Raw genomic sequence first — 57,671 nt, forward strand, 5'->3', positions numbered from 1 at the left:
TATCAGCCATTTTTTGATGCACCGGTACAACTGGATTCGACCGCACCAATTTAATGGTGGGCTGCCACCGGCTCAGGCCGAGAAAAAACTTAACGTCGTGTCCGGGATTAGTTGACCACTACAAGCTGACCGAAGATTCGCTTCTGTGGGACTATTAGCGGACGAGATCTAATTATTTTAAGTCCAAACTTAGCGAGCTGAAACCCTACGCGCTCGCCATCTACGCTCCCAAATACCGTCCACCTTACTTTCTCCTCCTCACCATGCCATTTCCATCCCATGACATTACGTAAGGTGAGGAGGATAAGCTCCGGCACTGGAAAACTTTCGCTGTTGACAGTGCTATAGGTGAGCTCCCCCTGTTCCTCAGGCCACTCGGAAGAAAAACCTCGTAGCTTGCTGCCGACTAAGGCTTTGAGATCTTCAAGTTGGAAGTCATCTTTCTCCGGCTGTACGTCCATCCCTGCTCTCCCGTCTCTGCTCAATGCAGATATCCCAACATCGTAGTAAAGCTGCCACCTACGGAGCAGCTCGAATTCCCTGCCGCTATTCTACCGAACGCAGGCCATTACCAGAAAACTCGTTGCCTCCCAAATCGGCTGGCAGTTGACCTTAGGTGGTCACCCACTGCAGCATAGGTAGTTCACCACCCTGGAGACACTTAGATGGACATAAGAAAAGATTTTCACCCCGTTGAAACCTGGATGCAAAGACTTGCAGCCTTTGCTGGGGCTTTCCACGAGAACAACATAAGCAGTTGGTCTCATTTAAAAAATCAAGAAGATTTCTCAAATTTGTATGAACTGCCTTATGCTCAACGCGCGCCGCTTGAAAAGATTTACATAAGTGGGCGAGATTTGGCGGTAGGTATGTCACGCAAGCTGAGCTCATTCAATTCGGTACATGATTACCCAACGCTAAAATCTTTCGTGGACTCTTTTGATGGCGGCTGGGTTAACCAAATTGATCTTTTGGAAATCGAAGTATCCACTGCTGAATCCATAGCGGCGTCTGTGCCGAATTGCCCATGGGCAGTAAAAGAGATGATCACTCTGTATAGGTCTCAGATGAGTCTGTTGCAGAATGTGGCACAATGCTTGGACACTCTTCGCAACTCAGAACTCTACTTAGCAGAGAGTGGACACCAAGCTTCTCCACCCAAAGTCATAGCCTACGGTACGATCCTTAGCTCTATTGACGGCATTTGCAAAGTCTTCGAGAGAAATCCTGCAAACTATAAGGGGCGAGGCGAAGAGGCATTACGCGACCACATGCTCGCCACTTTAGAGGTTGCTGTCAACGGAAGTGTCACTGGAGAATCATTCAACAAACGAGGCAAGACAGATATCCTCATTCGAGATGGTCGCGAGACCTGTTTCATTGGTGAGTGTAAGTTCTGGGCAGGCTCGTCCGGATTCTCGAGCACAATTGACCAACTTCTCTCTTACCTTTCTTGGAGAGATACCAATACGGCTGCGATCATTTTTGTCCGCAACAAAGAGTTTACTTCGGTAATCCAGAAAGCAGACGAAACGGCTCGCTTGCATCCTCAATTCGTCCGTTTGATATCTCAGCCGGGCGAAACTTGGACAAATTTCGAGTTTTCCCACCCTGAAGATTCAAAACGCATCATTAGTGTGGCAGTGATGTTGTACCACCTACCTGAGAACTGACACTGTCGTGGTAGCTTATTGACCTTCTGCCCAAAACACAGATTTCAATCTCATGCGCATACTTTCTGCCGTGGAAACCGAAGCCGACTTTTTCAACAGAATCGGCCGTTAGCTGCCGACGGTTAACGCCTGCTTCTGGTATTTCGGTACTCTACGTAGCAACGTGTGGCCCGACTACTCTCCAAGAGTCGGCGCTCAGGCCACTGGGCTAGCAATCCCACCTTCGGATTGAAGGCTAAGCACGCCGATCAGGATTGTTCCAGCAACCGGGACTGATGGAATCGAAGAAGTCCACCTGCGCTATTCCTGATCGGTTTAACCTTTCTTCGACACGTTGCGCGAAGGCTTGATCTCCACCTCGTACAGAGACAGCCACTCTCTGTGGAGGATTTCGCATTACCTGCGTAAGGATATGCTGGTCTTGCTCTGCGAGGCTCCATCCATAAATGGTGATGGATTCGCCACAGTCAGGCATGACCTCTCTGTAAACGCGTTCCAAATAGGAAGAGCTTTCGATTGATGCCTGCTTGTGTGCAGCTGTGCCTTCGCACACAAAGAGAGGAATTGCGGATCCACCTTCCCATTTGCGCAAAATCGCGTCGAGTAGACGGCCGTTATCGTGAGCGCCTATTTTGCCTTCACCTCGGTCAGTGGTTCGAGTAAGCACCAGATTACCGTGCGGATAAAAAAAGAGTGTGCTCCCGGTCGCACGACCATACGGTTGCCGAAGGGCATCCCAGTCTTCGGCGAAACTTCCGCCAACGAAAGCATCTTTGAAATGTATGCCAAGCTCCCGGTTACCCAGCATGGCCGCCCAGTAAACGATCAAATCGTAGTTCAGTGAAACGACGGTACCAAAGCGCGCCATGAAGCGATAAATGAAATGAAGATGGGGAAGCGCCTCATCATAGTCGACATGAACATCTCTAACCGTTGCGATCAGTGCCCTCCGAACCTCTGCGTATGCTTCCTCCACTCTCCCGTGCGGGATCTCTAGGGCTTGCGTTACAAGGCTAGCTTGCCAAAGGCGACGAAGCACCAGCTCGAAATCGGTAACTCCAAATTTATCGAAAATTGCCCCGACTGCTGGGGTGATATGACCGTTTTCTAGCGCGCTTTCAAACAGCGAACCGTAACCAAAGCCCGGATGCAGAGCCATGCTCGCACCATTTCCTAACAACAGGGTGTCGGTGTACTGGTCTGCGATGTGCGCCCAATCAACAATTTCCGGCATTTTCAATCCTTAGGAAAAAATACAACGGGGTGGCCGTCCCTGTCGTAGTAACTATTTGTGAGTCGATATCTGCGAGGTGCAGTAGTGATAGCGCCGAGTTTGGGGTAGCGTTACGGGACGGCTACATTCTCGTGCAGTTGTAACGCCAATCTACACATTTCCGAAACGCTCATAGCGCCCTTTTTACTGTTGCCATTTGTTATTGCAGATGCGTGGTCTTCGACGCAGCCGCGAGCTGCGCCAAACCCGGCGGCGGCACGCAGTAGCCGGGCTTTATCTACAGGTCTGCCGAGACTGCATTCTCAGATGAAGCAACGTGGTCGAGTAGCCCGAGGAGAAATCGGAATCGTCGCTTGTGCCATCCGTAAGCGCCTGTCTCAGTCCCATGTAGACCTTCTCGCCATCCCCCGGGGTCGTCACTTGCAGCTTGGCGCACTCGCTGCCAAGAAGACGAATCGCCTCGTGCTCTTTCGATTCGTCCATGTAATTGCCATGGTGAAACTCGACGAGCGCTTTGTAGACAGCCCAGAATTTCACGGCGGTATTCCTCGTGAGCTTTGCAGGCTGCGCCGACCGTGTGATTGCCTTCGTCAGGACTCCAAGGGCTTGCGCTGGCGCGTCATTCTTCATTCCTGCTTTCACGAACCACTGGCCCAGTAATGCAGCGAGTGCAACATTAGGAAGAGGAGTCTCATCCGCAAGGCGACGTAGAACCGCCGCCGCATGCTCCAGAGTTTTGTCGAACCGCGCCGGGAAGTCCCAAATAGCCGAGATAACAGACATGAATTCGGGACTGGCATCGAGAATCTGAATGCCTTGCCTCACGTTCCGTGCTTGCGCCAGATTGCTTGGGATAAGGGGCACGAACTCCTGGAATCGGACCACAAGTCCGACCCGCCATTCACAAAGCTTCGAGACCTTCCGCGCGACTTCGTTACGCGTGAGCAGGCCTGCCTCTTCCAGAGCCGTCAACACATCCAGCGTGCAGATACCGTCGGGGGTGTCGCTTTTTGCGCAGAAAACGCGGAACGCGAGATCGTCCGAGTAGAGGCGAAAGGTGTTGTGCTCATCTCGGCAGAGTTGGGTGATTTCCTTGTGCTCGCGTCCAAGGGGCCCGTCATCCTCCTCTTCGTCATCTGGCAAGTTCGAGATCGACGGCTGGACGATCGCGCTCAAGTGCGGCTTTAGAGCGTCTTGCAAGGCTGTGCATTTGCTTTTCGTTGGGCTGCCGGAAAACGGGTTAACCAGGGTTGCGAGCGTCTCCAAGGTGGCTTTCGCGATTGCCACTTTCCCAAAAAATTGCATCACATGATTGATTAGGTCCAGGTCGAACAGGACGAGTAAGGCCGTCAAATCAAGAAGTGGAATGCGGTCGCGCAGCGAGGCGGCGCTCGGAGGTTGCCACTGCGGATCAACGAGCATCGTGAGGTGAAATTTCCTGTCGTCCCTGCCGGATACCTTCGCAATCTCCCACAGGTGAACAACATCGCGCACTGACGAGAGAACCAGCTTTGGTCGCCAGGAGAACGGAACGACTGTCAGTCCCTGTTGCAGCTGGTTCTCAAGCCGGGCTTGCAAGGCTTCACGGTCCGCCGTAATGCCAGTGATCTCTTTAAGCTGCGCAAACAACTCCTCGGGTGAAGCGTCTTCTCGGATCTCTCCTTTCTTGAGGATTCTGGAGTTCGGAAAATTGATGAAGAACGCATCGGCTCTCTCCCTGAACTCGGTCACCTGCCGCTGCGAAGGCGTGTTCGTTTCGGCGGGCGTGGCCATGAGGAACATCGTCAAGTAGATGCCCTCCTGGACCTCTGAGTTGGGGTCCGCCAGTCCACCCATTTGGACTGCCAATGCCAGGAGGCGTTTGCTCGTGGGGTCAGCGTTTTGAATCAGGTTGAATAGCAGTCTGATGCAATCCATCCGCTGCGTGTTCGATTGCGCTGATTCGAGGATCTTTTCTGCGGCCTCGAGCGCCTCTTGGACGTAGCCGCATCTCACCATGATGGTCACGTAGGTGTTCATCGCCAAGCTATCGAGGACACCGCCGGCAAGCATCTGTTCGAGGAGTCGTCGGGCTTCCTCGGTGTCGCCTAGGCGGTCCAGAGCGAGCGCTTCGAACGCCAGCATACGGGGGCCCGCGTCCGCTCGGACCTTGAACCCCCGGCAAAGGTCCAGAAGTGACGCCCAATCTTGTATGGTGCCCAAAGCAAGCCCCAGATGCGCGGCCATCGCGGGCGAGAGCTGGACTTTCTCCATGACGCGTCCGGCAACTTCGACGCAAATTGGCGCATGCTCTGCGTCTGCAGGGTTCAACTCCTGCAGCAGCGCAACCGCCAACGTGAATGGGCGGCCGAGTTCTTCGTATCGAGTGTGGAGCATCCGAAGAGCTTCCGAGTTTCCGAGCTTGTTTTGCTCCAGCATTAAAAAATACTGTAGAAGCGCAGCGTCTTCACTCAGAACGGGGTCAGAGTCCAGTATTGCCGACCATTTGGTGACCAGCTCGGGCTGCGCCATTTTGTGCGCGGAGAGTGCGGCGACCATTGTGGCCGGGCCGAGGAGTTCGTGGGCTCTGTCAAAGGAGTCGATATTCAACTCAAACCATTGGAAACAGGCGCGGTGCTTTTGCGCTTCGTGCAAGAGCAGAGTGCGTCGTAAATTTCTTGTCTGAGTAGCTGGAATTCGTTCATTCGCTTCCAGAGCGATTGCAAATTCGCCGCACTGCGCGGCGACCGACTCCAACGCTCCTTGTAGGGTCTTGAGGTGCGGATTTGCACGTGCTGCTTCGGCAAGCGCCGGTAACACCTCTTTCTGCTTGCCGAGTATGGAGGCAGTGGCCGCCCAGATATCGGCAACAAGTTCGATGTTGGAACTCCAGCCAGCCTCCCGCAGAACGTCGACCGCCTTGTCGATCGCCTCCCAAGCCTCCTTGACCAATCCCGAATCGATACCCGTTACTCCGCTAGGTGGCAGCACCTGGATCCCGGACACCGGTGCGCTGGCCTGGGCCAAGGAAAACTTCGCGCGTGCTCTGAGCACCAGCAACATCTGCCGCATGTTATCCGGCAAGTCAGACAGCCCGAGACCTGAGTCGCAGTCGGCCAGAGCTTCCGCTGGCTTGCTGAACATCGTATGCGCGAGTGCTCTCGCTGCATGTTGTTCAGGGCCGCTGATTTTGTCGGCAACTGCGATGGCTTCTTCGAATTTCCCCTCCGCCGCGAGTACTCTCGACCTCGCGAAAGGCACCCCTGGTTCTTCCCCTACGAGCGCTTCAAGCAAGTCCGGGTAGGGCTTGGGCCCATCTTCTTCTTGGTAGCGGAGGCGAATTTCCGCTTCTGTCCAGGCGGCGAGATACTTCGCGAGAGGATTTGCTTGATGTGCGCGATTAAACGCATCGCTCGCCGCCTGGTCCGAGCCAGATGCGGTCTGCCATTTCCCACGCAAGAACCAGTAGTCTGCTACCTCAAGCAGCGTAGCCGCTGTCAGCATCGCTTCTGCCGCGTCAAGTTTCTGTGAGCAACGCTCAAGGGAGTTGGTGCGCAGAAGGTCCTTGGCTTGATTCAGGTGCCAGGCAAGAGTGCCAGGTGAGGGCGCTACCCAATGCTCTTCTACCGGAGCTGCGAGGGCATCGATGAAAGCAGTGCTGCGAGCTGCGATCCCCAATGTCACTCCCTGTACTACGTTCAACCGCTCCTGGGCCTGCATCATGGGGTGCGTTTGTTCGACGCGGACATCCATCGCATGCCCCGCGCGCGAAAGCTCATTCTGCCCATCAATGTCAGCAGAAAGATCTGTTTGAATCGTCAAGCGGTTCTGGGTGGGAACTCGCAGAGTGACATACAGCTGTTCTGCCGGCAGGTTGGACACGTCGATGCGGCGAAGCTCGTCCCGCACCCATACGTAATACAGAGGACAATCAACTGGCTCCGGATCCGCTTTAAGATTGCACACGACAAGCAGAATCGGCTCCACAAGCCTGTCGTAATACCGGATGGTCGAAGCCTTGAGCTGAATGGAGACGAACCTGCCATCGGCCGAGATCTCAGGAGAGCGGGTGCCCTTAAGCTGGACGCGGAAGATATCTGTCGCTCGCTGGCCTGGCGTCGTTTGAACCTGGTAATCCAAGCCGTAGTCATCCGTCCCTTCTAATCCATGAGCCCTCCAGTTCCGTGGGGACCGCGCCCTGAAGCAACGATCCGCGTCCGCGTTGATGTCGTGCTGATCCCCGGTCTGGGGCAAAGGACCTTCAACTGGCATGGCGTCTCCTGGATTCTTGTTCTTCAGGTTAACGAGGGCTTTGCTCTCTGTATTTAGAGCGCAGTTCACCCACTGTCCCTACTTGGTATACGTGTTATACGAGATAACCCAATCGAGATAGACGCTGCAACAAATCGTCGAGGTCCAGTGGATTCGCGCGCAATCGCAAGGGTGGACCGAGTGGCTGCTTCGAGGCACATTGTCGTGAGGCGCCTGATAGTCCGCTCGGGGTAGTTTTCTGCTGGGTGTGACGTGCCGCTTTTGGCCGATTTCACCCTGTCGCCACCACAGGCAGCATTCATCATACCTACGAAGCGCGTAGGTCAAATCCGACGTAAGGGAATCAGTTGCAATTCGCAGTGACTTTTCAATCGTGATGCAATTTCACGGGTAGAGAGAACGACCAGGCATCAGTTTCGGAAATCGGCCAAAAGCATCCAATTCCAAGTTGATAACTCAATACCGAAAGCTCGGAGAAGTGGGGACCAAAGTGGGGACCTGAGAGAAAATCCTATCGAGGCGCTATCGAGAAATCTAGCTAACTACCTGATTATAATGGTGTCCCAGGGCAGGTTCGAACTGCCAACCTTCCCCTTAGGAGGGGGATGCTCTATCCAATTGAGCTACTGAGACACTGAGTTGTCACGGCCGGATGCGGCGCGACGGACGGCGAGCATGTTAACGGCCAGCCCTCTATTTGTCATGTCGTCCGTGGGCTTTTTAAGTGTAGGCAGGCGCCCTGCAACCTTGCGGGATGATTTACCGTGCAATTTGCACTACCGCAAAAAGCCATCATTGCAGAATGCAACCTGAGCCTGTTGAAAAACCCTTCCAAATGCTTGTTTTTAAAGGACTTAACAGCGGTTAGACTGTTGGCACGACGGCTGCTTTGTCTGTTCACATAACAGAACAAACGGAGTCCGCCCCATGAACAGCACTCTCCTGCTTGCAAACGCAATCGCTCTCGCGGTTTTGGTTGGCTTTCATTTTGTTCCCGAGAGTGCTGAACCGTTGGCTCAGCGTATGCCGCATTACTTGCAGGTGCAGAAAGCGCCACGGTGGGCGGTGTTGAGCGATCAGAGCGACTTCGCGGCGCAGGCAGTCAATGAGCCTGAGCAAGCACTGCCGACGCGCGACACCGAACGTCTGGTTTTTTGAAATATCTTCAGGAGTACAGCATGTCCAAATCAGCCGCAGGATTTCTGATCCTCGCCTTATTGAGTGGCGTCGTGCATTTTTCGCTGTTCGAGGAAACCGAAATCACCCTGCCCCTGGTCGGCTGCGGCGTGTTTGCGGTGTTGTTCGCACTGGCACTGGTTGCCGGACGCAGGATCAAGTTCGATCCGGTGTTGCGTTGAGCCGGATCAAGTCCAGTAATTGATTGACGGCATCCACCAGAGCACCTGAATTGTCGATCAGATGAACAGGCAGATCGCTGGTTCGCCGGTCCTTGAATAACGCGTTACGCGCAAGCCGCGCATCGATCTGCTCAAAGGTCTCTCGACCGCGCCGCACCAGGCGCTCGCGCAATACTTCATCCTTCACCGTCAGCAGCACCGGAATCAGCGTCGGATAGTGTGTCAGCGCGTCACGCAGATTGGCGCGCGAGCCGTTCACCAGCACATGACGACCGGCGCGCAACCATTCGTCCATTTCTATCGGGATGCCATACGCGAGGCCGTTGGCGTGCCAGGCGAGGGCAAAATCGCCGTCACGCTCGCGCTGATCGAACTCTTGCGGCGTGACGCCGACGGCGTCTTCACCCACCGACTCCGCTGATCGGGTAATCACCCGGCGAATGATTTCGCAATTCATCGCCCGTAGCGGCTCACGCGCCGCTTCAATCAGGCTGTCCTTGCCCGATCCGGAAGGCCCCATCAGATAAATAAGCCTGCCATCCATCCTGAAAACACCCTCCGGAACGTGTCTGCCCCTAGTAAATCGGCAAATTGCCACTATCCTGTACAGGTAAGGAAACAAGGATAGAAAGCCGCATAGCATGCACGTTCTGAAGCCTTCGGGCATCAATTGATGTGCATCAGGAAGCGGCCATTGATGCGGGCCAAGGCAAAGTTTTCCAACCAGTCCGCATTTCTGATAATTGGTGCTGGCATTACGCCTTTACCCAGCTCAATATTTGTCACAGAATTGACGCCAATGATCTGGCAATTTTGAGGCATGATGCGGGCCTCTTAACAATTCAGGTTGAACCATTTGGCGCGGATGCTTGTCCTACCACACATCCTGCGGCCAATTCCGAGAACCGCTCCCCTGAACTAACCGGTTAAATATATGCGCCCATTGAAACAGGCAATTTATTCCAGCCGTACGGCTGACAAGTTCGTCGTACGTCTGCCAGACGGGATGCGTGAACGCATTGCCGAGGTGGCTCGCAATCATCATCGCAGCATGAACTCCGAAATCATTGCACGCCTTGAGCAGAGTCTTATTCAGGAAGGTGCACTGGGCGAAGAGCTGAGCATGCGCCTGGACAGCCCAGAGCTTTCGCTGCACGAGCGTGAACTGCTGCAACGCTTCCGTCAGCTGTCTCACCGTCAACAGAACGCTCTGGTGTCGCTGATCGCTCACGACGCTGAGATGGCCGCAGACGCGTCCTGAGCCATACCGAACATCTCAAGCCAGCATAAGTGCTGGCTTTTTTTTGCCTGCGATTTGACGCGTTAGTCGCCTGACATACATTCGTGGTGAGGGGATTTATCCTCGATGGACTGCGAAGCGGCCCCAAAAAGAGGGACTGCTGCGCAGTCCATCGGGGATAAATCCCCTCGCCACAGGTTACTAATCACCCATCAACAGGCACAAAAAAGCCCGCCATTTTGGCGGGCCTTTTCTTTGCAGCCGGTTAGAGCAGGAAGATTGTCGCCAGCCCCAGGAAGATGAAGAAGCCACCGCTGTCGGTCATGGCGGTGATCATCACACTCGCGCCCATCGCCGGATCGCGCCCCATCTTCGCGAGGGTCATCGGAATCAGCACCCCCATCAGCGCCGCGAGCAACAGGTTGAGCGTCATCGCAGCGGTCATTACCACCCCCAACGACCAACTGCCGTAGAGCAGATAGGCAACCACACCGATCACCCCGCCCCAGACCAGACCGTTGATCAACCCAACCGCCAGCTCCTTGCGCATCAGGCGCGACGTGTTGCCCGTACTGACCTGGTCAAGCGCCATGGCGCGCACGATCATGGTGATCGTCTGGTTACCGGAGTTGCCGCCGATACCCGCCACGATCGGCATCAGCGCCGCGAGCGCTACCAGCTTCTCGATCGAGCCTTCGAAAAGACCGATCACCCGCGATGCGACAAACGCCGTGATCAGGTTGATGGCCAGCCACGCCCAACGGTTGCGCAGGGATTTCCAGACCGAGGCGAAGATATCTTCCTCTTCGCGCAGACCGGCCATGTTGAGGACTTCGCTTTCGCTCTCCTCACGAATCAGGTCAACCATTTCGTCGATGGTCAGACGGCCGATCAGCTTGCCGTTCTTGTCGACCACCGGGGCCGAGATCAAGTCATAACGTTCGAACGCTTGAGCGGCGTCGTAGGCGTCTTCGTCCGGGTGGAAACTCACCGGATCGCTGGCCATGACTTCAGAAACCTGTTTCTCCGGATCATTGACCAGCAAACGCTTGATCGGCAGCACACCCTTGAGCACACCGTCGTAATCGACCACGAACAGCTTGTCGGTATGACCGGGAAGCTCTTTGAGACGGCGCAGATACCGCAACACCACTTCGAGGCTGACATCCTCACGGATGGTCACCATTTCGAAGTCCATCAGCGCGCCGACCTGCTCGTCGTCATAGGACAGGGCCGAACGCACCCGTTCGCGCTGCTGGTTATCCAGACTCTCCATCAGCTCATGGACGACGTCTCGCGGCAGCTCGGAAGCCAGGTCAGCAAGTTCGTCGGCATCCATGTCCTTGGCCGCAGCCAGGAGCTCGTGATCGTCCATGTCGGCGATCAGCGTTTCTCGAACGGAATCGGATACTTCGAGCAGAATGTCGCCGTCGCGATCGGCCTTGACCAGTTGCCAGAGCGTCAGACGATCGTCCAGCGGCAAGGCTTCGAGAATGTAAGCGACGTCGGCGGAGTGCAAATCATCGAGCTTGCGTTGCAACTCGACGAGATTTTGCCGGTGAACCAGGTTTTCGACCCGGTCGTGATGCGGACCTTCCTGACGATGAGTCAGGTCTTCAACGACACGCTGGCGCTGCAGCAGCTCGACGACCTGAGCCAGGCGATCCTGCAGGCTTTCCTGTGTTTTCTTTACTTCGATTTCGGACATAGGCGAACTCCACTCCCAGCAGCGGGGCACGCCGGAAGGATCAATCAGTCAATTCATGATTGGTAAAACGCGGTACTGAGTAACTACTGGGTAAGTCCATGGAGGTTTTCCATAAGCCCCGGCGGGGCTGACGGGCGCAATGATACACCGCCTGACGGTTTTAAACGTTAAAAAATCACGGTCGAAACAAGCGCTTGCGAAACAAACCTGAGCGCAGTCCTGATCCTTGCAAATGCGACGACTCATCCTGAAAAGAAAACACACCGGCGACAAAAAATGTAGCGACTACCCTTGAGCGTAGATCGTCATGGAGGACGCCGAATGCCATCGAAAACTTCTATTTTTGTCCTGACCAGCCTGCTCTGCCTGCCGCCCGCCGGGGCCGCCACCACGCTTCATCGCTGCGAAGCCGTCGACGGCAGTATCACCTTCACCAGCATGAGCTGCGCCAGCGGCGAGCAGCGATCCGTGCAGGAAGTTCACCCCTACTTGCCAGGCTCGGTCATCGCGGTGATGCCCGAGCACGACCACGAAGAAACATCCGGTATGAAAACCAGAAGACGCGAACCCGGCGTTGTCGGCACGGCAGTAGATCAATGCGGCAATCTGATCAGCGCCAGGCAACGTCGTGAAGCAATCATCAATCAACGCGTGATTGCCGGCATGAGCCAAGAGGATGTTGAAAGTGCGCTGGGCAAACCGGACAAGGTGAATGTCCGAACTTCGACAACCAGCTATCGCTATGACCTCAAGCGAGGCCGCAGTGCTCAAGTCGATTTCGATGAGAGGGGATGCGTGAAAGGAAAAGCCAAATCCCGGACAGCAAAAAGCCCGCGTTAAACGCGGGCTTTTCGGTATATGGTGCACTCGACAGGATTCGAACCTGTGACCGCTCGGTTCGTAGCCGAGTACTCTATCCAGCTGAGCTACGAGTGCATTTTGTGTTTTTAGACCAGACCACAACTGGTTGAAGCCAAGTTATTTACATCGCTGCAACTAACTCTTAAATGGTGCACTCGACAGGATTCGAACCTGTGACCGCTCGGTTCGTAGCCGAGTACTCTATCCAGCTGAGCTACGAGTGCATTTGTGTTTGTTAGACCAGATCACACCTGGTTGAAGCCGAGTCATTTACATTGCTGCAACTGACTCTTAAATGGTGCACTCGACAGGATTCGAACCTGTGACCGCTCGGTTCGTAGCCGAGTACTCTATCCAGCTGAGCTACGAGTGCATTTGTTGCGCCGCATTATAGCCCGTTTAATCTCTATTCCAACCACTTTTTCTAGTAATTTCAACAACTTACCGAAAAAGCCAGATTACAACGTACTAAGCAAATAATGGCGGAGAACGGGGGATTCGAACCCCCGACACCCTTTTGAGGTGTACTCCCTTAGCAGGGGAGCGCCTTCGGCCACTCGGCCAGCTCTCCGCAACACGGGGCGTATATTAACCACCTTCTTCCCCGTTTGCAAACATAAAAAACGATAAAAATTAATGGCTTGGTTCTTCGTCCTTCTCTTTCTTTATACGCAGGTAAATTTCCTCACGGTGCACGGCTACCTCTTTCGGGGCGTTGACGCCGATGCGCACTTGATTTCCTTTGACGCCGAGCACGGTCACGGTGATTTCGCCATCACCGATAATCAGGCTTTCTGCGCACCGACGAGTCAGAATCAGCATACCTTTCTCCTCACGCAATTCTTCAGGGACAACAGTCTGCAAAAAAAAGGCACCCGACCTACAACCGGAGCGATCGTAGCCCTACATGCCTGAGTATTGACCAGCGCGAGCAAAAGAACAGATCAGGGGCTCGCGCCATTCAAAAATAAAGGGCGCGGTCAGACCGCGCCCTTCATGTAAACGGAATTACTCGCCCTGACGGGCTGGAGCATCCAGTTCGAAAGCCGTGTGCAGAGCGCGCACGGCCAATTCCAGGTACTTCTCTTCGATCACCACGGAAACCTTGATTTCCGACGTCGAGATCATCTGGATGTTGATGCTTTCTTTCGCCAGGGATTCGAACATGCGGCTTGCCACACCTGCGTGGGAGCGCATGCCGACGCCGACGATCGAGACCTTGGCAATCTTGGTGTCGCCTACGACTTCACGGGCACCGATCTCGCGAGCGGTGTTTTCCAGCACGGTCTGTGCGCCCTGGTAGTCGTTGCGGTGCACGGTGAAGGTGAAGTCGGTGGTGTTATCGTGCGCGACGTTCTGCACGATCATGTCGACTTCGATGTTCGCGGCACTGATCGGGCCGAGAATCTTGAACGCCACGCCCGGGGTGTCTGGCACGCCACGGATGGTCAGCTTGGCTTCATCGCGGTTGAAAGCGATGCCGGAAATGATCGGCTGTTCCATGGTTTCCTCTTCATCAATAGTAATGAGGGTGCCCGGACCCTCCTTGAAGCTGTGCAGTACGCGCAGCGGAACGTTGTACTTGCCGGCGAATTCCACCGCACGGATCTGCAGCACCTTGGAACCAAGGCTGGCCATTTCCAGCATCTCTTCGAAGGTGATCTTGTCCAGACGCTGAGCGACCGGCACCACACGCGGGTCGGTGGTGTAGACACCATCGACGTCGGTGTAGATCTGGCACTCATCGGCCTTCAATGCAGCCGCCAGTGCCACGCCGGTGGTGTCGGAACCGCCACGACCGAGGGTAGTGATGTTGCCGTGCTCGTCGACGCCCTGGAAACCGGCGACAACAACAACGCGACCCGCCTTCAGATCACCACGAATTTTCTGGTCATCAATCTGCAAGATACGCGCTTTATTGTGCGCACTGTCCGTCAGAATCCGCACCTGATTACCGGTGTACGACACCGCCGGCACACCGCGCTTGATCAGCGCCATCGCCAGCAGGGCAATCGTCACCTGCTCACCGGTGGAAACGATCACGTCCAGTTCACGCGGAACCGGTTGAGTGTCGCCACTGATTTGCTTGGCCAGATCGATCAGACGGTTGGTTTCGCCGCTCATTGCAGACAGCACAACCACCAGGTCATCGCCGGCATCGCGGAATTTCTTAACCTTGTCGGCGACCTGCTCGATTCTCTCGACAGTGCCGACCGAGGTGCCTCCAAATTTCTGTACGATCAAAGCCATTTCAAAGCCGCCTCTGCCCATGAAGGGCGCCCAATAATCACTCGAACAGCCGCCGGGCCCGCCACTAGACTGCGGGCCGGACGGACTGCCTTATAAACCCTGCTCGACGAATGGAACGGTCAGCGCCAATGCGCCATCCAGTGCGCCGGCGTCGACACCGCCGCCCTGCGCCATGTCCGGACGACCACCGCCCTTCCCGCCCACTGCCGCAGCAGCCTGTTTCATCAAATCACCGGCTTTGAGTTGGCCAGTCAGGTCCTTGGTTACGCCTGCAACCAGTACGACCTTTTCCTCATGGACACTGCCGAGCAGGATCACTGCGCGGCCGAGTTTGTTTTTCAGCTGATCGACCAGCGCCAGCAGCGCCTTGCCGTCCTGACCATCCAGACGTGCGGCCAGAACCTTCACATCCTTGACGTCCACTGCCGAGTTCGACAGATCGTCGCCCGCGGCACTGGCAGCCTTGGCTTGCAACTGCTCGAGCTGCTTTTCCAGCGCGCGGTTGCGCTCCAGCACGGCCGACAGCTTGTCGATCAGGTTGTCGCGGCTGCCCTTGACCAGGTTGGCCGCTTCCTTGAGTTGTTCTTCTGCCGCGTTCAAGTAGGCCAGTGCCGCAGCACCGGTGACTGCCTCGATACGACGCACACCCGATGCCACACCGCCTTCGCTGATGATTTTCAGCAGGCCGATGTCGCCGGTACGGTTGGCGTGGATACCGCCGCACAGTTCGACGGAGAAATCGCCGCCCATGCTCAGCACGCGCACGTTGTCGCCGTATTTCTCGCCGAACAGCGCCATCGCGCCTTTCTGCTTGGCGGTTTCGATGTCGGTTTCTTCTGTTTCAACCGCGGAATTCTTGCGAATCTCGGCGTTGACGATGTCTTCCAGCGCCTTGATTTGCTCTGGCTTGATCGCTTCAAAGTGGCTGAAGTCGAAGCGCAGACGCTGGCTATCAACCAACGAACCTTTCTGTTGCACGTGCTCGCCCAAGACCTGACGCAGCGCGGCGTGCAGCAAGTGAGTGGCAGAGTGGTTGAGCGAAGTCGCGTGACGCACTTCAGCATCGACGTGGGTTTCCACCGGTGCGCCGATGGTCAGGCTGCCCGAATCCAGCACACCGTGGTGCAGGAATGCGCCGCCGGTCTTGGTGGTGTCGCGAACGTCGAAACGTGCGCTACCGGCCTGCAGGAAACCACAGTCGCCGATCTGACCGCCGGACTCAGCGTAGAACGGCGTCTGATTCAGAACAATCACCGCCTCTTCGCCTTCATTCAAGACGTCGACCGACTGGCCATCTTTATAGATGGCGACAATTTTTGCCGAACCGCTGGTGTCTTTGTAACCGGTGAACTCGGTGGCCACATCAACCTTGACCAGGGTGTTGTAGTCCAGGCCGAACGAGCTGGCCGAACGCGCACGAACACGCTGGGCTTCCATTTCACGCTCGAAGCCGACTTCATCGACCGTCAGGCCGCGCTCACGAGCGATGTCAGCCGTCAGGTCCATCGGGAAACCGTAGGTGTCGTAGAGTTTGAACACCACGTCGCCCGGCACCACGGTGCCTTTGAGTTCCAGCAGGTCCTGCTCGAGAATCTTCAGGCCGTGCTCCAGAGTCTTGGAGAACTGCTCTTCTTCGGCCTTGAGTACGCGCTCGATGTTGCTCTGCTGCTTCTTCAGTTCCGGGAAGGCTTCGCCCATCTCGGCGACCAGCGCAGCGACGATCTTGTAGAAGAAGCTGCCAGTGGCGCCCAGCTTGTTGCCGTGACGGCAGGCACGACGAATGATCCGGCGCAGCACGTAGCCGCGGCCTTCGTTGGACGGCAACACGCCGTCGGCAATCAGGAAGCCGCACGAACGGATGTGGTCGGACACCACTTTCAGCGACGACTGATCGCCATTTTCGCAACCGATGGCTTCAGCCGAGGCTTTCAGCAGGTTCTTGAACAGGTCGATGTCATAGTTGGAATTGACGTGCTGCATCACCGCACTGATCCGCTCCAGGCCCATGCCGGTGTCGACCGACGGCGCTGGCAACGGATGCAACACGCCGTCGGCGGTGCGGTTGAACTGCATGAACACGTTGTTCCAGATCTCGATGTAACGGTCGCCGTCTTCTTCCGGCGAACCCGGTGGGCCGCCCCAGATGTGGTCGCCGTGATCGTAGAAAATCTCGGTGCATGGACCGCACGGACCGGTATCGCCCATGGTCCAGAAGTTGTCGGACGCGTAAGGCGCGCCTTTGTTGTCGCCGATGCGGATCATGCGCTCGACCGGCACGCCGATCTCTTTGGTCCAGATGTCATACGCTTCGTCGTCGGAGGCGTAGACGGTGACCCAGAGTTTTTCCTTCGGCAGTTTCAGAACGCCGGTCAGGAAGGTCCAGGCGAAGGTAATCGCGTCGTGCTTGAAATAGTCACCGAAGCTGAAGTTACCGAGCATTTCAAAGAATGTGTGGTGACGAGCGGTATAACCGACGTTTTCCAGGTCGCTGTTCTTGCCACCGGCACGCACGCACTTCTGGCTGCTGGTTGCGCGGGTGTACGCGCGCTTTTCCTGGCCCAGGAAGCAGTCCTTGAACTGGTTCATCCCCGCGTTGGTGAACAGCAGGGTTGGGTCGTTGCCCGGAATCAAAGAGCTGGAGGCTACACGGGTGTGGCCTTGCTCTTCGAAGAAGCGAAGGAAGGCTTCACGGATTTCTGCGCTTTTCATTAGGTTCTTCCACGGAGGCTGCGGCCAAAGGCCTGTTCGAAACGTCAACAGACGAAGCGACGGCAAAGGGCCGCATTATATCGGCCCTGCGCGCGGGGTACAGCGTGTTTATACGATAGAAACGGTCAATTGGACGGCTAACGCTGTCACTTGCGCGAAAACTCGACGAATGTCGCGATCACTTGCTCAATTTGCGAGCGATTGGCGTCCATGTGCGTGACCATGCGCAGACGTGCGGCGGCGCTTAATTTGATCCCGCGTTCGGCGGCAAACGCCTTGATCGCTTCGGCTTTATCGCCCATCTGCACGTAGACCATGTTGGTCTGCACGGGCTCGACGCTAAACCCGGCGTCGCGCAGACCTTCGGCCAAAAATAGCGCGTTGGCGTGGTCGTCCGCCAGACGCTCGACGTTGTGATCCAGCGCATACAGCCCCGCTGCTGCGAGCAATCCGGCCTGACGCATGCCGCCGCCGACCATTTTGCGCAGGCGGCGTGCTTTGCCGATCAATGCCTCGGCGCCGCACAGCACCGAACCGACCGGCGCACCGAGGCCCTTGGACAGGCACACCGAGACCGAATCGAAGTATTGGGTAATCTCGCGGGCATCCACGCCCAGCTTGACCGCCGCGTTGTACAACCGCGCGCCATCCAGGTGCAGTTGCAGGCCATGATCCTGAGTAAACTGGCGTGCCCGGGCCAGATACTCCAGCGACAGCACCTTGCCTTGCATGGTGTTTTCCAGCGCCAACAGGCGGGTGCGGGCGAAATGAAAGTCATCCGGTTTGATCGCCGCCGCGACCTGATCCAGATCCAGCGAACCATCGGCCTGCACTTCCAGCGGCTGTGGCTGGATCGAGCCAAGCACTGCCGCGCCGCCGCCCTCGTACTTATAGGTGTGCGCCTGCTGGCCGACGATGTATTCGTCGCCACGTTCGCAGTGCGCCATCAACCCCAGCAGATTGCTCATGGTGCCGGTCGGCACGAACAGCGCCGCAGCAAAACCCAGGCGCCTGGCCAGTTCGGCTTCAAGACGATTGACCGTCGGATCTTCGCCATACACGTCGTCGCCGGTGTCCGCCGCCGTCATGGCGTCGAGCATGGCGGGAGTCGGTTGGGTGACGGTGTCGCTGCGAAGATCGATAACGCTCATGAACCTGGCCTCAAGTCAGCAGGGGAAATCCCTTTACGAAGGTGAATTACTGCGGTCATGGCGCGGATTAATCAACCCTTGCGCAAGGAAAAGTCGTTTCGGGCAGTCAAAAAATTCGATGGCAATCATCGGAAAGGCGCAATGCACAGACGCACAATCTGTGTTAAAAACGCTGCGCCGCCCGACAAAGGGCGGCAAAAACGTTCTCAGGGCGGGGTGCAATTCCCCACCGGCGGTAATTGCGCGCAATGCGCATAGCCCGCGAGCGCTTGGCGACGCACACCGTTTTTGCGGTGGGTGGCGGCAAGGTCAGCAGACCCGGTGTGATTCCGGGGCCGACGGTCATAGTCCGGATGAAGAGAGAACGGGATTGACGCCAAAGGGCCGTCCGCGAGCAGTCGTGCGAGCGTGCGCACCCTTGAATCCCTTTCGATTCATAACGCCCTGTTTTTCACACAAACAGGAGTCAGAACATGCAACCCACCGCTATCGACAGCAAAAGCAAACACCCACATGGCGAGCGCGTCGCGTTCATCCAGGCCTGCTGGCACAAGGAAATCGTCGACCAGAGCCGTAAAGGCTTCATCACCGAAATGCTGGCCCAGGGTTATCAGGAATCGGACATCGACTTCTTCGAAGTCGGCGGCGCCTTTGAAATGCCCCTGCACGCCAAGTTGCTGGCCAAGACCGGTCGTTATGCCGGCATCGTCGCTGCAGCCCTGGTGGTGGACGGCGGCATCTACCGTCACGAGTTCGTCGCCCAGTCGGTGGTCAGCGGCCTGATGCAGGTGCAGCTGGAGACCGAAGTGCCGGTGTTCTCGGTGTCCCTGACCCCGCACCACTTCCATGCCGGCGAAGAACATCAGAAGTTCTTCTTCGAGCATTTTGTGCACAAGGGTCAGGAAGCGGCGCGGACGTGCGCGGATACGCTGCGCAAGGTTCGCGCACTGCGCCGCAGTGAGCCGCATGCTGTAGCGGTCTAAACACGATGAGTGAGATCTCTGGTCTCACTCATTCCCCTGTGGGAGCGAGCTTGCTCGCGAAAGCGGACTGACAGCCAACTCAAATGTTGAATGTCAGATTGCATTCGCGAGCAAGCCCGCTCCCACAGGGTTATATGGCGAAACCGAAACTGGCGTCAGGCGAGGTTTTCGTCGCCGGTCGGCACGATCAGGATGCCCGCGCGCAGGCCGTTCTTGACCTTCGGATTAGGGAAGATGATCCGTGCGCCCTCTTCCTCGATGACCCAGCGGGTATTGGCCAGGTCTTCGGCCAGCAGATACCCCACATCCAGCTCGGAAAAGTTCTCGATGTCCGCCGGCAGATTCAGGCGGAAGGCATCGCTGTGCTTGATGATTTCCCGGGCCACGCTGAACAGCTGCAAACCGTCCAGGCCGTCTTCGGCCAGACCCGGCTCATTGCCTTCGATGATCTGCTTCAGGCGGGTTTCCAGGCGCGAAACGTCGACCCCTTCGTTTTGCCCGAACGGCCGCGCCTTGCCCAGTTCCAGAGTAAAGGCCTCGGCACCGAGCTTGTCGTAGGTGTAGGAGCTGAACACGATCGACGGCTTGTTCTGCAGCAGCACCGCCTCCATCCCGGCGGCACGCAGGCGCGCCAGTTCGCGGCGCGAATGCTGGCGACCGTCCTTCCATGGATACAGGGCGAACTGCTCGATCTTCGAGCCACGAATCGCCGTGTGCAGGTCGTAATGCAGGCGATCACGATCCGGCAGGCTGAAGAAACTTGCCGCCAGTCGCTCCAACTCACAGGCGCGCAGCGCTTCGGAACCACTGGTTTGTTCATGACGGCCGTTGAACAGCCGATTGACGTCCTGCTCGACGAAGCGCTCGCCTTTACGAATCGCTTCCGGATTGCCGAACAGAAACAGAATGCGTGCACGCGGCTTCAGGTCGCCGCGAGCGATGTCATGCAGCAGCCGATCGAGTAACTCGATCGGCGCGGTTTCATTGCCGTGGATGCCTGCCGACAGCAGCAGGTCCAGGCCATTGTCACGCGCTTCGGGCGGCCGCACTTCCAGCGCACCCTCGCTCAACCAGCGCATGCGCACGCCTTCGACAGTCAGTTGAGTCTTCTCCGCCGGTTCGCGGCCGGCGAGGGTCAGTTCAAGCAGTTTGCCGAGGGCGAGCATAGAGCGGTTTCCTTAGTGATCGTGGTTGCAATCCGGGCCGTGCACGTGATCCTCGTCAGCGCCGAGGTCAGCCGGTTCCATTTCCAGTTGCAGACTTACCAGATTAGTCGCCAATGGGCGCAGCAGCAGGTTGGCGTACTCTTCGTCACCTTCCTCGACGTCCACGCCAATCAGCAGTTGGCCACGGCCGTCCTGCTGGATCCACAGCTCTTTGCCTTGCCACATGACCGCGACGCGGGTGCACGAGGTTTGCAGTTGTGTGCCGTCGGTGTCTTCAAGGATCAGCTGCAGGGAATCGCTCATGTTTTTACTCTCTTGGGGAGACAAGCCGCGCGCCGCATTCAGGCGACGCGCCGGCCATCAATTGATCTGGAATGGATAAACCGCGCCCAGTTTAAGGATTTGCGTCAGTTCATCCAGTGCCGTCCGGCATTCAAGCAGCAATTGCGGGTCCGCCAGATCGCTCTCGCTCAGGCGGTCGCGATAGTGCTTTTCAACCCATGCGGTCAATGAACCGTACAACGGCGCGGTCATGATAACCCCTGGGTTGACCGCCGCCAGTTCGGTTTCGTTGAGCGCGACACGCAGACGCAGGCACGCCGGGCCACCACCGTTCTGCATGCTTTGTTTGAGGTCGAAGACTTTCACTTCGCGGATCAGGCCGCCGGAGCTGGTCAGACTTTGCAGGTAAGCCCACACGCGCTCGTTGGCCTGGCATTCCTGCGGCACGATCAACAACATCGAACCGTCAGGGCGCGACAGCAACTGGCTGTTGAACAGGTACGAGCGCACGGCATCATCGACGCTGACCGCCGAACGCGGCACGCAGATGGACTGGAACTTGCCGCCGACGTTGGCGAGCTTGCCTTGCAGCTCGGCCAGCATGTGCTCGGTCTCAAGGAACGCGTCCTCGTGATAGAACAGCACCTCGCCGTTGCCCACCGCGATCACGTCGTTGTGGAACACGCCCTGATCAATCACGTTCGGGTTCTGCTGAGCGTAAACCACGCCCTCGTCCCGCAGACCGTGCAGACGCGCTACGGCTTGCGACGCTTCCAGAGTCTGGCGCGCCGGGTATTTCTGCGGCGCCGGGTAACGGGTGTCAAATGCACTGCGACCGAACACGAAGAACTCGACACCGGCCTCGCCGTATTCACGGCAGAAACGCGTGTGGTTGGCGGCGCCTTCGTCACCGAACTGCGCCACCGCCGGCAAGGCGGCGTGGTGGGCGAAGTGCTGCTGATCGGCGAACATCGCCCCCAACACGCGACTGGTGGTCGGGTGCTCGATGCTGCGGTGGTATTTGCAGTTGAGGTTGGCGGCGGTGAAATGCACGCGACCGTCAGCAGTGTCGGCGCTCGGGCTGACGGTGGCGGCGTTGGCCACCCACATGCTCGACGCCGAGCAACTGGCGACCAGCAGCGGCATGGCCTCTTTGGCAGCGCGCTCGATCACTTGCGCGTCGGTGCCACTGAAACCCAGACGGCGCAACGCAGCCACGTCCGGACGCTCCTGCGGCGCCAGCACGCCCTGCTGAAAGCCCATGTCCATCAGCGCTTTCATTTTCGCCAGACCTTGCAGCGCCGCTTCCTTCGGATTCGAGGATTGCTGGCTGTTGCTCTGGGACGCAACGTTGCCGTAGGACAGACCGCCGTAGTTATGGGTCGGCCCCACTAGACCGTCAAAATTGACTTCATAGGATTTCATCAGCGAGGCTCCACGAGAATCTGTTGTTATAGGCTTCAGTAACTAACTGTTCAGTGCGACCGCGTCGCGGCCATCGCTGGCAAGCCAGCTCCCACAGGATTAGCAGTGTTCACAGACTCTGTGTACGACTCAATCCCTGTGGGAGCTGGCTTGCCAGCGATAGGCATCAGACCATTTTCACGCCAGGCGTCAGGGCCGCCGGCAACACCAGGCTCGGTGTCTCCAGCGAGGCCACCGGGTACGCGCAGTAATCTGCCGCGTAGTAGGCGCTGGCGCGATGGTTGCCCGAAGCGCCGACACCGCCGAACGGCGCGCTGCTCGCGGCGCCGGTCAGCTGTTTGTTCCAGTTGACGATACCGGCACGGCTTTCCAGCCAGAACTGCTGATAACGCGCTTCGGAATCGGACAGCAAACCTGCCGCCAGGCCATACGCGGTGTCGTTGGCTTCAGCGATCGCTGCAGCAAAATCGGTGTAGCGGATCACTTGCAGCAACGGGCCGAACAGTTCTTCGTCCGGACGCTCGGCGACGGCGGTCACATCAAGAATGCCCGGGGTCAGCAAGGCCGATTGCGCCTGTGGCTGAGTCATTGCCAGCAGCGACACGGCGCCATTGGCCAGCAGATGTTGCTGGGCATCCATCAGCGCTTTCGCCGCGCCAAGGGAAATCACCGACCCCATGAACGGCGCCGGTTGCTGATCGAACGCACCCACCTCAATCGTCGAGCTGACTTCAACCAGACGCTTGAGCAGGCTGTCGCCCCACGCACCTTGCGGCACCAACAGACGACGGGCGCAGGTGCAGCGCTGGCCTGCAGAAATGAACGCCGACTGAATGATCGTGTACACCGCGGCGTCCAGATCAGCCACCTGATCGACCACCAGCGGGTTATTGCCGCCCATTTCCAGCGCGAGGATCTTGTCCGGACGTCCGGCGAACTGCTGATGCAGGTGATTGCCGGTGCGGCTCGAACCGGTGAAGAACAGACCGTCGATGCCCGGGTTCGCCGCCAGCGCGATGCCGGTTTCACGAGCGCCTTGCAGCAGGTTCAACACGCCGGCCGGCAGACCGGCTTCGATCCAGCACTTGACCGTCAGCTCGGCGACTTTCGGCGTCAGTTCGCTGGGCTTGAACAGCACGCTGTTGCCGGCCAACAGCGCCGGTACGATGTGCCCGTTCGGCAAGTGGCCCGGGAAATTGTAAGGGCCGAACACCGCGACCACGCCATGTGGCTTGTGGCGCAGCACGGCGGTGGCGTCGCCCAACGGGCCGCTCTTCTCGCCGGTGCGTTCGCGGTAGCTTTGCACCGAAATCGCGATTTTGTTGACCATGCTGGTGACTTCGGTCGCGGCTTCCCACAGCGGCTTGCCGGTTTCCTCACCGATGGTGCGGGCCAGTTCGTCGCTGTGGTTTTTCAGGGCGGCGGCAAAGGCCTCGAGCACGCTGATGCGCTCGTCGAGCGAACGGCGCGCCCAGCCCGGGAATGCCTGACGTGCCGCCTGCACGGCGGACTCGACCTGAGCGGCGGTGGCGCCCTCCCCCGACCACAGCACTTGCTGGGTCACCGGGTTCAGCGACTGAAAGGCTTCGCCCTGACCGGCCAGCCATTCACCTGCGATGTATAGCGAATTCATTATTTCGACTCCCGGGCAGCAGACAACGCCACGGCGCGCACTTGATCGCCGGCGTTGAGTTGAAGACGTTTGGCGGTCAGCGGATCGACCACCAGCGTGCCGGCGGCCAGACGGGCCGGGGCAGCGGTGATGCGGCAATCTTCGCGTTTGCGGTTATGGATGATGAACGGCGTAGCGTCATCGCCCGGCGTACCGATCGCCAGCACCAGCGCTTCGCTGTCACGCACGGCGCGGATCTTGCTGGTTTCGCACTCGATGGCAGGGCCGGCGTCGAAGATATCGACGTACCCCTGATAACTGAAGCCTTCGCCCTTGAGCATCGCCAGCGCGGGCTCGGTGTCCGGGTGCACCTGGCCGATGACGTTGCGCGCATCCGGCGAGAGGAAGCAGGTGTACAGCGGGAATTTCGGCATCAGTTCGGCGATGAACGCCTTGTTGCCGACACCGGTCAGGTAATCGGCCTGACTGAATTCCATTTTGAAGAAGTGCCGACCCAGGCTTTCCCAGAACGGCGAACGCCCGGCTTCGTCGGAGACACCGCGCATCTCGGCGATGATCTTGTTGCCGAACAGCTCCGGGAACTCGGCGATGAACAGCATGCGTGCCTTGGACAACATGCGGCCATTGAGGCCGGTGCGGTAATCGGCGTGCAGGAACAGCGAGCACAGCTCGGAATTGCCGGTCAGGTCGTTGGCGAGGAACAGCGTCGGGATCTCGCGATAGATGTTCAGCTCCTGCGAGGCGCTGACGGTCAGGCCGACACGGAAGTTGTACCACGGCTCACGCATCCCGACCGCGCCGGCGATGGCGGAAATCCCCACCACGCGACCGTTGTCGTCTTCGAGCACGAACAGGTAGTCCGCATCACCACGGCCGGCTTCGCCGCGAAAAGTCTTCTCGGCCCAGCCGACCCGGTGGGTCAGGCGTTCTTCGTTGGCTGGCAAAGTAGTCAGGCCGGTGCCGGTGCTGCGGGCCAGGTCGATCAGCGCGGATAAATCGCTGCTGCGTACGGGACGAACAATCATGCTATCTCCTCAAACGGGCCGCCTTCGCCACCCGTGAAACTCGCTAAGGCGTTAAACCGCCACCAGGCGCACGCTGGCACCTTCACCGACGCCCAGGGCTTCGGCCGCTTCCAGATCCAGGGTCACCGGTTTGCCCGGCGCGTAGTCCAGCTCCAGCAACACCGCGCGGTAATCCTGCAACTGCGCGTTGGCCACCAGATACTGGCGCCCGGCACCTTTGACCGGCTCACCGATCTTCACCGGCACCACGCGGCTCTGGGCGATCGAACGGATCCCCGAAACACGCGCATGCAGGGTCGGGCCACCGTCGAAGATGTCGATGTAGTGATCGGTCTCGAAGCCTTCGCGCATCAGGATGTCGAAGGTGATCTGCGCACGCGGGTGCACCTGGCCCATCGCTTCTTGAGCGGAATCCGGCAGCAGCGGCACGTAGATCGGGTAATGCGGCATCAGCTCGGCGAGGAACGTGCGGCTCTTCAGGCCACACAGGCGCTCGGCCTCGGCATAGTTGAGGTCGAAGAAGTTGCGACCGATCGCGTCCCAGAACGGCGAATCACCGTTCTCGTCGCTGTAGCCGACGATCTCGGTCACCACCGAATCAGCGAAACGCTCCGGGTGGCTGGCGACGAACAGCAGACGGCCACGGGAGTTGAGCTCGGACCACGGCGACCCCACCAGCTCGCGCTGCACGTAGAAACTGGTCAGCAGGCTGTTGCCGGTCAGGTCGTGGCATTGCGAGAGCACGTGGATCTTGTTGTGGATCTTCAGCTCGCGCGAGGCGTGGACGAAGGTCTCGTTGCGGAAGCTGTAGAACGGCTCCGAATAACCGGCCGAAGCAACGATGGCCGAACAGCCGACCAGTTTGCCGGTGGCGGTGTCTTCGAGGACGAAGAAGTAACTCTCTTCACCGTTGAAGCTGACTTCGGCGGCAAACGAGGCTTCGCTTGCGGCGATCTTGTCGCTCAGACGTTCCACGTCATCCGGCAAGGAAGTGACACCAATCGGACTGTCCGCAGCCAGACGCTGTACCTCGCCCAGATCAGCCATTTGCGCAGGGCGCATCACCAGCATGGTGTCACTCCTTTTCTCTTATCAATTCACAGAAAAAACACCGGACACTGTGGGAGCGAGCTTGCTCGCGAAAGCGGTATATCAGTCAGCTTAGATGGCGACTGACACTCCTTCTTCGCGAGCAAGCTCGCTCCCACATTGATAGTGCTCGGTATCAAAAAATTTGATCGACGCCTGGGAAAACTCCAGGCGTCGAAGGGCCTATCAGACTTGCGTCAGTTTTGCTGCGGCGCGTTCGAAGCGGTCCAGACCAGCGTCAATATCGGCATCTTCGACCACCAGGCTCGGAGCGAAACGAATCACGTCCGGGCCGGCCTGCAGAATCATCAGGCCTTCTTTTTCAGCGGCGTTGAAGATGTCCTTGGCCTTGCCTTTCCAGGCATCGCTCAGTACGCAACCGATCAACAGACCGAGGCCACGCACCTGAGTGAACAGGCCGTACTTCTCGCCGATCTGCTGCAGACGGGTCTTGAATTTGTCGTGCTTGGCGTTGACGCCGTTCAGCACCTCAGGGGTGTTGATCACGTCAATCACCGCTTCGGCTACCGCGCACGCCAGCGGGTTGCCGCCGTAAGTGGTGCCGTGGGTGCCGACGACCAGATGTTTGGCCAGCGCTTCGGTGGTCAGCATCGCCGCGATCGGGAAACCACCGCCCAGGCTCTTGGCGCTGGTCAGGATGTCCGGAGTCACGCCGTAATGCTGGTAGGCGAACAGGTGGCCGGTACGGCCCATGCCGGTTTGCACTTCGTCGAACACCAGCAGCGCGTTGTGTGCGTCGCACAGTTCACGGGCACCTTGCAGGTAAGCCAGTTCGGCCGGCAGTACGCCGCCCTCGCCCTGGATCGGTTCCAGCACGACCGCACAGGTCTTGTCGGACACCGCCGCTTTCAGCGCGGCCAGGTCGTTGTAAGGGACGTGGGTGATGCCGGTGATTTTCGGACCGAAACCGTCGGAGTACTTCGACTGGCCACCGACGTTGACGGTGAACAGAGTACGGCCGTGGAAGCTGTTGAGCGCGGCGATGATTTCGTACTTCTCGCTGCCGAAACGGTCGAACGCCACACGACGGGCCAGCTTGAACGCGGCCTCGTTGGCTTCAGCGCCGGAGTTGCAGAAGAACACGCGCTCGGCGAACGTGGCGTCGATCAGCTTGTGCGCCAGGCGCAGGGCAGGCTCGTTGGTGAACACGTTGGACACGTGCCACAGCTTGTTCGCTTGCTCGGTCAGCGCACCGACCAGCGCCGGGTGCGCGTGGCCCAATACGTTTACGGCAATCCCGCCGGCGAAGTCGATCAGCTCGCGGCCGCTCTGGTCCCAGACGCGGGAACCGGCGCCACGCACCGGAATGAAAGCGGCAGGCGCGTAGTTGGGAACCATTACCTGGTCGAAATCGGCGCGTTCTACCGCAGCGTGATCAACGGACATCGGAGTCTCCTGAAGAGGAACACCCGCCTGAAACTGGCGAGCTTGGTGAGGATTGTAAGGACAGTTTTCAGCCCGGCCTTGTCGCCAAGCGACAACTTCTTATAGCGCAAACCCTGAATTTTCGCGGGTTTACGGCAATGCGACATATAGCGTCGCAAAGGCGCAGTTTAAACTGTCGCTGCCGATTTGCGGCAGGCCCGGGAGGATATCAACTGAACGGCGCGGCACAGCTATAAATATGTACCGCACCCTCCATGCATCGTTCTGATTTGCTTGGTGCTTTCCAGATGCCAAGGATTGGCCCGATGCAAACGACCGAACACCCCAACGACACCACTTTCGGGGCACAACCCGACACTCACTATCTGCACCTGCAAGCCAGCCTGCCCACATGGCTCGGCAATGCTTCAGCGTCCAGACGCGAGGCATTGAAAAACACCCTGCCAGCGATGCCCCTTCAACTTCTAGCGCGTTCGGCGACCGAGCATCAGGCGCTCAAGGCGCTCAATTCCGCCCACTGGTCCGCCCAAAACGATGTCGACCGCCAACTGGAGCAATTCAGGGACATCAATGCCTTTGCCGAACCACTGCTCAAGGCCGCGATCAAGGCCCACTTCGATCTGGAGCTGGATGTCAGCAACATCCAGCTGCGCCTGTATATCCCTGCCACCACGCCGCTGTTCGGCATCAAGACCGGCGCACGCACGTGGACGGTGTCGCTGCTGGCGGCGGCGCTGCATAACTTCGAAGAAAAGGAGACGCAGGACGATGCCTATGACGCCGCTTCGACGTACATCATGCAGTCCTTGCCTTCCGCGCAGTACGACACGCCGCTCTCGGCCACCGCACAGTTCGACACCCTGCCCTGGCTCAAGGAAAAAATGAGCATCCCGGCGTTCACCAAAATGTGCCGGGAGCTGGACATTGGTGCGCAGTACAAGACGTACCTCGAAGACCACCTCGGCATGACCGACGCGAAAAAAGGCGCAACGTTACGCAAACATGTCGACAAGAGCGAAAAAGCCGCGCTCAAGGCCGCCCTGCAATTCGCCCGTCTGACGGGCGATATCAGCGACCGTCACTGTCGCACGATCGTTGCACTGATCGACGGCGTGCGGCACCTGCGCATCGACGGGCAGCACCTGCAAGCTCAGGCGCTGACCATGATGGGCGCGCCGCTCACCGGTATCCTGGTGTTCGCCCCCCAGGCCGATGAAGTCCACACAATAGCGCGGGTGGTCGCCTACGTCCCGGATGACCCGGAGCATCCGGTCAAGGAGTACGCCTCTTCGGCGGAGCTGGAAAAGGAACTGACCCGGCAGCTGCGCGCGCAGGACTATCAGAAATTCTTCAGCCGCTTCGTCAACCACGAACAGCGCGGCGTTTTCTTCTCCAGCCTGAACACTCGCCTGAGCCAGGTGAAGTGGCATGAAGCGGTGCACGGCAGTCAGGACCCGATCTGGCGCAGCGAGCCGCTCGAGAAGCCTGATCTGCAACTGGCCGCTACAGTGATCCTCGGTGATCTGTGGCAGCACCAGTACCAGAAAAAACTCAACAAGATTCTCAATGACGGCCAGGTCATCGCGGTCGCCACCGCCACGGTCGACTCGAATGCCCGCTGGGCGCTGTGGGATTCCTTCGTCGGTATCGCCTCGGCCATTTTGCAGACCGCCGTGTTCATCATCGCGCCGTTCGTGCCGGGGCTGGGCGAACTGATGATGGCCTACATGGCCTATCAGTTTCTCGACGAAGTGTTCGAGGGCATCGTCGAATGGGCGCAAGGCCAGCTCACCGAAGCGTTCACGCATCTGGTGGGGATGGTGGACGCAGCGATTCAACTGGGCCTGTTTGCCGTCGGCGGCTCGATTGCAGTGGGTGAGTTTCGTAAAGTCCTGCCCAAGGAAGTCATCGCGTTCATCGAGCGTTTCAAACCGGTGAAGCTGGCGAACGGCAATACCCGCTACTGGGATCAGGACCTGACCCGCTATCAGCAGAAATCCCTGCCGGCAGCCGATTCCAAACCCTCCCCACTGGGTCTGCACGAGCATCAGGGCAAACAGATTCTGCCGCTGGAAGACGCGCACTTTGCCGTCAGCGAATCCGCGATCCCCGGCCAGTACCGTATCGAACACCCGACCCGCCCCGACGCCTACCAACCCGTCGTGCGCCACAACGGCGATGGCGCCTGGCACACCGAGCTCGAACAACCGCTGGAATGGGACAAAGCGACCGCGTTGCGCCGCATCGGTCATGAGATGCAAGGGTTCACACCGGAACGGCGTGAACGCATTCTGCAAGTCAGCGGCTATGACGAAGACGCATTGCGCAATATGCACGCCGAGCAGGCGTCAGTGCCGCCACTGCTGGCCGACAGCATCAGCCGCTTCCGGATCGACCAGGACCTGCAAGTGTTCATCGACCAACTGGCCAGCGACCTGCCCGAACAATACCGCCGCGCCGATCCGCAGACGCAACTGCAATTGCTCACCGAACACGGACGCTGGCCTGCGGGTAAACGCCTGCGCTTGCTGAACCGACAAGGAGAGGTCATCTGGCAGTCGTCGAGCGACGAAACCTTGCCACTGACCGATCTGCGCCAGACCAGTCTGATCGACAATGATGTGCTCACGTCACTGCTGCAGGACCTCAGCGAACAAGAGGCCAAGGCCTTGCTCGACGAGCCGTTTGGTGGCCCGGACCTGCCGCTGGACATCCGCGCCCGCGAGTTGCGCAAACAACTGCTGCAATTGGCCAAGGCGCAACGCAGCAGCCTGTTCGAGTCGCGTTACCGAGCCCTCGAGAACGTCGACGACCCGCTGCACACCACCCTTGCGCAATTCGAACCGCCCCTGCCACCGCGTGTCACCCAGGAACTGCTCAACACCACCCGCAGTGATGAGCTGCTGCAAATCAGCGAAGGCCAACTGCCCCAGCGACAGCAGGAGCTCATGCAGGTGGCCAGCGAAGAAGTACGCGTCACCCGCGCATTCGAAGGGCTGGAACTGGACTCGGTGACCAATCCGGACACCGACACCCTGGTTCTGCACAGCCTGCGGTACGTGCCCGGCTGGAGCGGCGAGGTACGCCTGGAAATCCGCGACGGCACCTATGCCGGTCCGATGCTCGACAGCACCGGCCGCGCTGATGCGCCGGAACAAAAAGTTCTGGTGCGCAAACCCGATGGCACTTATCAGCCCTTCGATGACCGCGGGCATGAATTGCACGGGGCCACCGACGTGTACTCAAGCATCCTCTATGCGCTGCCGGACGCCGAGCGTCAGGCCATGGATATCCATATCGGTCAGGCAGAAAAACTCAAGACCGCCATCCGTGCACGGCCCCTCGATCGCAGCGATTTTCGTGTAGCCGTTTCGCTGGCGCCGGTCCGTCACCCGGAAGTCGACCCCCTGCGTCTGGTCGGCTTCCGGAGCCGTGAAAGACTGTCTCCCGTGTCAGAACTCCTTGCAACACGGCGCCAGGAGGTAAATCAGGCGCCTCTGGACAGGATTCGCGTGATCTATCGCGGTTACACCGCCAGGGACGCACGAGCCTTTGCCGCGAGGTTTGCGAACAACCCAAGAAGCATCGCCAATGAGCTCACCCGCCTGAGTGACGAGCTCACCCTGTTGCGCGACAACCTGCGTGTGTGGGAAACCCGGGTTCCGACGAGAGACCCGCGTAGCGCAATCGCGCTGACTGACACTCAACGTCGCGCGGCACAACAAAGCCGCCGGGCGTTCAGCAATGCTATCGAACGCTGCTGGCGCCGGGAAACACAGGAATCGGCCGGGTACCTGTTGCAGATCACGGATCCGATAATGGGCGATCTACCGACCTTGAGCGGCGACTTCAGTCATGTCAGATCGCTGATCCTGAACGGCAATGCCAGTACCCGTGGCCTGGAACCGTTTTTGCGACAATTCCCGGGACTGCATTCCCTGGACGTGCAGAACCTCGACCTGCCGACCCTGCCCCAGGCCCTGACCTCAATGCCGGGCCTGCAGCGACTGACCATGCGCAACTGCGGCATCACCATGACCCAGGCGAACCGGGCGACACTGACGTCCCTGCCGCAGGTCTCAGTCCTGGATCTTTCAAACAATCCGCTGGGTGAACCGGTTGATGTGCGCACGATGCCCGCATTGAGTTATCTCAACCTCGATAACACCGGCATTTCGACGGTGCCGGCGGGCATGCTTGTTCATCCAAACCTGGTCTCCGGACGGTTCGCCGGTAATCCGATCGCTGAAATTCCCGATGAGTTCTTCAATCTCGCCAGCGCACTCAGTGACAGATTCCTCTTCGGCGCCAACCCGCGGCTGTCCGCAGCCAGCCGGGAAAGAGTGAAGCTTTACTACCAACAGACACGCAAGCACTTCGGCGTAGTGCCTGACCTCGCCGATATCGAACTGGCCACCCGGCTCTTTCCCGCCGTCACCGCTGATCGAGCCGTGGACCTGATTTATCAATTACCCGGAACGCTGGTGGACGGCCACGCCAGACTCACAGCCTGGGAGGCAGAGTTTGGACGGCTGCAAGTCGAGCTCGCGAGATGGAGCAACGATACCCCCCGGCGCTCTCCCGCCACCCAAGAACCGTTGACGCTCAGCGAACGAACCCGCGATCGTCTCGCCAGGCTGGACTTCAGCCAGAGGCTGGAGAATTTCTGGCGTAACCAATCACCCTTCGTTCCCGAGCACCGCGGCAGTCAGTTGGAGCTGACCCTCGGATTCCTGGGCGATATGCCGGTGATCGATAGCGATTTCAACCATGTTGCCCACCTGACGCTCAATGGCAACAAAGGGGTGACCGGCGTAGAACCGTTCTTGCGACGCTTCCAGAAGCTGACGTCACTGGAGCTGAGTGTTTTCGACTTCGACCCGAACTCGCTGGCAGCTGTTGACCTGCCCGACCTGCAGACACTGCAACTCCAGGATTGCGGTGTAGTGATGACCCCGGAAAACCAGGCAAAGCTTGTCTCGATGCCGCAGTTGCAAATGCTGGACTTGAGCGACAACCCGCTGGGCACGTTTCCCGACCTGACTTTTCTGCCAGAACTGAACCGTCTCGATCTGGCCAACACCCACCTGTCGCAGGTGCCTCCCGGACTGGCCGATCACGCCAACCTCGTCATCGCTGTTTTCAGCGGCAACAGGATCAGAGAACTCCCCGTCGAGTTGCTTGACCTGCCCGCCATTCGCACCGACGGTATGATCTTTGCCGACAACCCATTGTCGCCGGTGACTCGCGAGCGGATAAAAACCTATTACCGCAAAACCGGGCAAGACTTCAATGTTCTGGCTGCTCCCGAGGACATCGAACTGATGCAATCACTGTTCCCGTCCCTTGACCAGGAAGACGCCAGCGGGATCATCTATGACCTGCCCGGAACACTGGCCGACAGCCGGACCCGGCTCAACATCTGGCAGGCCGAACTGACTACCCTGCTGGCCGATCTCACGGCCTGGGCAACCCAGGTACCGAAGCAGGATCCCGTGACTGGCGAAGCGATCAGCGCCGCCGAACAATTCATCAACACCACCTCCCGAAGGGAATTCGCCGACCAATTCGAGCAACTCTGGCGAACACGCTCAGAGACCTCCGGCATACGCATGGACGCCTTCACGGCTAACCCGACCTTCCAGGGCGACATGCCGGTTCTGACCGCCGATTTCAGCCACGTCTTGAAACTTAATCTTCGGGGCAACCCTGCGATCAGTGGCACAGGCCCGTTCATTGAGCAGTTCGGCAACCTGCAGATTCTTGAGCTCCACGATTTCTCCCTGGGCGAAATACCCGCGTCCCTGACACGTACGACGGAACTCATAGACGTCACGCTGGCCAACTGCAACCTGACCCTCACCGACAACGGCCAGACAGTACTGGAGTCACTGCCCGATCTTGAGAGCCTGGATCTGCGCCACAATCCGCTGACGCGGGCGCCGGACATCACGAACATGCCGGCACTCAGTGACCTTCGCCTGTCCAGCACCGAAATTACCGCAGTCCCGGACGGTATTGGCACACACCCGAACCTGCGTGAAGTGCACCTCGACAACAACGCGATTACCGACCTGCCCGAAGCCTTTTTTGAGCTCGACATCAAACTCGCCCGTGCGACAAAACTGTCCGCCAACCCTCTGTCCCGGGCAGCCCGCGAGCGCATCAAGGTTTATTACACGCAACACGGGGCCAACTTTGGCGTGCTGCCGGACCAGGCCGACATCAGCCGTACACGGAACCTGTTTCCAACCCTGAATATTAAAGAGGCCGCAGACGTGTTTTATCGTTTGCCCGGGACATTGGCCGATGGCACTGCGCAATTGGCGAGCTGGGAAACGGAAATCGGCAAAATGCTCAGCGATCTCGAGGCATGGTCGAATCGCGTCCCCGCCCAGGTCATGGGCGCTGCGGACAGGGCAACGCAGCGCCTGAACAGGCGCGCGTTCGGCGAGAAAGTCGAGCAGTTCTGGCGTAACCGGCACGTCTCCCGGTCAAAACCCGGATCCAATGGTTTTATCGCCGATCTGACTTTTTTCGGTGACTTGCCAGCGCTGACGGCTGACTTCAGCCACATCGTTCAGCTCTCCCTGATAGGCAACAAGGATTTGACCTCCGCTGAAGGTTTCCTGCGGTGCTTTACCGGATTGAAAACCCTGGCAATGCGCGACTTCACACTGGGCAAATTCCCTGAAGCTGTCGCCACCATGTCCGATCTCGAAACGCTGGTACTGAGTCGCTGTGACATCGTTTTCGACGAACCCGCGCAGACGCTCCTGTCGTCCCTGAGCAAACTGCAATCGCTGGACCTGTACGACAATCCTCTGGGCCGCACCCCGGTTCTTTCTGCTCTGCCGGAACTCAATGTCATCGACCTGGCCAGCACCGGAATCGACCAGATCCCCATCGGGCTGCTGGAACGCTCCAGACTCACATACGCAATACTCAGCGAAAATCGTATCAGCGAACTTCCGGAGGCCCTTTTCCGGGTCCCGGCCAACGTCAGCGACGGATTTGACCTGAGCAACAATCCGTTGTCATTGACGACACGGGAACGGATAAAGATCTACCACCAACGCACGGGAAGCGACTTCAATGTGTTGGTCGAACCCGAGGATATCGAACTGGGACGTACGCTCTACCCTGACGTCACCGGAGAGCGCCTGAGCAAGATCGTCTACAGCCTGCCGGGGACACTCGCCGAAGGGCGCCTGGAGCTTGTGCGGCGCCAGACTGAAATCGCCACCCTGTCCAGCGATCTGCAATCATGGGCCAATAGCGTTCCGCTCGACCCTGTCACTCGGGTCCCCCTGACAGACGACGCCCTGCTGCAGGAACGGGCCAACCGGATGAAATTCAAGGAACAGCTCGAACATTGCTGGCGCCGAATCACCCCGGACGATACCTCGGAGTTTGAATTCTCATCCAGCGTTCCGCTCACTGGCGAACTGCCGACCCTGTCGGCGGACTTCGGACATATCCGCACCCTGAAACTGACTCGAACAGGCGGCGCGGCCCCTCAACTCGGCCAGTTCCTGAATGGTTTTTCCAAGGTGCGCAGTCTGACGATCCAGGGATATCAACTGGGGAACATTCCCGACGCGGTGCTGACCATGGAGGATTTGGCTGAACTCAACCTGCCCGAATGCAACGTCACCCTGACGCCCGCCAACGTGGATGCATTGAGCGTCATGAATAACCTGAGTCGCCTTGAATTGCGCAACAACTCCCTGGGCCTGACGCCCGACCTCAGTCAGATGACCGCACTGGTCTGGCTGGATCTGGGCAACACAGGGCTCAGCCGAATCCCGTCAGGGTTGTTCAACCGTCCGCACCTGGTGTACGCCGACCTGTCCGGCAATGCCTTCACCGATTTGCCTGCCGAGTTGGCGAGCATCAATAGCGCCGACTTTATTTTCAGCGACAACCCGCTCTCGGGGGAAAGCCTGCACCACGTCGAAATCCAGCGTCTGGCAAGGGCAAATGCACTGGCCGAACAAAAACGACTGCAGCAGCAACTCCAAAACGTTACAAACCCGAACTTACCCTATGGCAGCGGTCAGTCCTCCACCTCAAGCGGACTCTCGGAATCGTCACGCTGACAGGTCGCGTTCAGCTACGCTCGGACGGCACTGACGACAATTCGAACGGGCTGCTGCTGCGCCGCTGGTTGCGATCTTCCCGCGGCGTGGCACCGAAGAAGTTGCGGTAGGCGCTGGAGAAGTGCGGCCCCGAGGAGAAGCCACACGACAGGCCGATCTGGATGATCGACTTGCTGGTTTGCATCAACATCTGCCGGGCCTTGTTCAGGCGCAATTCCAGGTAGTACTGGCTCGGCACGCGGTTGAGGTACTGCTTGAAGATCCGCTCCAGCTGCCGACGGGACACGCACACGTGCTGGGCGATTTCGTCGGTGGTCAGCGGCTCTTCGATGTTGGCTTCCATCAGCAGCACCGCCTGGGTGAGCTTCGGATGGCTGGAACCGAGGCGGTTCTGCAACGGAATGCGCTGACGCTCGCCGCCCTCACGGATGCGCTCGACCACCAGCTCTTCAGAGACGGCACCGGCCAGTTCCGCACCGTGATCGCGGGCCAGCACTGCCAGCAGCAAGTCGAGCACCGACATGCCGCCACACGCGGTCAGGCGATCGCGATCCCAGTCGAACAGATGACTGGTGGCGATGACTTTCGGAAAGCGCTCGGCGAAATCGTCCTGCCAGCGCCAGTGCACGGCAGCGCGGTAACCGTCGAGCAGACCGAGTTGCGCCAACGGATAGACTCCGGCCGACAACCCTCCGATCACACAACCGGCGCGCACCAGTTGCTTGAGCGCGCTGCTGAGCGCCGGGGCCAGAGTGGTCGGCGGTTCGTCGGCGAGCAGGAACAGTTTCTGGAAGTTTTCCAGCTTGCCGGTCCAGGCCTCCCCCGGCAATTGCCAGGCGCCTTCGGCCGGTGGCTCGGCGTGCAGGAAGGACAACTCGTAAACCACGTCCGGGTGAACCCGCTGAGCGACACGCAAGGCCTCCTCCGCCAGCGCCAGCGTCAGAGCTTTAGTGCTGGGCCAAATCAGGAAACCAATTCGATGGGCAGTCATGGGCGGGCAATCCGGAACGAACAACGGTGATGAAGGCATGGGCCAATGCTAGCCCGTAAATGAACGCAAATCTCGAAACCAACCGAGATTCATTGTGGGAGCGAGCTTGCTCGCGAAGGCGGTGTATCAGTCAACATCGTTGCTATCTGAACTACCGCTTTCGCGAGCAAGCTCGCTCCCACAGGGATCTGCGCCAATCTCTAGGTCGCGAAGCATGACCTAATTTGGTGCATAACGGCAGCGATTACTTGAGGCTACCCGACAGGAACTGCTGCAGACGCTCCGATTGCGGATTGACCAGCACTTCGCGCGGGTTGCCGCTCTCTTCAACAACGCCTTTGTGCAGGAACACCAACTGGTTCGACACTTCACGGGCAAAGCCCATTTCGTGGGTCACCACAACCATGGTGCGGCCTTCCTGAGCAAGGGCCTGCATGACTTTCAGCACGTCGCCAACCAGTTCCGGGTCGAGGGCCGAGGTCGGTTCGTCGAACAGCATCACCTCAGGCTCCATCGCCAGCGCACGGGCGATCGCCACACGCTGCTGCTCGCCACCGGACATGTGCCCCGGGAACGCGTCTTTACGATGGGCCACGCCAACCTTGTTCAGGTAGTGCTCGGCTTTCTCGCGGGCTTCGGCCTTGGACACGCCCAGCACGTGGACCGGCGCTTCCATGATGTTTTCCAGCGCGGTCATGTGCGACCACAGGTTGAAATGCTGGAACACCATCGACAGGCGCGAACGCATGCGTTGCAGCTGTTTCGGATCAGCGGCTTTCAGCGCGCCATCCTTGTTCGCCACCAGTTTCAGCTCTTCGTTGTTGAGCAGAATCTTGCCCGCGTGCGGCTGCTCGAGCAGGTTGATGCAGCGCAGGAAAGTACTTTTGCCGGAGCCACTGGAGCCGATGATGCTGATCACATCGCCGGCTGCCGCTTTCAGGGACACGCCCTTGAGCACTTCGTGACTGCCATAGCGTTTATGCAGGTCTTGGACTTCAAGTTTGTACATGCGGTCGGTTCTCACAAAAACAGTCAGTCAGTCGTTGAGCAAGCGCCCGTGACGCAGCGCTTCGCGCCCCGCCACCTTGGCCAGCCAGAAACCGGGTTGGGCATAGCGCAGCCGTTCAATGGCAAACAGCACCCCGGAGGTACCAGCACACACCGTGCTGACCCGATCGGACACAGGATCGATCACTTCGAAAATCTCATCCCCGGCTTCGACCCACTCGCCGGGTTTACGCAAAAAGCTCACCACACCGGGGTGCGGTGCCAACAGCAATTCAGTGCCTTCGAACGGCATGCCTTCGCAGGCTTCGTGCGCCGGTTTCGGCCACTCGCCGCTGATCAGGCCCTGCTCGGCGAGGAACGCCAGAATGCCTTCGGCCCACGCCAGCGCATCCGCGCGGTCAGTATTGGCCTGACCGCCCAGCTCGACGGTGGTCGCCAGGCACGCCAGCGGAATCTGCGCGTCCGGGAACTGCCGCGACAGGCGCAGCCACGGCAACGAGCACGCTTCATCAAAGGAGCTGCCACCAGAATCTTCCGCCAGCAACCCGACCTTCACATCCAGGTGCGCGGCCAGCGAACGCCACTGCGGCCAGTGCTGCGGCAGCGCATACATGTGCAGCGCGGCTTCAGCGTCGCAATGCAAATCCAGCACCACGTCGGCGGTGCAGGCATGGCTGAGCAAAACGCGCTGCATGCCTTGCAACTGGCTGCTCGCCTCGGGCAATGCCGCCAGATGATCAGCCATCGCCTGACGGATCAGGCGAATGTTGGCGTGCGGATCGTCACCGAGACGGTCGGCCAGCGCCGCCGCAACCGGCGCGCTCAGCTCGACGAAATCGCGGTTGAAGTTCTTGCCGCTGCCGGCTTCGAAACGCCCCTGATGATTGCCTTGCAGCAACTGACCGAGGCCCAGCGGATTGGCGACCGGCACCAGCTCGATCACGCCGTTGAGCAGACCTTGGGCTTCGAGTTCGCCAAGGCGCTTTTTCAGCTCCCAGGCGGTGCGCATGCCCGGCAGTTCGTCAGCGTGCAGGCTGGCCTGGATGTAAGCCTTGCGCTCGCCGCTCCCAAACCGGAACACCGAGATCTTGCGCTCGCTGCCCAGGTGACTCCACGGCAATACGTGGTCGATGCGTTCCATATCAGTGCTTCCGCGGGGCCAGGTAGCTCAACCAGCGACGCTCGGCCAGCTTGAACAGCTTCACCAGAATGAAGGTCAGGCACAGGTAGAACACGCTGGCGGTGATGTACGCCTCGAACGGCAGGTAGAACTGCGCGTTGACGGTACGGGCCGCGCCAGTGATGTCGATCAGGGTCACGATGGACGCCAGACTGGTGGTCTGCAGCATCATGATCACTTCGTTGCTGTACTGCGGCAGCGCCCGGCGCAGGGCCGATGGCAACAGGATGCGCTTGTACATCTTGAAGCGCGACATGCCCATCGCCTTGGCCGCTTCGATCTCACCGTTCGGCGTGGCCTTGAGGCTGCCGGCGATGATTTCTGCGGTGTAAGCGCTGGTGTTGATCGCGAACGCCAGGCACGCACAGAACGTTGCGCTGGACAGCCACGGCCACATGAAGCTTTCACGCACCGCTTCGAACTGGGCCAGACCGTAGTAGATCAAAAACAGCTGCACCAGCATCGGCGTGCCGCGAATCACGTAGGTATACAGCCACGCAATGCCGTTGACCGCGGCATTCTTGGACACGCGCATCAAGCCCAGCGGCAGGGCCGCCAGCAGACCGAAAAACAGCGACAGCGCGAGCAGTTTGAGGGTGGTCAGCAGGCCGCCGAGGTACAGCGGCATGGACTCCCAAATGACGTTGTAGTCGAAGATCATAGATCAGCCGCCCTTACGCCTACCGAGTAGCGCTTCTCAAGTTGACGCAACGCCAGCAACGAAACACTGGTGATCACCAGGTACATCGCCGCCACTGCGAGGAAGAAGGTAAAAGGCTCGCGAGTGGCATCCGCCGCCTGCTTGGCCTTGAACATCATGTCTTGCAGACCGACCACAGAAATCAATGCGGTGGCCTTGGTCAGAACCAGCCAGTTGTTGGTGAAACCGGGAATCGCCAAGCGAATCATCTGCGGCACCATCACCCGGAAGAACACCTGAAAACTGCTCATGCCATACGCCAGACCGGCCTCGGCCTGCCCTTTGGGAATCGCCATGAACGCGCCACGGAAGGTTTCCGACAGGTACGCACCGAAGATGAAACCAAGGGTGCCGATACCGGCGGCCAGCGGGTTCAGGTCGATGTAATCGTTATAGCCAAGCATCGGCGCAACGCGGTTGAGCAGATCCTGACCGCCGTAGAAGATCAGCAGGATCAGCACCAGATCGGGAATCCCGCGGATCACCGTGGAATACAGATCGCCCAGCCAGGCCAGCCAGCGCACCGGCGACAGGCGCAACGCGACACCGATCAGCCCGAGAACGATGGCCAGGGCCATGGACGACAAGGCGAGCTGAAGCGTCAGCCATGCGCCATCGAGGATGACAGCCCCGTAGCCTTTCAACATGATTCAGGTCCTCGAAAGTTGGGATGAAAAAATGGCGCAAACCGCAGAGATCCTGTTGCTTGCGCCATTTCGGACTTGTCGCAGAAACGTGTTACTTGCCGTAGATATCGAAGGCGAAGTACTTGTCCTGGATTGCCTTGTATTTGCCGTTTTCGCGGATGGCCGCGATGGCAGCGTTGATCTTGTCTTTCAGCGCGTCGCCCTTGCGCACAGCGATACCTACGCCGTCACCGAAGTATTTGACATCGGTGAACGCCGGGCCTGCAAACGCAAAGCCTTTGCCGGCGTCGGTGTTGAGGAAGCCGTCTTGCAGCAGAGTAGCGTCAGCCACGGTACCGTCGAGGCGACCGGCGGCCACGTCGAGGTAGATTTCGTTCTGCGAGCCGTACGGCTTGATCTCGGCACCCAGCGGGGCCAGGACTTCGCGGGCGAAACGCTCGTGGATCGAACCACGTTGTACGCCGATGTTCTTGCCCTTCAGTTCAGCCAGACCTTCGCTGACCTGAGTACCGGCCTTCATGACCAGACGCGCCGGAGTGTTGTAGTACTTGTTGGTGAAGTCGACCGACTTCTTGCGGTCTTCCGTGATCGACATGGACGACAGGATCGCGTCGATCTTGCGCACTTTCAGTGCCGGGATCAGACCGTCGAACTCTTGCTCGACCCACACGCACTTGACCTGCATCTGCTCGCACAGAGCGTTGCCGATGTCGTAGTCGAAACCGACGATGCTGCCGTCCGGGGCTTTGGAAGCGAACGGAGGGTAAGCCGCTTCGATACCGATCTTCAGAGGTTTTTCATCAGCGAAGGAATTCAGCGACAGCACGGACAGTGCCAGGGCGCCAAGCAGCACAAGTTTCTTCATCTTGGGACTCCATCGGTAAAGGGCAAAAACGGCAGAGTGAGCGACAGCCCAATATGCGAATGGGTGAATCGGGAAATCGGTGCAGCATCGGTGGGAAATTTCCCATTGAAACCGTCGAAGGTTTCAACGTCAGCCACGATGAGCGAGTGATCGGCATTCTAACGACAGGCCCGAAGCCGATATTTCTTCAATGCGACAACTAATTACAGATGCACAGAGAAACCCGCTTGAGCACATTGACAGCCTTGCAAAATCATGCAAGAGCGAAAGACAGTGAACCGATCTATGTTGCAAATTGCGGGCCTATTATTCGCAAACCCTTCTAATCCGGCAAGCGCAGCGTTGTGTCTTATTTTTCACCGGGGGTTTTGAGGCTCTAAAACGGAGCGTTGCGTTTCCCTTTGCCCCGCTACGGGGCGGGCGGTTACACATATGGTTACGCGGAGGGTGGCGGGTAACAACGGGAAATGTCTTGCGGGGGAGATCGATAATTATTGGTTGGGTGAGTCCGCGTTCCGACGAGGGACTACACCGGCGTCTGACAAATTGCCTTCGCGAGCAAGCTCGCTCCCACAGGGATCTACATTTTGTCTGAAGGTACTCGGTCAAACTGTGGGAGCGAGCTTGCTCGCGAAGAGGCCAGCCTGTCACCACAAAACCTCCAGACACAAAAAAGCCCCGCCCGGCAAAACCGGACAGGGCTTCTGTGAATCATTGCTTAAGCAACATTCATCGTCTTGTGCGTATCAATCAAATGCTGCACCACCCCCGGATCGGCCAAGGTCGAGATATCCCCCAACCCGTCATATTCCGCCGTGGCAATCTTGCGCAGAATGCGGCGCATGATCTTGCCCGAACGGGTCTTCGGCAGCCCCGGCGCCCACTGAATCACGTCCGGTGAAGCAATCGGGCCGATCTCCTTGCGTACCCAGTTCTTCAGTTCCAGGCGCAGTTGCTCGCTCGGCTCCTCGCCATTCTTCAAGGTGACGTAGACATAAATGCCCTGCCCCTTGATGTCGTGCGGCACGCCAACCACCGCCGCTTCGGCGACTTTCGGGTGGGCGACCATCGCGCTTTCGATCTCGGCCGTGCCCATGCGGTGGCCGGACACGTTGAGCACGTCGTCCACGCGCCCGGTGATCCAGTAGTAACCGTCGGCGTCACGACGCGCACCGTCACCGGTGAAGTACATGCCACGGAAGGTCTTGAAGTAGGTATCGACGAAGCGGTCGTGGTCGCCATACAGCGTGCGCGCCTGACCTGGCCACGAATCGAGAATCACCAGATTGCCCTCGGCCTCGCCCTCGATGATGTTACCGAGGTTGTCGACCAGCGCCGGCACCACACCGAAGAACGGACGCGCCGCCGAACCCGGCTTCAGCGCGTGCGCCCCCGGCAGCGGGCTCATCATGTTGCCGCCGGTTTCGGTCTGCCACCAGGTATCAACGATCGGGCAACGCGACTTGCCGACATTCTTGTAGTACCAGTCCCAGGCTTCCGGGTTGATCGGCTCGCCCACCGAACCGAGCAGACGCAGGCTGCTGCCGTCAGCGCCTTCAACAGCCGCGGTGCCCGACGCCATCATTGCGCGGATCGCGGTCGGTGCGGTGTAGAGGATGTTGACCTTGTGCTTGTCGACGATCTTCGCCACCCGAGTGATGTCCGGGTAGTTCGGCACGCCTTCGAACAGCAGCGTGGTCGCGCCATTGGCCAGCGGGCCGTAGACGATGTAACTGTGGCCAGTGACCCAGCCGACGTCGGCGGTGCACCAGTAGATTTCGCCCGGACGGTAGTCGAACACACGCTCGTGGGTCATCGCCGCATACAGCAGATAACCGCCGGTGGTGTGCTGCACGCCCTTCGGCTTGCCGGTCGAGCCAGAGGTATAAAGGATGAACAGCGCTTCTTCGGCGCCCATCTCTTTCGGCGCACACACGGTGCCCGCCACTTTCATCAGGTCTTCGTACCAGATGTCGCGATGCTGGTTCCACTTGATGTCGCCACCGGTACGCTTGCACACGATGACTTTCTGGATGCTGCTGGTTTCCGGGTTGGTCAGCGCGTCGTCGACGTTGGCCTTCAGCGGAATTTTCTTGCCGGCACGGATGCCTTCGTCAGCGGTGATCACGACTTTGGATTTGCAGTCGATGATCCGCCCCGCCAGGGCCTCCGGCGAGAAACCGCCGAACACCACCGAGTGAATCGCGCCGATCCGGGTGCAGGCCAGCATGGCGACCACGGCTTCGGGGATCATCGGCATATAAATGGTCACCACGTCACCACGGTGCACGTCCTGACCACGCAGGGCGTTGGCCAGTTTGCACACTTGTTCGTGCAGTTCGCGGTAGGTGATGTTGCGGCTTTCGGAAGGATCGTCGCCTTCCCAGATGATGGCGACTTGATCGCCGCGCTCGGCCAGATGGCGGTCGAGGCAGTTATAGGAAACGTTCAGGGTGCCGTCGGCGAACCACTTGATGTCGACATGGTGATCGTCGAACGACGTCTGCTTCACCGTGGTGAAAGGCTTGATCCAGTCGAGACGCTTGGCTTGCTCGCGCCAGAAGCCGTCAGGGTTGACGACCGACTGCTGGTACATGGCTTTGTAGGTCGCCTCGTCAGTCAGCGTATTAGCCAGAACCTCGGGACGAACGGGATACAGAGAAGCCGCACTCATCTTTCCTACCTCGGTGTAATAGTTGTTTTTGTATGACCCCGTTGTAGCCGGGCCGGCCCCATAGAACCATTCGACGATGGTAGTAACAAGCCCCTACAAAACATCCAGTTACCCCTGACGCAAGCCCTGCGCTGCTTGCTCCAACACCCCACAACCCCTGTGGGAACTGGCTTGCCAGCGATTCCGACGACTCGGTTATTCAGGCAAACCCCATCACCAGCAAACCTGGTTGCAGACGATTTCGACCGATTGTTACCAAATCTGCCAAAAGTGTTTATCAAAACCCCACCTGTTTACCCCCACTCCACCTCCCTAAAATCCACCTCGCCGACAAGGCAAACACGATTAACAACGTTACAGCCCCCACGAAGGCCGTTAATCCAGCTCTCAAGTAATAACTGCAAACGATGAAGTTCCACACGCAACCCTAAAAAGGTTGCGTGACCCCACTCGACCTCAAGAAGGTAAATTTGAAATGAAAGCTTTATTGGTTCTGGCCCTCAGCAGTCTGTGCGCAACCGCCATGGCAGACGAGGTTCCGACTGATGTCGCGCAGCAACAACCGGTTATCGAGGAATACACTTACTCCACTCACCTGGACATCGCCAAAGTTGTATCCATGAGCGAAGTGCCGAATGTTTGCGAAGTGGTTCCGGCCAAAATGGAATACGACGACTCCAAAGGTCAGCGTCACATCCTGCGTTACAGCGTCATGGGTAACGGCTGCACCAATTGATGATTGAGACTGCACCGAATCGGATCACTCAGCGCCTCATTTGAGGGTCGATTCCAGCCCGACTTCGGTCGGGCTCAGTTGTGTCTGGGGTCGCTCAAAAGGGTTGCAAAACACAAGATATAGTGAAAACCCGGTTTTTTGCTCATTTCTTGAGCAACCGAAGCCTCGCAAAAAAATTAATGAAAAAAAATTCTCGCAGGCCAATCCCAGCGAAAGCCCTGTAAACCCTCGCTCCGATCGAAATCACCCGGCCGATCGAACGCCCTGCGGTGTTTCGCCCTCCCCCACGCCCGTGTTTTTTTCCCTATAATGCCGCCCTAATCGGGTCAGCAATATTCCCTTACAGGGATCAAAGCCATTCTGAAGCCCCGCAGCAGCGTCAACGCTGATCTGCGCCCGTCAGAGGCTCTCGGAACCCCGAACAAAATTCTGTTTTATTGCCTGCCTTAGCTGCTGCAAAAAACGATTCCTTAAGATCCAACGCGGTCTGTACGACCGTGTGAACAACCAACCATCAGGTTTCACACGGGGCGACAGGCCCTCACGCAGGAGACGACACGTCATGCTGAGCTGGGACGAATTCGACAAAGAAGACAGTGAAGTAGCAGCAGTGAAAGGCGCCAACGCCGGCCACGCTTCTGAAGCCAACATGGACCGCCTCGACAACGCCGGCGGCGCCGCCGCGCTCGAAGCCCGCGCCGTGACCGCCGACGATTCGGCCGCCGTGGCCCGCGCCAAGGCTGCACTGAACTCCCTCGACGTCGCCGAAGGCCTCGCCGAACTCGAAGGCGCCTCCGCCCGTGTCGCCGTTGACGAAAAGCGCATGATCAACTGCCGCGCCGACCTCAACCAACTCGTACCCTTCAAGTACGACTGGGCCTGGCAGAAATACCTGGACGGCTGCGCAAACCACTGGATGCCGCAAGAAGTCAACATGACCGCCGACATCGCCCTCTGGAAAAACCCGGAAGGCCTGACCGACGACGAGCGCCGCATCGTGATGCGCAACCTCGGCTTCTTCTCCACCGCCGACTCCCTGGTTGCCAACAACCTGGTACTGGCCGTGTACCGCCTGATCACCAACCCGGAATGCCGCCAGTACATCCTGCGCCAGGCCTTCGAAGAGGCGATCCACACCCACGCCTACCAGTACTGCATCGAATCGCTGGCCATGGATGAAGGCGAAATCTTCAACATGTACCACGAGATCCCATCGGTCGCGAAAAAAGCAGCCTGGGGCCTGAAATACACCCGTTCGATCTCCGATCCGAAGTTCGAAACCGGCACCCCGGACACCGACAAAGAGTTGCTGCGCAACCTGATCGCCTACTACTGCGTTCTGGAAGGCATCTTCTTCTACTGCGGCTTCACCCAAATCCTCTCCATGGGCCGCCGCAACAAAATGACCGGCGTCGCCGAGCAGTTCCAGTACATCCTGCGCGACGAATCCATGCACCTGAACTTCGGCATCGACGTGATCAACCAGATCAAAATCGAAAACCCACACCTGTGGGATGCCGAAATGAAGGAAGAAGCGACCCAAATGATTCTGCAGGGTACGCAGCTGGAAATCGAATACGCCCGTGACACCATGCCTCGCGGCGTACTGGGCATGAACGCGGCGATGATGGAGGACTACCTGAAGTTCATCGCTAACCGTCGTTTGTCGCAGATTGGTTTGAAAGAGGAATATCCAGGGACGACTAACCCGTTCCCTTGGATGAGCGAGATCATGGACTTGAAGAAAGAGAAGAATTTCTTTGAGACTCGCGTGATCGAATACCAAACTGGTGGTGCGTTGAGCTGGGACTAATGGTCTCGCTTGGCACGATTTGACGATTGCTGCCTGAGTCGGTGAATCGAGAAAGCAAAAAGCCCCGATCTGATCGGGGCTTTTTTATGGGCGATCGGTAATCCTTCTTACGCCTACGTCACAGCGTTCAATCTCCTACAGCACTTACAGTCGCTTCCCATTGAAGCCTGCTACGAGCACTACTAAGCTCCATCACAGGTGCCTAAGAAACGCCCAACGTAGAAAGCTTGGTCAGTGACACAGACGTGTAATTCGTCGGTGGCAACTGCTCTGCTCGTTGGGATTTCTTAAGTCCACTCTACGTTGGGGTCAGGCCTCCCAAAATCTAAAACGTAGAGGTCATAGATATGTCTGATCCATGCTCGGTTACAGTCTTCTCTCGCCACAATCTTTCTCTGCATGCCCTTCTAATTGAGAACCAGCCATGGTTCTCCGCCCGCGATGTCGGCCGTTTGATGGGTTTCCATCTAAATGAGCGGGTGGTCAACAAGCTAGATAACGATCAACGCCGTGTCTTGTGGATTGAGTACTTTCGAGAACCAGAACAGCAGTTGATGCTCAGTGAATCTGGGGTGTATGCGCTATTGGTGTATCACTACGTTCCGGGGAATCGGTTGTTACGTGAGTGGTTGACCAACGAGGTTGTGCCGGCCTTGCGCGATGCTGCAGATTCGGGAGACTCAAATCGGCCAATGCTGAGTTTGCTGCATTGGCCGGAAATGTCTTTGAGTTTGCTGCATTGGCAGGATGAAGGCTGGATTCGGCTTCGGGATATGCCTTACCTGTTGCAGGACCATACTCGACGACACGTCGACGAAACCAAGTCTTGGTGGCAACGAGTCACGCGGATATTTCAATCACCTAGTCGTAAATTCGGAAAGAGCAAAAGCAATTGGAGCTTTTAGCCTTCAATTACTTGCAACCGCTGTTTAAGTCTTTCATTCATTAAAGCTCCGTTTACACCAGAATGAATTTCCCGATGACAACTTGGACACACAGCTCCCACATAGAGTGGATGATCTAATCCACCATCGGAAACACGGTTTACATGATGTGGCTCTAAGTAGGGGGTACCGTCCTTTTTAATAAAAGGAGCAGGCCGTTGGCAGCTTTCGCAAGTACCCCGTGCACGCATCAGCACATAGTGTGCAACCTTTCGACTGCGCAGATAGATCTTACGCGGAGCGGATTGCCCCAAATCAACACTCTCAGGTTTACATGCAGCCAGTGCAACCAAACGCGCTGCCGCCAAAGAGTCTGGGAGGTCAGCTTTGTCGCCGTCATCTGTCTCAGCCTCATTCATGCCCTCAGGAATACCCACAGGAACTAATCGAAAAACTATCGCTGTCCGAAGCTCGCCGTTCACATCTGACTGGGGACATTCAAACCAGTTGGCACAAGAAAACTCACCCTCGTATACATAGCCCTTACCTTTACCGATAAGTCTGAACATATGCAGTGCCCGACCATCCACGGCATGCTCTGCAATAGCTCGGTTGCCGCGTGTCAAAGTCATCGGCCCGCGCTGACCTTGCCCAGTATAAAGATAAGCACCGTTGTCCCAGCCGTCGGTGTACCCGTATTGCTCACCGCTTTCACCCGTAAACAAAAAAATCACGGGATAGGTAGTGGACCCTGAAATGCCGTCTCGTCGCCCCCCGCCAAACGGTCCGTTTATTTCTGATTTCCGATCGTAAACAGCCCCTATCGTAAACTGCAGCACGGGCTTGTCTTCCCCACACGGCAACTCAACAACAGTGAAACCTCGTTTTTTTAGGTAACTGTTGGTCGGATGTCCGCCGGAAAATTCTCCCACAGCAATTCCGGTCGCCAATGAGACGACTTTCTTTGCTGGATACCGCTGTCCACCCTCAAGAACAGCGTAGCGGTGAGCCTGATTGGTTTCCCATCGCTGCCACTCAGGTTTACCCCGGAATTTTTGATCAAATTCCAGCATCGCTTCGCTTACGCGCTCCTTCGAGACCGGTTTGATCACCACGAGTGTCGCCCTTTTGTAGTTAATGTCTGTAGGAAAAATCCCTATAGTCGCCAAACTCCAAAAGCGTTTCAATACATGACAGAGCAGAAGAGCCACTATTTAGGCATTGCTTTTAAATAGCCTCGTATGCAAGTAACTCGTTTACTCGTCTAAACTCATGATCTTCTAAGGACCCGAGCCCCCCATGAAATTCGATCTCGCCTACTGCCTCAGCCTCGACGACAAGTTGTCGATCTATGACGTTCGCGATCTCAATTTCGATGAGACGGTGGCGTTTGACTCGGCGAAAGAGCACTTCCAGTGCCCCAACGATGCCTGTCGCTCGGCGTTCGATGCATCTAACGAGTTGGGCACTTTCAACGCCAAGAACGTGAATTACGTGCGCACGCCGCACTTCAAGAACTTGCCCACTACGCAGCACGTGGCAGGTTGTCCGTATGTGAGTTTAAAGGCTTCAGCGTCTGGAATTGAAACAGCGGATGGCGAGGCGAACGATGGGCGTGAGGAGCACTTCCCGTCGGAGTTGTTGCTGACGCGCCGTGAGTATGTGCGCAAGCCTGCTGCGCCCGCGGGGGCGGCGGATGTGTTGCGGGATGATCCGGTGCGGGTGGCGCAGGTGAACTCTAAAGAGTCGCCTGGGCGTGAGACGGCGCCGGATAAGACCAGTGTGTTTGCGCATCCGGTGGAGTGTTTTGTGTCGAACTTCGCCGACAAGGAGTTGCTCAAGCGCATGCCGTTGAAGATCGGTGAGCACACGGCGCCTTATGGGTCGTTCTTCAAAAAGATTGAGTATCTGACGGACAACAAGGGGCTGATTTACTGGGGCAAGATCAAGGAGATCAAGGATTACACCCAGAGTTTTCGCATCGACTTCGAGCAGAAGGTCTGGTTCAAGCAGGCAGATGAGGCGAAGAAGAAGCCGTATTCGGTGAACGTGTACTTGAGCAAGAAGCTGATCGACAACTACCGCAAGCGCAAGGCGTTTCTGGAAGAGATCAAGCACGCGATCGACAGCGACAAGGAGTTGTTCTGTTTCTTCTATGGCGTGACGCCGGAGTTGAAGCAGGTGCCGAGCAAGAAGAACCCCGAACAGACGTTCGGGGTGTTCAGTGCCAACATTGAAAACCTGGATCACTTCATTGTGCGGGAAGCGCCGGGGTTGGCGTGACGGTTAGTCTTTGGGCAATTGCAGTTTGACGGCGCCGGGGTGTTGTTTGACGACGGAGTACGGCAGGATCGACCAGTCTGGCCTGTCGCAAGAGCGTTGTACGCGAGCGAAGTAGGCGCCCAGGTACAGGCCCTTATCAGTGAAGTACCACGGCGTAGTTCCCCAGATGCTTTCATCCGTGAAATCACAGTCGTCATCTTGCGCGGGTTTCTTCATTTCCGTGGGGTACAGGGCGGTGAATTGCTGGATGACCCAAGGCACCAGCTCTTTGCTGACATACCGATAACGCGCGTCACTTTCGGCCTCGCTCAGCGGTTTGTCGCCCAGGCTGTCGCGCTCGGCATGTAGCAATGGTTTGCCTTCACCGACCCACAGCACATCTTCAAGGGAAAGCGGATGGCCGGTTTTCACGTCGATGTTGAGCGGGGAATCACCGAAATCCGGATGCGCGCCGCCGCAGTAGTAGCTGGTGGAGATGTTCAGGCTGACCACGGCTGGCGAGATCATTTTCGGTTCTGCCTGCTGCATGAATTCGACGTTTTCTCCGCCCCGCAGCTGGCAGCTGTGGTAACTGATGACTTCATTCCAGAGTCGCCCGAGCAACTGCTGGTTTACCCGCTGCTGATCATCTTTCGACAGTCCGGACTCCACGCTGAACAGCGAGATCTTTGTCTCAGGCTCCGTCCACCATTGCAGGTCGTAGCCCATGAAATTTTCTTTCTTCGCCGGTTTCAGCTTGAGTCCCTGCAGGCGCAGATACTCGTAAGGCTCGTCGTTTGGCAGCGCGGCAACGAACGGCAAAGTTGCTGACGTTGGTGCGGGAAGTTTGGCCTCGGCGAGTTTAACCGACAGCTTCTTTCCCTGCGGACTTTGCCATTCACCTTGCCAGCCATTGGCAGTTTCTTCCAGCTTCAAGGTCGGCAGCGGTTTATCGTCGCCATAGCGGTTGTTGCCCTCAACGAGATTCAACGTGCTGTCTTGCAGCGAACCGCTGAGTTCCAGGTCGCGGTGATACTTCTCATAGAAGTAGCGGCCGGTGACTTCATCCTGCTGCGTGGTGTTTAGCTCCAGCACAATCGGCATCTTGCCCAGCGTGCCGGTGAACACGCGCCGGCCCTCTTCGGCATGGGCAGTGGAAATCAGTGTGAACAGCGCCGCAGCGTATGGCGCCAGGCGCAGCAGTCCCTTGAGCATGGATCAATCCTTGAAGGAATCGGAGGTCGCGTCGGCGCATAGGCGCCGGCGCTGAAAAATGCGCTGCGGATTATGGCGTGGGTAGCTTAACGATTCGAGTTCTCTCGCTCGTAATTTTTAAGCCAGGCTTCGCGCTCTAGGGCCGCAATTTCCTGAACCCTTTGATGGCGACGCTCCTTGGCAGCATGAAGCTGGACGTCATCAAGAAAGCAGTAATGACGCAGCCAGTGAAGCGCCATTTCTTCATTCGGAAAGTAGTAAGACTTGGCGCCCTTACTGCTTCTGGGCGTGTCATTCATTTGCTCGTCAAATACCATCGCTGTGATTTCATCCGGTGGCAAAGAGCCCGTATGAGCGACTTTGTCCTGGAAAATCCATGCAATCTCATCAATGTGTTTTTGCGCGCTGCGATGGCTACGTCGATAAAAGCGATGATGCTCACAAGTCTGCTGCACCCGCGCCAACATCAATTCAGGGTTTAGCCACTGCCCGAGGTCATGATGATGTGCGTTGATCACCAATCCCTTGACCCAGCGATCAATAAATCGCGCAATGAAGCCCTCAGCATCAGCCTTCTTGACGTCAGCCAAAATCACGCAATAACGGGTTTTGATGTGAATGACCAGCAGCACATGCTTGCGTTGTACCGTTATCGCGTGCACCAGCCACTGCTCGTCAGCGCCGCTCAACTCATCATCTTCAATGATTGAGGACGGCGGATTAGCATCCAACGGCGTGATTTTTTTGCCCTTGTGAACACGGCTGAAAAACTTGCTGGCTGCTTCGGTGCAATTGAAGATCAACATCCTGGTTCTCTGGTCATTGCTGGAGCACGGCGCTCAGTTATCGATTTTGGTTTCTAACGCTGTAGCTTGGCAATGGTTCATTTAAGCGAGATAAACAGCAACACGATAATCAGCAATCCAATGTAAACCCAGGCATGCACCCGATCCGGAATCCGCCCGATCCACGGCGTGGCTAACCGAATCCCGACCAACGATCCCAGCGTCAGCACCGCGAACGCCAGCAAATCCACATACCCGACAAACCACGCCCCCAGCTCTGCCTGACTGAACCTGGCCAGTGCCATGTACGTCAGCGTCCCGGCCACTGCCACCGGCACGCTCAACGGGTTAGCCATGGACGTGGCTTGCGACATGCTCAATCCACAACGGCGCAAAAGCGGTACGGTCATGACGCTTCCTCCTACGCCGAGAAACGTGGCGATGGCGCCAATGCCTACACCGCCGCCGGACGTTTCTGTCCTGCTGAGTCGGCGTGGGATAACGCCTTCGCTTTGGGTGAGAAAGCCGCGTCTGAGCAGGCAGTCGATGATGGTCACACCGAGGTAGGCGATGAAGGCATAACGAATGACCTGGCCGCTGACCCACACCGCAGCGATCGCGCCGAGGATCGCACCGAGGGCGATGAAGCTGCCGAGTGGCCACAAATAATGGCGGATCAGGTTGCCGGCGCGGCGGTGTTTGTCGGTGGCGATCAGGGCGTTGACGATCATCACGCAGGTCGAGGTGGCCACGGCGATGTGCATCGCCGACTGGCCGATGGGGTCGTCGGCGCCGTGGCTGGCGCTGAGCAGGCGATACAGCAGCGGCACGACGACGAAGCCGCCGCCGAAGCCGAACAGGACGGCGGTGATGCCGGTCAGGCAGCCGAACAGGGTCAGCAGAATGTAGAACATGGCGGGTTATCCGATGAGGGCGAGCGGTCGACGATAGAGCCACGCGGCTTGGCCTGCTTCAGCAACTCAGCCAATAATGTTTGCGTTTACGCCAACTACCGGAAAACGCTTGATGCGCAATGTTTCGATCAATCTGCTGGATCACACGCCACGCCCGGTGGTGGCGATCGGTACGGATTATTCCCACGGCCAGCTGTTGCCATTTCATACGCATCGGCGGGCGCAATTGTTGTATGGCGCGACCGGGGTGATGCAGGTCCGCACTCATGACGGCAACTGGGTGGTGCCGCCACAGCGGGCGGTGTGGGTTCCGCCGGGGGTGGCGCATGAGGTGTTGATGCTGGGGGTGAGCACGCGCAGCGTGTACATCGAGCCGGGGACGGTGGACTTGGGACCGCGTTGCCAGGTGATCAGTGTTTCGCCGTTGATGCGGCACCTGTTGATGGAAGCGGTGGAGGTGCCGCTGGCCTATGAGCTCGAGGGTCGCGATGGCGTGCTGATCGAGCTGTTGCTGCATGAACTGGCGCGCAGCGCGCCCCTGCCCCTGCACATTCCGCTGCCGTCTGACGGAAAACTCCTGGCGTTGTGTCAGAACTTTCTGCGTCAGCCGAACGCGCATCAGTCGCCGCAACACTGGGCCGAGCAGTTGCACATAAGCTTGCGTACCTTCAACAGATTGTTTCGGCAGCAGACCGGGTTGAGCTTCAGCCAATGGCGGCAACAGGCTTGCGTGGTGCTGGCACTGGCACGGCTGGCAGCCGGTGAAGCGGTAACGCGGATCGCCCTGGACTTCGGTTATGAGAGCCCGGCGGCGTTCTCGACGATGTTCCGGCGCATGCTCGGTCAGGCACCGTCCGTCTGGTTGGAGGCGGCGAACTAGGGCAAATCAAAAAATGCGTTTGATCCCGGCCGAAAACAACTGTACAAAAACACAGTACATTTTCAATCAGCACTCTTGAGCCCGGAGCACACCATGGCCTCTCTTGCGATGAACCACATCCTCGAACGCATTGCCCTTTTCCAGTTCACCCCGACGCACTGCGTCCAGGCCCGAGCGATGCTGGGCTGGAGCGTGGAACAACTGTCGCGCGAGGCGGAGGTCGCAGCGGACGACATCCAGCGGTTTGAAGCGCAGCAGGACGTGGCGGATGCAGCGCGATTGGCGTTGGCGTATCGGTTTGAGGCACAGGGGTTGGTGTTCTTTCCGGGGTTTGCGCCGGGGCGCAGTGCGAGTATGGGCGTGCCATCGAAATCGGTGGGGCGTGGGGATTATGCAATGGCTGATTAAGGACCTGTGGCGAGGGGATTTATCCCCGTTGGACTGCGCAGCAGGCCCCTTGTCCTGATTGAACAGAGGGGGCCGCTTCGCGAGTCAACGGGGATAAATGCCCTCGCCACAAATCAATATCAGCTTGCGTCAGGCGTTCTGCGCCACACCCTCACTCTCCCCTTCAACCGCCAACCACCACGCTTCGCCACGATGCGGTTGAGCAATATTGAACGCGTCACCCATCTGCGGCGTGGTAATCGAAACACTGCGCTCCCACGCCAGCGCCAGAATCCGGTCAAACGGTTCATGCCAGGCGTGCATCGCCAAATCGAAGGTGCCGTTGTGGATCGGGAAGAGCCAGCGGCCCTTGAGGTCGAGGTGGGCTTGCAGGGTTTCTTCCGGTTGCATGTGCACGTGCGGCCATTCGACGTTGTAGGCGCCGGTTTCCATCAGGGTCAGGTCAAACGGGCCGTATTGTTCGCCGATGCGTTTGAAGCCGTCGAAGTAGCCGCTGTCGCCGCTGAAGAAGATCCGCGTGTCGCCGTCGATCATCACCCACGAGGCCCACAGGGTGCTGTTGCTGTCGAACAGGCCACGGCCGGAGAAGTGTTGCGACGGCGTGGCGATGAAGCGGATACCGGCGATTTCGGTGCCCTGCCACCAGTCGAACTGACGGATTTTGTTGGCGTCGATGCCCCATTTGATCAGGGTATCGCCGACGCCCAGCGGGGTCAGGAACAGGTTGGTCTTGGCCGCCAGCCGCAGTACCGCCGCGTAATCGAGGTGGTCGTAGTGGTTGTGCGACAGGATCACCGCTTCAATCGGCGGTAATTCGTTGATGCTGATCGGTGGCTGGTGGAATCGCTTGGGGCCGGCCCATTGCACGGGCGAGGCACGTTCGGCGAACACCGGGTCGGTGATCCAGAATTTGTCCTGCAGTTTCAGCAACAGGGTCGAATGGCCGAGGCGAAACACGCTGTGGTTGGGCGCTGCCAGGAGGTCGTCGCGGGTCAACGGTTGTACCGGGATAGCGGCGGCGGGTCGGGTATTGCGCGGTTTGTGGAAGATCATGTTCCACATGATGCGCAGCATTTTGCGAAAGCCTTCGCGGCGCACCGGCGCATGGTTGCGGAACAGCCCTTGATCCTGTCGAGAGGCTTCAGGCGTGGAAATTTTATCCGGGAGGGAAACTGGATTGGCCATGACTGAAATGACTCCAGAAAAACCGCGCAATTCACGATTTTTCGCGGTGGGACGATAAATGGCCAGAGCTGCACGCATAGGCCGAACTGCTGTTTTTTAGGTTGCGAGGATTAACGCAACATTACACTGATCGGTGTAGTTTCTAGGTTGCATGAAAGCGCATGACAAGTAAACTTCCAAGTGTAATTTCCATTTTTCCTGCCGAAGCTTACTTATGACAGCTCCACAGCGCCTCACCGACCGCAAACGCGAAGCCATTATCCAGGCGGCCATTGCCGAATTCCGTGCCAACGGTTTCGAGATCACCAGCATGGACAAGATCGCGGCCACCGCCGGGGTGTCGAAGCGCACGGTGTACAACCATTTTCCCAGCAAGGAAGAGCTGTTCGCCGAAATTCTCAACCAACTCTGGGCACGCATCACCGCCGAGCAAACCGTGACCTACAGCGCCGATCAGCCGCTGCGCGAGCAACTGCAACAGATGCTGGGGGCAAAATTGCAGATGATGGCCGATGACAACTTTCTCAGTCTGGCCCGCGTGGCGATTGCTGCCACCATCCACTCCCCGGAGCGCGCACAAGACATGGTGGCGCGCATGGGCGCGCGCGAAGAAGGCCTGACCGTGTGGATTCGCGCCGCTCAGGCGGACGGTCGGCTAAAACCCGTGGACGCGACATTCGCCGGGCAGCAGCTGCAAGGGCTGCTGAAGTCGTTCGGCTTCTGGCCGCAGATTTCCATGGGCCTGCCGCCATTGGATGCCGCCACCCAAAAAGCCGTGGCCGAATCGGCACTGGAGATGTTTCTGGCGCGATACCAGCTCTAAACCGTGCCTCTGCGCGCGATCCGTCGATTAAATGGCTCGGAAGGACACTGATTATTCGCGCTGGAATAAATGACAATGTCCGACAATTGACCGACGAATGGTCTACCTGAAAAAAATACGGCAAAGTATTTCAGGATGAATCTGGCGCAGGACATCATGGAAAACCCACGCGGCAAAGGCTTGTCATTCGCCAGACGCATCTATCTGCCTAGGACTATTGGTCTGGGCGTCGGCTTTTTCAGCGTCGCGGCAGCGCTGTATCCGTTGAACATGCCGGCATGGCTCTGGGCGCTGCTGGTGTTCAACGGATTTGTCTGGCCGCATCTGGCTTATCAGGTATCAACCCGCGCAACCTTCCCCTACCGCGCCGAGCGTCGCAATCTGTTGTACGACTCGTTGTGCGGCGGCTTCTGGACCGCGTGTTTTCAGTTCAATCCGCTGACCAGCGTGACCATCCTGTCGATGATGACCATGAACAACGTCGCCGCCGGTGGCCGACGCCTGTTCCTGCTCGGCGCCGTCGCGCAGTGCGTTGGTGTACTGCTGGGCGGCTCGATCTTCGGCTTCAAATTCAGTCCGGCCATGACTCAAATTGAAGCCTGGGCCTGCCTGCCGATGCTCACCCTGTATCCACTGGCCTTGGGCATGGTCTGTTACCAACTGGCGATCAAACTCGCGCAGCACAAACGCACGCTGCGCGACCTGAGCCGCACTGACAGCCTCACCGGACTACTCAACCACGGCGCCTGGAAGGATCAGCTGCACGCCAGGTTCGAGCTGTGCCGGCAAAATCACACCCAGGACATTCTGGCGCTGATCGACGTCGACCACTTCAAGTCCATCAACGACAACTATGGCCACATCATTGGCGATGCGGTACTGAGCCAACTGAGCGGCGAACTCAAAGGCATGGTGAGCAAAAGCGAACGGGCCGGCCGCTACGGCGGCGACGAGTTTTGCCTGATCCTGCCCGACCAGCCACTGAAAAAAGCCGAACTGCAAATGGAACGATTGCGTCAGGCACTGGATCAATACCGTCACCCGGATGTGCCGGAACTGCGGGTCAGCCTGAGTATCGGTCTGGCGCGGTTTCAGCCGTCGTACCACGACGCACTGGCCTGGCTGGATGACGCTGACAAAGCGCTGTACACCGCCAAACACACGGGACGCAACACAATCAGCGTGGCGCTGAGCCAGCCGCGCACCGACGACGCCAACTCCATCAGCCTTTGAAAACACCGGTAGTCATGCTGATACGCATTTTCTTGTACAACGACAAACAGTTTGTATAAGATCGCTTCGTCAGCCTGGATGCTGGCACTTTGCAGTCAATGACAAGTGCTCACCCGGCATTTGCTCTGCCAGCGCGGAAACAGGGACAAAAACCTCGTCTTTCCCTACTTCCAGGTACTGCCCCTATGTTTTTCAAACGCCATCAGTCCGCCCTCAACGACCTTCAACACACCATCACCGAACAGAACGGCCTGCTCGAAGCCATCGACCGCTCCATGGCCGTGATCGAGTTCGACCTCGATGGCGTGGTGTTGACGGCCAACGACAACTTCCTGAAAACCACGGGCTACCGCGCTGATCAGGTGATCGGCCAGCCTCATCGTCTGTTCTGCACCCCGGAGTTTGGCCGCAGCGCGCAATACACCGAATTGTGGTCGCGTCTGAAAAACGGCCAGTTCCAGTCCGGTACGTTCGAGCGGGTCAACAGCCAGGGCCAGCCGATCTGGCTGGAAGCCAACTACAACCCGATCAAGGATGCATCGGGGCGTGTGGTGAAAGTGGTCAAGTACGCCATGGACGTGACGACCAAGGTTCAGCAGGAAAGCGAGGCCAACGCCAAGCTGCAGGCGATCGACCGGGCGATGGCGGTGATCGAATTCGACCTCGAAGGCGGCATTCTCACGGCCAACCAGAATTTTCTGACACGCATGGGTTACACGCTCGCTGAACTCAAGGGTAAACATCACCGTTTGTTCTGCCGCGCGGATCTGGTCAACAGCAGCGCCTATGAGGATTTCTGGCGGCGGCTGAACCAGGGTGAGTTGTTTCAGGGCCAGTTCGAGCGCGTCGACAAGCGCGGCCAGACCGTGTGGCTGGAAGCCAACTACAACCCGGTGTACGACGCGTCCGGGCGGTTGTGCA

General features: G+C 58.1%; 44 protein-coding genes, 5 tRNA genes, 2 pseudogenes and 1 riboswitch (1 of these 52 running past the window's edge). Of the genes and pseudogenes, 17 read left to right on the forward strand and 34 right to left on the reverse strand.

The window, feature by feature from the left end; genetic code table 11:
• Window positions 1–107: 107 nt before the first annotated feature.
• On the reverse strand, window positions 108–461 hold the full coding sequence (locus PseuLF5_RS21645) for a hypothetical protein (RefSeq protein ID WP_340134737.1): 354 nt from the start codon (window positions 459–461) through the stop codon (window positions 108–110).
• 204 nt (window positions 462–665) lie between these two features.
• On the opposite strand from PseuLF5_RS21645, the gene PseuLF5_RS21650 reads away from it, so the two are divergent.
• Entirely contained in the window at window positions 666–1,673 is a 1,008-nt protein-coding gene (locus tag PseuLF5_RS21650) for a hypothetical protein (RefSeq protein ID WP_340134738.1), read from the forward strand.
• A gap of 235 nt (window positions 1,674–1,908) precedes the next feature.
• On the opposite strand, the gene PseuLF5_RS21655 is transcribed toward PseuLF5_RS21650, so the two are convergent.
• The 3 genes from PseuLF5_RS21655 to PseuLF5_RS21665 all read right to left on the reverse strand — a co-directional run bounded on the left by PseuLF5_RS21655 (window position 1,909) and on the right by PseuLF5_RS21665 (window position 7,791).
• The gene (locus PseuLF5_RS21655; protein WP_265068194.1) at window positions 1,909–2,907 is read right to left on the reverse strand and encodes a DUF4917 family protein; all 999 of its coding nucleotides are present in this window, start codon (window positions 2,905–2,907) and stop codon (window positions 1,909–1,911) included.
• Between the two features lie 273 nt (window positions 2,908–3,180).
• Window positions 3,181–7,158 carry a DUF4365 domain-containing protein gene (locus PseuLF5_RS21660; RefSeq protein WP_340134739.1) on the reverse strand — a complete coding sequence of 1,326 codons (3,978 nt, stop codon included), beginning with the start codon at window positions 7,156–7,158 and terminating at the stop codon, window positions 3,181–3,183.
• 556 nt (window positions 7,159–7,714) lie between these two features.
• Window positions 7,715–7,791, reverse strand: a tRNA-Arg gene (locus tag PseuLF5_RS21665).
• 294 nt (window positions 7,792–8,085) lie between these two features.
• On the opposite strand from PseuLF5_RS21665, the gene PseuLF5_RS21670 reads away from it, so the two are divergent.
• Both PseuLF5_RS21670 and PseuLF5_RS21675 read left to right on the forward strand, forming a co-directional pair.
• On the forward strand, window positions 8,086–8,316 hold the full coding sequence (locus tag PseuLF5_RS21670; RefSeq protein WP_340134740.1) for a hypothetical protein: 231 nt from the start codon (window positions 8,086–8,088) through the stop codon (window positions 8,314–8,316).
• A gap of 20 nt (window positions 8,317–8,336) precedes the next feature.
• Complete coding sequence (locus tag PseuLF5_RS21675; RefSeq protein ID WP_123466986.1) at window positions 8,337–8,516, forward strand: PA3371 family protein; 180 nt, start codon at window positions 8,337–8,339, stop codon at window positions 8,514–8,516.
• Here the strand turns inward: PseuLF5_RS21675 and phnN are convergent.
• Window positions 8,491–9,060, reverse strand: a complete 570-nt coding sequence (gene phnN, locus PseuLF5_RS21680; RefSeq protein WP_186748718.1) for a phosphonate metabolism protein/1,5-bisphosphokinase (PRPP-forming) PhnN — start codon at window positions 9,058–9,060, stop codon at window positions 8,491–8,493. The genes PseuLF5_RS21675 and phnN overlap by 26 nt on opposite strands.
• Before the next feature lie 122 nt (window positions 9,061–9,182).
• A complete protein-coding gene (locus PseuLF5_RS21685; protein ID WP_177490689.1) occupies window positions 9,183–9,338 on the reverse strand; it encodes a hypothetical protein in 156 nt (51 codons plus the stop codon).
• Window positions 9,339–9,450: 112 nt separating this feature from the next.
• Between PseuLF5_RS21685 and PseuLF5_RS21690 the strand changes: the two genes are divergently transcribed.
• A complete protein-coding gene (locus PseuLF5_RS21690; RefSeq protein WP_003178899.1) occupies window positions 9,451–9,777 on the forward strand; it encodes an Arc family DNA-binding protein in 327 nt (108 codons plus the stop codon).
• A gap of 244 nt (window positions 9,778–10,021) precedes the next feature.
• On the opposite strand, the gene mgtE is transcribed toward PseuLF5_RS21690, so the two are convergent.
• Window positions 10,022–11,464, reverse strand: a complete 1,443-nt coding sequence (gene mgtE, locus PseuLF5_RS21695) for a magnesium transporter (protein WP_123466990.1) — start codon at window positions 11,462–11,464, stop codon at window positions 10,022–10,024.
• 321 nt (window positions 11,465–11,785) lie between these two features.
• Here mgtE and PseuLF5_RS21700 point away from each other — a divergent pair, with 321 nt between their 5' ends.
• Window positions 11,786–12,304, forward strand: a complete 519-nt coding sequence (locus PseuLF5_RS21700) for a cell envelope protein SmpA (protein WP_128613534.1) — start codon at window positions 11,786–11,788, stop codon at window positions 12,302–12,304.
• Window positions 12,305–12,323: 19 nt separating this feature from the next.
• On the opposite strand, the gene PseuLF5_RS21705 is transcribed toward PseuLF5_RS21700, so the two are convergent.
• The 8 genes from PseuLF5_RS21705 to ltaE all read right to left on the reverse strand — a co-directional run bounded on the left by PseuLF5_RS21705 (window position 12,324) and on the right by ltaE (window position 18,435).
• Window positions 12,324–12,400 (reverse strand) — tRNA-Arg (locus PseuLF5_RS21705).
• A 72-nt stretch (window positions 12,401–12,472) separates the two neighbouring features.
• Window positions 12,473–12,549: transfer RNA gene (locus PseuLF5_RS21710), tRNA-Arg, on the reverse strand.
• Window positions 12,550–12,621: 72 nt separating this feature from the next.
• Window positions 12,622–12,698: transfer RNA gene (locus PseuLF5_RS21715), tRNA-Arg, on the reverse strand.
• Window positions 12,699–12,805: 107 nt separating this feature from the next.
• Window positions 12,806–12,896, reverse strand: a tRNA-Ser gene (locus tag PseuLF5_RS21720).
• A 62-nt stretch (window positions 12,897–12,958) separates the two neighbouring features.
• The gene (csrA, locus tag PseuLF5_RS21725; protein ID WP_002554426.1) at window positions 12,959–13,147 is read right to left on the reverse strand and encodes a carbon storage regulator CsrA; all 189 of its coding nucleotides are present in this window, start codon (window positions 13,145–13,147) and stop codon (window positions 12,959–12,961) included.
• Window positions 13,148–13,333: 186 nt separating this feature from the next.
• A complete protein-coding gene (locus PseuLF5_RS21730) occupies window positions 13,334–14,575 on the reverse strand; it encodes an aspartate kinase (protein WP_123466994.1) in 1,242 nt (413 codons plus the stop codon).
• Window positions 14,576–14,665: 90 nt separating this feature from the next.
• Window positions 14,666–17,284, reverse strand: a complete 2,619-nt coding sequence (gene alaS / locus PseuLF5_RS21735; RefSeq protein ID WP_186746595.1) for an alanine--tRNA ligase — start codon at window positions 17,282–17,284, stop codon at window positions 14,666–14,668.
• Window positions 17,285–17,430: 146 nt separating this feature from the next.
• Window positions 17,431–18,435, reverse strand: coding sequence for a low-specificity L-threonine aldolase (gene ltaE / locus PseuLF5_RS21740; protein WP_340134741.1), 1,005 nt, complete (start codon window positions 18,433–18,435; stop codon window positions 17,431–17,433).
• 198 nt (window positions 18,436–18,633) lie between these two features.
• A riboswitch (FMN riboswitch) is annotated at window positions 18,634–18,805 on the forward strand.
• A 103-nt stretch (window positions 18,806–18,908) separates the two neighbouring features.
• On the opposite strand from ltaE, the gene PseuLF5_RS21745 reads away from it, so the two are divergent.
• Entirely contained in the window at window positions 18,909–19,418 is a 510-nt protein-coding gene (locus PseuLF5_RS21745; RefSeq protein ID WP_123467000.1) for a 6,7-dimethyl-8-ribityllumazine synthase, read from the forward strand.
• 155 nt (window positions 19,419–19,573) lie between these two features.
• Here PseuLF5_RS21745 and astE read toward each other — a convergent pair whose 3' ends face one another.
• The 7 genes from astE to PseuLF5_RS21780 all read right to left on the reverse strand — a co-directional run bounded on the left by astE (window position 19,574) and on the right by PseuLF5_RS21780 (window position 27,445).
• Window positions 19,574–20,584 (reverse strand): succinylglutamate desuccinylase, encoded by a 1,011-nt coding sequence (gene astE, locus PseuLF5_RS21750; RefSeq protein WP_340134742.1) that lies wholly within the window; start codon window positions 20,582–20,584, stop codon window positions 19,574–19,576.
• A gap of 12 nt (window positions 20,585–20,596) precedes the next feature.
• Window positions 20,597–20,887 carry a hypothetical protein gene (locus PseuLF5_RS21755; protein ID WP_016773591.1) on the reverse strand — a complete coding sequence of 97 codons (291 nt, stop codon included), beginning with the start codon at window positions 20,885–20,887 and terminating at the stop codon, window positions 20,597–20,599.
• 57 nt (window positions 20,888–20,944) lie between these two features.
• Window positions 20,945–22,291 carry an N-succinylarginine dihydrolase gene (astB, locus tag PseuLF5_RS21760; RefSeq protein WP_123467006.1) on the reverse strand — a complete coding sequence of 449 codons (1,347 nt, stop codon included), beginning with the start codon at window positions 22,289–22,291 and terminating at the stop codon, window positions 20,945–20,947.
• A gap of 166 nt (window positions 22,292–22,457) precedes the next feature.
• The gene (gene astD, locus PseuLF5_RS21765; protein WP_185015815.1) at window positions 22,458–23,927 is read right to left on the reverse strand and encodes a succinylglutamate-semialdehyde dehydrogenase; all 1,470 of its coding nucleotides are present in this window, start codon (window positions 23,925–23,927) and stop codon (window positions 22,458–22,460) included.
• Complete coding sequence (astA, locus tag PseuLF5_RS21770) at window positions 23,924–24,949, reverse strand: arginine N-succinyltransferase (protein WP_123467011.1); 1,026 nt, start codon at window positions 24,947–24,949, stop codon at window positions 23,924–23,926. Before astA ends, astD begins: the two co-directional genes overlap by 4 nt.
• A gap of 51 nt (window positions 24,950–25,000) precedes the next feature.
• Entirely contained in the window at window positions 25,001–26,020 is a 1,020-nt protein-coding gene (aruF, locus tag PseuLF5_RS21775) for an arginine/ornithine succinyltransferase subunit alpha (protein ID WP_007951057.1), read from the reverse strand.
• Window positions 26,021–26,224: 204 nt separating this feature from the next.
• Window positions 26,225–27,445, reverse strand: coding sequence for an aspartate aminotransferase family protein (locus tag PseuLF5_RS21780; protein WP_340134743.1), 1,221 nt, complete (start codon window positions 27,443–27,445; stop codon window positions 26,225–26,227).
• 305 nt (window positions 27,446–27,750) lie between these two features.
• Here PseuLF5_RS21780 and PseuLF5_RS21785 point away from each other — a divergent pair, with 305 nt between their 5' ends.
• Window positions 27,751–35,547, forward strand: coding sequence for a dermonecrotic toxin domain-containing protein (locus PseuLF5_RS21785; RefSeq protein ID WP_340134744.1), 7,797 nt, complete (start codon window positions 27,751–27,753; stop codon window positions 35,545–35,547).
• Between the two features lie 10 nt (window positions 35,548–35,557).
• On the opposite strand, the gene argR is transcribed toward PseuLF5_RS21785, so the two are convergent.
• Window positions 35,558–36,538 (reverse strand): transcriptional regulator ArgR, encoded by a 981-nt coding sequence (argR, locus tag PseuLF5_RS21790; protein ID WP_123467017.1) that lies wholly within the window; start codon window positions 36,536–36,538, stop codon window positions 35,558–35,560.
• Window positions 36,539–36,629: 91 nt separating this feature from the next.
• On the opposite strand from argR, the pseudogene PseuLF5_RS21795 reads away from it, so the two are divergent.
• Window positions 36,630–36,734 (forward strand): annotated as a pseudogene (locus PseuLF5_RS21795) (DUF4381 domain-containing protein); the annotation flags it as partial.
• Window positions 36,735–36,782: 48 nt separating this feature from the next.
• Here PseuLF5_RS21795 and PseuLF5_RS21800 read toward each other — a convergent pair.
• From PseuLF5_RS21800 to acs, 6 genes are all read right to left on the reverse strand, one after another.
• Window positions 36,783–37,547, reverse strand: coding sequence for an ABC transporter ATP-binding protein (locus tag PseuLF5_RS21800; RefSeq protein WP_003227281.1), 765 nt, complete (start codon window positions 37,545–37,547; stop codon window positions 36,783–36,785).
• 27 nt (window positions 37,548–37,574) lie between these two features.
• Window positions 37,575–38,687 carry a M14 family metallopeptidase gene (locus PseuLF5_RS21805; protein WP_267802006.1) on the reverse strand — a complete coding sequence of 371 codons (1,113 nt, stop codon included), beginning with the start codon at window positions 38,685–38,687 and terminating at the stop codon, window positions 37,575–37,577.
• 1 nt (window position 38,688) lies between these two features.
• The gene (locus tag PseuLF5_RS21810; protein ID WP_340134745.1) at window positions 38,689–39,387 is read right to left on the reverse strand and encodes an ABC transporter permease; all 699 of its coding nucleotides are present in this window, start codon (window positions 39,385–39,387) and stop codon (window positions 38,689–38,691) included.
• On the reverse strand, window positions 39,384–40,073 hold the full coding sequence (locus PseuLF5_RS21815) for an ABC transporter permease (RefSeq protein ID WP_128614309.1): 690 nt from the start codon (window positions 40,071–40,073) through the stop codon (window positions 39,384–39,386). Before PseuLF5_RS21815 ends, PseuLF5_RS21810 begins: the two co-directional genes overlap by 4 nt.
• Window positions 40,074–40,164: 91 nt before the next feature.
• The gene (locus PseuLF5_RS21820) at window positions 40,165–40,938 is read right to left on the reverse strand and encodes an ABC transporter substrate-binding protein (protein ID WP_123467024.1); all 774 of its coding nucleotides are present in this window, start codon (window positions 40,936–40,938) and stop codon (window positions 40,165–40,167) included.
• Window positions 40,939–41,656: 718 nt separating this feature from the next.
• Window positions 41,657–43,612: an acetate--CoA ligase gene (gene acs, locus PseuLF5_RS21825; RefSeq protein WP_123467028.1), complete on the reverse strand. Its 1,956-nt coding sequence runs from the start codon at window positions 43,610–43,612 to the stop codon at window positions 41,657–41,659.
• A 475-nt stretch (window positions 43,613–44,087) separates the two neighbouring features.
• Between acs and PseuLF5_RS21830 the strand changes: the two genes are divergently transcribed.
• From PseuLF5_RS21830 to PseuLF5_RS21840, 3 genes are all read left to right on the forward strand, one after another.
• Window positions 44,088–44,348 (forward strand): DUF2790 domain-containing protein, encoded by a 261-nt coding sequence (locus PseuLF5_RS21830; RefSeq protein WP_027612631.1) that lies wholly within the window; start codon window positions 44,088–44,090, stop codon window positions 44,346–44,348.
• 562 nt (window positions 44,349–44,910) lie between these two features.
• Entirely contained in the window at window positions 44,911–46,161 is a 1,251-nt protein-coding gene (locus PseuLF5_RS21835) for a ribonucleotide-diphosphate reductase subunit beta (RefSeq protein WP_095126160.1), read from the forward strand.
• 347 nt (window positions 46,162–46,508) lie between these two features.
• Complete coding sequence (locus PseuLF5_RS21840; protein ID WP_340134746.1) at window positions 46,509–47,066, forward strand: BRO-N domain-containing protein; 558 nt, start codon at window positions 46,509–46,511, stop codon at window positions 47,064–47,066.
• Here PseuLF5_RS21840 and PseuLF5_RS21845 read toward each other — a convergent pair.
• Entirely contained in the window at window positions 47,063–48,256 is a 1,194-nt protein-coding gene (locus tag PseuLF5_RS21845; RefSeq protein WP_340134747.1) for an HNH endonuclease, read from the reverse strand. The genes PseuLF5_RS21840 and PseuLF5_RS21845 overlap by 4 nt on opposite strands.
• Window positions 48,257–48,344: 88 nt before the next feature.
• Here PseuLF5_RS21845 and PseuLF5_RS21850 point away from each other — a divergent pair, with 88 nt between their 5' ends.
• A complete protein-coding gene (locus PseuLF5_RS21850; protein WP_340134748.1) occupies window positions 48,345–49,328 on the forward strand; it encodes a hypothetical protein in 984 nt (327 codons plus the stop codon).
• 3 nt (window positions 49,329–49,331) lie between these two features.
• Here PseuLF5_RS21850 and PseuLF5_RS21855 read toward each other — a convergent pair whose 3' ends face one another.
• The 3 genes from PseuLF5_RS21855 to PseuLF5_RS21865 all read right to left on the reverse strand — a co-directional run bounded on the left by PseuLF5_RS21855 (window position 49,332) and on the right by PseuLF5_RS21865 (window position 52,221).
• A complete protein-coding gene (locus PseuLF5_RS21855; RefSeq protein ID WP_340134749.1) occupies window positions 49,332–50,522 on the reverse strand; it encodes a hypothetical protein in 1,191 nt (396 codons plus the stop codon).
• Between the two features lie 86 nt (window positions 50,523–50,608).
• The gene (locus PseuLF5_RS21860; RefSeq protein WP_340134750.1) at window positions 50,609–51,328 is read right to left on the reverse strand and encodes a DUF6933 domain-containing protein; all 720 of its coding nucleotides are present in this window, start codon (window positions 51,326–51,328) and stop codon (window positions 50,609–50,611) included.
• A gap of 77 nt (window positions 51,329–51,405) precedes the next feature.
• Window positions 51,406–52,221, reverse strand: a complete 816-nt coding sequence (locus PseuLF5_RS21865; protein ID WP_340134751.1) for a sulfite exporter TauE/SafE family protein — start codon at window positions 52,219–52,221, stop codon at window positions 51,406–51,408.
• 112 nt (window positions 52,222–52,333) lie between these two features.
• On the opposite strand from PseuLF5_RS21865, the gene PseuLF5_RS21870 reads away from it, so the two are divergent.
• Window positions 52,334–53,101: an AraC family transcriptional regulator gene (locus tag PseuLF5_RS21870; RefSeq protein WP_186746611.1), complete on the forward strand. Its 768-nt coding sequence runs from the start codon at window positions 52,334–52,336 to the stop codon at window positions 53,099–53,101.
• Between the two features lie 93 nt (window positions 53,102–53,194).
• Window positions 53,195–53,509 (forward strand): XRE family transcriptional regulator, encoded by a 315-nt coding sequence (locus tag PseuLF5_RS21875; RefSeq protein WP_186746613.1) that lies wholly within the window; start codon window positions 53,195–53,197, stop codon window positions 53,507–53,509.
• 129 nt (window positions 53,510–53,638) lie between these two features.
• Here the strand turns inward: PseuLF5_RS21875 and PseuLF5_RS21880 are convergent, their stop codons facing one another.
• Window positions 53,639–54,694 carry an MBL fold metallo-hydrolase gene (locus PseuLF5_RS21880; protein WP_123467046.1) on the reverse strand — a complete coding sequence of 352 codons (1,056 nt, stop codon included), beginning with the start codon at window positions 54,692–54,694 and terminating at the stop codon, window positions 53,639–53,641.
• Window positions 54,695–54,908: 214 nt separating this feature from the next.
• Between PseuLF5_RS21880 and PseuLF5_RS21885 the strand changes: the two genes are divergently transcribed.
• The 3 genes and pseudogenes from PseuLF5_RS21885 to PseuLF5_RS28295 form a co-directional block, all read left to right on the forward strand.
• The gene (locus PseuLF5_RS21885; RefSeq protein WP_336347294.1) at window positions 54,909–55,517 is read left to right on the forward strand and encodes a TetR/AcrR family transcriptional regulator; all 609 of its coding nucleotides are present in this window, start codon (window positions 54,909–54,911) and stop codon (window positions 55,515–55,517) included.
• A gap of 135 nt (window positions 55,518–55,652) precedes the next feature.
• Window positions 55,653–56,750, forward strand: a complete 1,098-nt coding sequence (locus PseuLF5_RS21890; RefSeq protein ID WP_445262425.1) for a diguanylate cyclase — start codon at window positions 55,653–55,655, stop codon at window positions 56,748–56,750.
• A gap of 275 nt (window positions 56,751–57,025) precedes the next feature.
• Window positions 57,026–57,671: pseudogene (locus tag PseuLF5_RS28295) on the forward strand (PAS domain-containing protein); its annotated part runs 38 nt beyond the window's last position; the annotation flags it as partial.

This window comes from Pseudomonas sp. LF-5 (assembly GCF_037626295.1).
In the GTDB taxonomy this organism is placed as follows: domain Bacteria; phylum Pseudomonadota; class Gammaproteobacteria; order Pseudomonadales; family Pseudomonadaceae; genus Aquipseudomonas; species Aquipseudomonas monsensis.

Excerpts from the sequence above, each read along its gene's own strand:
- PseuLF5_RS21645 (WP_340134737.1), bottom strand. The coding sequence starts at position 461 with ATGGACGTACAGCCGGAGAAAGATGACTTCCAACTTGAAGATCTCAAA.
- PseuLF5_RS21650 (WP_340134738.1), top strand. The coding sequence starts at position 666 with ATGGACATAAGAAAAGATTTTCACCCCGTTGAAACCTGGATGCAAAGA.
- PseuLF5_RS21655 (WP_265068194.1), bottom strand. The coding sequence starts at position 2,907 with ATGCCGGAAATTGTTGATTGGGCGCACATCGCAGACCAGTACACCGAC.
- PseuLF5_RS21660 (WP_340134739.1), bottom strand. The coding sequence starts at position 7,158 with ATGCCAGTTGAAGGTCCTTTGCCCCAGACCGGGGATCAGCACGACATC.
- PseuLF5_RS21670 (WP_340134740.1), top strand. The coding sequence starts at position 8,086 with ATGAACAGCACTCTCCTGCTTGCAAACGCAATCGCTCTCGCGGTTTTG.
- PseuLF5_RS21675 (WP_123466986.1), top strand. The coding sequence starts at position 8,337 with ATGTCCAAATCAGCCGCAGGATTTCTGATCCTCGCCTTATTGAGTGGC.
- phnN (WP_186748718.1), bottom strand. The coding sequence starts at position 9,060 with ATGGATGGCAGGCTTATTTATCTGATGGGGCCTTCCGGATCGGGCAAG.
- PseuLF5_RS21685 (WP_177490689.1), bottom strand. The coding sequence starts at position 9,338 with ATGCCTCAAAATTGCCAGATCATTGGCGTCAATTCTGTGACAAATATT.
- PseuLF5_RS21690 (WP_003178899.1), top strand. The coding sequence starts at position 9,451 with ATGCGCCCATTGAAACAGGCAATTTATTCCAGCCGTACGGCTGACAAG.
- mgtE (WP_123466990.1), bottom strand. The coding sequence starts at position 11,464 with ATGTCCGAAATCGAAGTAAAGAAAACACAGGAAAGCCTGCAGGATCGC.
- PseuLF5_RS21700 (WP_128613534.1), top strand. The coding sequence starts at position 11,786 with ATGCCATCGAAAACTTCTATTTTTGTCCTGACCAGCCTGCTCTGCCTG.
- csrA (WP_002554426.1), bottom strand. The coding sequence starts at position 13,147 with ATGCTGATTCTGACTCGTCGGTGCGCAGAAAGCCTGATTATCGGTGAT.
- PseuLF5_RS21730 (WP_123466994.1), bottom strand. The coding sequence starts at position 14,575 with ATGGCTTTGATCGTACAGAAATTTGGAGGCACCTCGGTCGGCACTGTC.
- alaS (WP_186746595.1), bottom strand. The coding sequence starts at position 17,284 with ATGAAAAGCGCAGAAATCCGTGAAGCCTTCCTTCGCTTCTTCGAAGAG.
- ltaE (WP_340134741.1), bottom strand. The coding sequence starts at position 18,435 with ATGAGCGTTATCGATCTTCGCAGCGACACCGTCACCCAACCGACTCCC.
- PseuLF5_RS21745 (WP_123467000.1), top strand. The coding sequence starts at position 18,909 with ATGCAACCCACCGCTATCGACAGCAAAAGCAAACACCCACATGGCGAG.
- astE (WP_340134742.1), bottom strand. The coding sequence starts at position 20,584 with ATGCTCGCCCTCGGCAAACTGCTTGAACTGACCCTCGCCGGCCGCGAA.
- PseuLF5_RS21755 (WP_016773591.1), bottom strand. The coding sequence starts at position 20,887 with ATGAGCGATTCCCTGCAGCTGATCCTTGAAGACACCGACGGCACACAA.
- astB (WP_123467006.1), bottom strand. The coding sequence starts at position 22,291 with ATGAAATCCTATGAAGTCAATTTTGACGGTCTAGTGGGGCCGACCCAT.
- astA (WP_123467011.1), bottom strand. The coding sequence starts at position 24,949 with ATGATTGTTCGTCCCGTACGCAGCAGCGATTTATCCGCGCTGATCGAC.
- aruF (WP_007951057.1), bottom strand. The coding sequence starts at position 26,020 with ATGCTGGTGATGCGCCCTGCGCAAATGGCTGATCTGGGCGAGGTACAG.
- PseuLF5_RS21780 (WP_340134743.1), bottom strand. The coding sequence starts at position 27,445 with ATGTCCGTTGATCACGCTGCGGTAGAACGCGCCGATTTCGACCAGGTA.
- PseuLF5_RS21785 (WP_340134744.1), top strand. The coding sequence starts at position 27,751 with ATGCAAACGACCGAACACCCCAACGACACCACTTTCGGGGCACAACCC.
- argR (WP_123467017.1), bottom strand. The coding sequence starts at position 36,538 with ATGACTGCCCATCGAATTGGTTTCCTGATTTGGCCCAGCACTAAAGCT.
- PseuLF5_RS21800 (WP_003227281.1), bottom strand. The coding sequence starts at position 37,547 with ATGTACAAACTTGAAGTCCAAGACCTGCATAAACGCTATGGCAGTCAC.
- PseuLF5_RS21805 (WP_267802006.1), bottom strand. The coding sequence starts at position 38,687 with ATGGAACGCATCGACCACGTATTGCCGTGGAGTCACCTGGGCAGCGAG.
- PseuLF5_RS21810 (WP_340134745.1), bottom strand. The coding sequence starts at position 39,387 with ATGATCTTCGACTACAACGTCATTTGGGAGTCCATGCCGCTGTACCTC.
- PseuLF5_RS21815 (WP_128614309.1), bottom strand. The coding sequence starts at position 40,073 with ATGTTGAAAGGCTACGGGGCTGTCATCCTCGATGGCGCATGGCTGACG.
- PseuLF5_RS21820 (WP_123467024.1), bottom strand. The coding sequence starts at position 40,938 with ATGAAGAAACTTGTGCTGCTTGGCGCCCTGGCACTGTCCGTGCTGTCG.
- acs (WP_123467028.1), bottom strand. The coding sequence starts at position 43,612 with ATGAGTGCGGCTTCTCTGTATCCCGTTCGTCCCGAGGTTCTGGCTAAT.
- PseuLF5_RS21830 (WP_027612631.1), top strand. The coding sequence starts at position 44,088 with ATGAAAGCTTTATTGGTTCTGGCCCTCAGCAGTCTGTGCGCAACCGCC.
- PseuLF5_RS21835 (WP_095126160.1), top strand. The coding sequence starts at position 44,911 with ATGCTGAGCTGGGACGAATTCGACAAAGAAGACAGTGAAGTAGCAGCA.
- PseuLF5_RS21840 (WP_340134746.1), top strand. The coding sequence starts at position 46,509 with ATGTCTGATCCATGCTCGGTTACAGTCTTCTCTCGCCACAATCTTTCT.
- PseuLF5_RS21850 (WP_340134748.1), top strand. The coding sequence starts at position 48,345 with ATGAAATTCGATCTCGCCTACTGCCTCAGCCTCGACGACAAGTTGTCG.
- PseuLF5_RS21855 (WP_340134749.1), bottom strand. The coding sequence starts at position 50,522 with ATGCTCAAGGGACTGCTGCGCCTGGCGCCATACGCTGCGGCGCTGTTC.
- PseuLF5_RS21860 (WP_340134750.1), bottom strand. The coding sequence starts at position 51,328 with ATGTTGATCTTCAATTGCACCGAAGCAGCCAGCAAGTTTTTCAGCCGT.
- PseuLF5_RS21865 (WP_340134751.1), bottom strand. The coding sequence starts at position 52,221 with ATGTTCTACATTCTGCTGACCCTGTTCGGCTGCCTGACCGGCATCACC.
- PseuLF5_RS21870 (WP_186746611.1), top strand. The coding sequence starts at position 52,334 with ATGCGCAATGTTTCGATCAATCTGCTGGATCACACGCCACGCCCGGTG.
- PseuLF5_RS21875 (WP_186746613.1), top strand. The coding sequence starts at position 53,195 with ATGGCCTCTCTTGCGATGAACCACATCCTCGAACGCATTGCCCTTTTC.
- PseuLF5_RS21880 (WP_123467046.1), bottom strand. The coding sequence starts at position 54,694 with ATGGCCAATCCAGTTTCCCTCCCGGATAAAATTTCCACGCCTGAAGCC.
- PseuLF5_RS21885 (WP_336347294.1), top strand. The coding sequence starts at position 54,909 with ATGACAGCTCCACAGCGCCTCACCGACCGCAAACGCGAAGCCATTATC.
- PseuLF5_RS21890 (WP_445262425.1), top strand. The coding sequence starts at position 55,653 with ATGAATCTGGCGCAGGACATCATGGAAAACCCACGCGGCAAAGGCTTG.